This window comes from Aquabacterium sp., assembly GCF_049274795.1.
Classification (GTDB): Bacteria; Pseudomonadota; Gammaproteobacteria; order Burkholderiales; family Burkholderiaceae_C; genus Aquabacterium.
In genome coordinates, this window is sequence record NZ_JBASTH010000013.1 from 1 (window position 1) to 41,099 (window position 41,099).

Genomic DNA, 41,099 nt, shown 5'->3' on the forward strand with positions numbered 1-41,099 from the left:
TCGATCATCTCGGCCAGCGGCTGGCGGAAGAAGTCGGCGCTGTCGGGCTGAGCCATCGGCAAAACTCCCAGAAATCAAATCGTGATGCAACGATTCTCGGGGGATCACTCACCCAGCGGTACCGGCGCAAACCCAGTGTTCATGCGGGTTGGCGGGGTTTTGCAGGGCCGACGAAATAACTCGCATTTGAATATCCAGCAATGCTCAGCCAAGGGTATTGGCAACCGCGCCTCAGCCTATTACTGCCTGTAACCCCGAGGCCCAGGGGGCATAACCCTCGCGCTCGCGGGGCCAATGTCTTAAAATCGACGTTTCCCCGCTGTATGCGCCTACCCACGCTCGATACCAGCCCGCCAAGGGCCCTTGCCACCATGGGACGCACCCTCTACGACAAGCTCTGGGACGAACACGTCGTCCACACCGAAGATGACGGCACCGCCGTGCTCTACATCGATCGCCAACTGCTGCATGAAGTGACCAGCCCGCAGGCCTTCGAAGGCCTGGACATCGCTGGCCGCAAGATGTGGCGCCTGTCGGCCAACCTGGCCGTGAGCGACCACAATGTACCGACCACCGACCGTCGCGATGGCATCCAGGACCCGGTGTCCAAGCTGCAGGTCGACACGCTCGACACCAACTGCGACCGCTTCGGCATCACGCAGTTCAAGATGAGCGACAAGCGCCAGGGCATCGTCCACGTGATCGGCCCGGAGCAGGGCGCCACGCTGCCCGGCATGACGGTCGTCTGCGGCGACAGCCACACCTCGACGCATGGCGCCTTCGGTGCGCTGGCTCACGGCATTGGCACGTCCGAGGTCGAGCACGTCATGGCCACGCAGACGCTGCTGGCCAAGAAGGCCAAGAACATGCTGATCAAGGTCGAAGGCACCCTGGGCAAGGGCTGCAGCGCCAAAGACATCGTGCTGGCCATCATCGCCAGGATCGGCACCGCCGGCGGCACGGGCTACACCATCGAGTTCGCCGGCAGCGCCATCCGCGCTCTGAGCATGGAAGGCCGCATGACGGTCTGCAACATGGCCATCGAAGGCGGCGCGCGCGCCGGCCTTGTGGCTGTGGACGACAACACGATCAACTACGTCAAGGGCCGTCCCTTCACGCCCACCGGTGTCGAATGGGAGCAGGCCGTGGCCTACTGGCGCACGCTGCATTCCGACCCGGACGCCCATTGGGATGCCGTGGTCGAGCTGGATGCTTCCCAGATCGAGCCGCAGGTCAGTTGGGGCACCTCGCCCGAGATGGTCATCGGCGTGAACGACCGCGTGCCTGATCCCGACAAGGAAAAGGATCCAGTCAAGCGCTCGGCCATGGAGCGCGCGCTGACGTACATGGCGCTCGAGCCCAACAAGGCCATGAGCGACATTCGCATCGACAAGGTCTTCATCGGTTCGTGCACCAACTCCCGCATCGAAGACATGCGCGAGGCCGCCGCCGTGGTCAAGCGCATCGGTGGGCATGTGGCCTCCAACGTCAAGCTGGCCCTGGTCGTGCCGGGCTCCGGCCTGGTCAAGGAGCAGGCCGAGCGTGAAGGTCTGGATCAGATCTTCAAGGCGGCGGGATTCGAGTGGCGTGAGCCCGGTTGCTCCATGTGCCTGGCCATGAACGCCGACCGGCTGGATCCGGGCGAGCGCTGCGCCTCCACCAGCAACCGCAACTTCGAAGGCCGGCAGGGCGCCGGTGGCCGCACCCACCTGGTCAGCCCGGCGATGGCCGCGGCGGCCGCGATGGAAGGCCACTTCGTCGACGTTCGCCGCATCGCCTGATGCACCTTTCTTGACCCTGGAGTACCCCTTCATGTCGAAGCGCTTCGTTTCCCTGATCGCCGCCGTGGCCCTGATGGCGCTAGCGGGTTGTAACACCGTGCACGGTCTGGGTCAGGACATCCAACGCGCAGGCGGCGCCATCTCCGGCGCGGCCAAGTAATCCAGCAAGGCATTGCCACCATGCAAGCATTTCGCATTCACCAGGGGCTTGTGGCCCCGATGGACCGGGAAAACGTCGATACAGACGCGATCATCCCCAAGCAGTACCTGAAGTCGATCAAGCGCACGGGCTTCGGCCCCAACCTGTTCGACGAATGGCGCTACCTCGATGTGGGCGAGCCTGGCCAGGACTCGGCCTCGCGCAAGCCCAACCCGGATTTTGTGCTCAACCAGCCGCGCTACGCGGGTGCGTCGATCCTGATCGCGCGCAAGAACTTCGGTTGCGGCTCCAGCCGTGAGCACGCGCCGTGGGCACTCGATCAGTACGGCTTTCGCGCCATCATCGCGCCCAGCTTCGCCGACATCTTCTTCAACAACAGCTTCAAGAACGGTCTGCTGCCGATCGTGCTGAGCGAGCTGCAGGTGGACAACCTGTTCAACGAAGTGATGGTCTTCCCCGGCTACCAGCTCACCATCGACCTGGAAAAGCAGGTCGTGGTCAAGCCCGATGGCGGCGAGCTGGCCTTCGACGTGCAGCCCTTCCGCAAGTTCTGCCTGCTCAATGGTTTCGACGACATCGGCCTGACCCTGCGCCATGCAGACAAGATCAAGGCCTATGAAGCCGAACGCCTGGCCCAGAAGCCCTGGCTGAACCACCGCATCGTTTAAATCAACCTCCGCTGAGATTCCCATGGTCATGAAGATTGCAGTGCTGCCGGGCGACGGCATCGGTCCCGAAATCATCACCGAGGCCGTCAAGGTTCTCAAGGTGCTGGACCTGCCTTTCGAGCTCGAAGAAGCCAAGGTCGGCGGCGCCGCCTACGACGCCCACGGCCACCCGCTGCCCGAGCACACCCTGAAGCTGGCCATGGACTCCGACGCCGTGCTGTTCGGTTCGGTGGGCGACTGGAAGTACGACAAGCTCGACCGGCCCCTGCGCCCCGAGCAGGCCATCCTGGGCCTGCGCAAGAACATGGGCCTGTTCGCCAACTTCCGCCCGGCCATTTGCTATCCGCAGCTCACGCACGCCTCCAGCCTCAAGCCCGAACTGGTGGCTGGCCTGGACATCCTCATCATCCGTGAGCTGACTGGCGACATCTACTTTGGCCAGCCGCGTGGCCGCCGCGAGGCACCCGATGGCGAGTTCAAGGGCGCCCCTGAAGCCTTCGACACGATGCGCTACAGCAAGCCTGAGATCGAGCGCATCGCGCACGTGGCCTTCCAGGCCGCCCGCAAGCGCAGCAAGCGCGTCACCAGCGTGGACAAGGCCAACGTGCTGGAAACCTTCCAGTTCTGGAAGGACGTGGTCACCGATGTGCATGCCCAGTACCCCGACATCGAGCTGGACCACATGTACGTGGACAACGCCGCGATGCAGCTGGTCAAAGCGCCCAAGCGCTTTGACGTGGTCGTGACCGGCAACATGTTCGGCGACATCCTGTCCGACGCCGCAGCCATGCTGACGGGCTCCATCGGCATGCTGCCCTCGGCCTCGCTGAATGCCAAGGGCCAGGGCCTGTACGAGCCCAGCCATGGTTCTGCGCCTGACATTGCCGGCAAGGGCGTGGCCAACCCGCTGGCCACCATCCTGTCGGCCGCGATGATGCTGCGCTTCAGCCTGAACCAGGAAGAAGCCGCCGCCCGCATCGAGCGCGCTGTGCAAGCCGTGCTGGAGCAAGGCCTGCGCACCGCCGACATCTACAGCGAAGGCACGCAAAAGGTCGGCACCGCCCAGATGGGCGAAGCCGTGGTGACCGCGCTCAAGGCGCAGTGACCCCGCGAGAACTCAATACCCTCTGAGGCGAAGTTAAAAGGATTTTCATCATGGCGACGAAACTGGTTGGATTGGTGGGCTGGCGCGGCATGGTCGGCTCGGTGCTCATGGACCGCATGCAGGCCGAGGGCGATTTCGCCCTGATCGAGCCGCTGTTCTTCAGCACGAGCAACGCGGGCGGCAAGGCCCCGGCCGTGGCCAAGAACGAGACCACGCTCAAGGACGCGTTCGACATCAACGAACTCAAGCGCTGCGACATCATCATCACGGCCCAGGGCGGCGACTACACCACCGAGGTGTTCCCCAAGCTGCGCGCCGCCGGCTGGAACGGCCACTGGATCGATGCCGCGTCGACCCTGCGCATGAAGGACGATGCCGTCATCATCCTGGACCCGGTCAACATGCCGGTGATCAAGAACGCGCTGTCCGACGGCGGCAAGAACTGGGTCGGCGGCAACTGCACCGTCAGCTGCATGCTGATGGGCGTGGGTGCGCTGTACAAGGCCGGCCTGGTCGAGTGGATGTCCACGCAGACCTACCAGGCCGCATCGGGCGGTGGAGCCCAGCACATGCGCGAACTGCTCACGCAGTACGGCACGCTGAACGCCGAGGTCAAGGCCCTGCTGGACGACCCCAAGAGCGCCATCCTCGAGATCGACCGCAAGATCATCGACAAGCAGCGTTCGCTCACCGCCGCTGAGACCGCCAACTTCGGCGTGCCCCTGGGTGGCTCGCTGATCCCCTGGATCGACAAGGACCTGGGCAACGGCCAGTCCAAGGAAGAATGGAAGGGCATGGCCGAGACCAACAAGATCCTCGGCCTGGGCGAAGGTTTTGGCTCGGCCCCGATCCCCGTTGATGGCTTCTGCATCCGCATCGGCGCCATGCGCTGCCACAGCCAGGCCTTGACCTTCAAGCTGCGCAAGGACGTGCCCGTGGCCGACATCGAAGCGATGATCGCCGCCGACAACCCCTGGGCCAAGGTCGTGCCCAACACGCGTGAAGCCTCCATCACGGATCTGACGCCCGTGGCCGTGACAGGCACGCTGACGATCCCCGTGGGCCGCATCCGCAAGCTGGCCATGGGCCCTGAGTACGTCGGCGCCTTCACCATCGGTGACCAGCTGCTGTGGGGTGCCGCCGAGCCGCTGCGCCGCATGCTGCGCATCCTGCTGGACGCCTGATCCCTGAGCGCTGAAACAAGTTGTGACGACGCCATGTTGCCGTGCGGCGACAATCGGCGCCGTCCGGCAACAGGAGGGTAGGGATAAGCGAGTGTTTCACGCAGATCAGTATTTGCGTGAGCTTGTTTCCCTATCCTCTTGATGCTATTGTGATTTCTTCTATCGTTCAGCATCGGGGCACTCTGCGGATCCTGGGCTGAAACGACTCGGGGGACGCTTTGAAAGATCGATCGTTGTCAGTGGGGCACCTGCCCCAGCCTTCTGTTTCGCCCTTCACCGTGAAAAAGGTCGCGCTCGCAGCGGCCTTTTCTGCGTTGTCCCTGGCGCCATTGGCGTCATGGGCACTGGGTCTGGGCCGTTTGAACGTGCAGTCGGCGCTGGGTGAGCCCTTGCGGGCCGAAATCGAGATCACCAGCATCACGAACGAGGAAGCCGCCTCGCTGCAGGCCCGCGTGGCCAGTGCAGAAACCTACCGTGCTGCCGGCGTCGATTACAACGCCGTGCTGGCCGCCACCACGATCACCCTGCAAAAGCGCGCCGATGGCCGTTCGGTGTTGCGTCTGAGCAGCGACCGCACGGTGTCGGAACCGTTTGTGGATGCCATCCTGGATCTGGCCTGGTCGTCGGGCCGCCTGGTGCGCGAGTACACGCTGCTGTTCGATCCGGCCACGCCGCGTGCGGCCGCGCCTCAGCCGCTGACCGCTCCGGTGATGGATGCGCCTGCCGCACCTGCACCCGTGCCCGCACCGGCCCGTGCTGCATCCCCTGTGCCTGCACCCGCACCTGCCGTGGTGGCCGAGCCCGCCACGCGCCCCGCGCCTGCGCCTCGCCCGACACGTCCCTCCGCATCGGCCGCTTTCGCGCCGGCTTCTGCCCCTGTGCGTGCCCAGGCGCCCGCACCACGCCCCGCAGCCCCTGTGCCTGCTCCGGCGCCCGTCGAGGCCGCGGCCCCCACGCCCCGCGATTCGGATGCGCAGAGCGTCAAGGTGCGCAGTGGTGACACGCTGTCCAAGATCGCCGAGAAGAACCTGCCTGCCGGTGTGTCGCTCGATCAGATGATCGTGGGCCTGTACCGAGGCAACCCGCACGCCTTCCAGGGCAACAACATGAACCGGCTGAAGTCGGGCGTGGTGCTCAACGTGCCCGATGCCGACAAGGCCACCTCGATCTCGCAGCCTGAGGCGCGCCAGATCATCACGGCGCAAAGCTCCGACTTCGCGGCCTACCGCCAGCGCCTGGCTGCAGGCGTGACCGAGTCGGTTGCCAGCACCCGTGAACGCCAGGCCTCCGGCAAGATCGAGGCCGAGGTGCAAGACCGCAAGCAGGCAGCAACGCCCGCACCTGACAAGCTCACGCTGAGCAAGGGCGGCGCAACCGCCGGCCAAGCCGCCGAGGATCGCCTGGCCAAGGCGCGTGCCGAGAAGGACGCCAACACCCGTGTGGCCGAACTCTCGCGCAACCTTGATGAGCTGCGCAAGCTCAAGGAGCAATCCAACCAGCCGAAGCCGGCCGCTGCACCAGCGCCTGCGCCCAAGCCCGCGCCGGTTCCTGCACCCAAGCCTGCTCCGGTTCCGGCGCCAGCGCCGGCTCCCGTGCCCGTGCCCGCACCAGCGCCTGCGCCTGCGCCTGTTGCCGCACCGGCCTTCGTGCCCAGCCCTGCAGCCTCGGTGCCCGCCAGCGCACCCGTGGCCGCTGAGCCAGCATCCGATGTGGCCTCCGGCTCTGCCACCCAGGTGGCCGATGCCGCTTCGCAAGCCGCTTCCGTGGCAGAGCCCGCATCAGTGGCTGCTCCCACGCTGCCCAAGCCTGTGCAGATCCCTGTGCCCGAGGCCGAGCCTTCGTCCCTCAGCCTGTTCGAATCGATCGATCCGCTGCTCCTGGCGGGTGCCGGTGCAGGCATCGCCTTGATCGCCGGCCTGGGGTTGTACGCCCGTTCGCGCCGCAAGTCGGACAGCGCCGAGACGTCCTTCCTGGAAAGCCGCCTGCAGCCCGATTCGTTCTTCGGTGCCAGCGGTGGCCAGCGCGTCGATACGCGTGATGCCACGGGCGGTCCCTCGTCCATGAGCTATTCGCTCAGCCAGCTCGACGCCATTGGCGACGTGGATCCGGTGGCCGAGGCCGATGTGTACCTGGCCTATGGCCGTGACCTGCAGGCCGAGGAAATCCTCAAGGAAGCACTGCGCAGCAACCCGGACCGCCTGGCGATCCGCACCAAGCTCCTTGAAGTCTACGCCAAGCGTCGTGACACCAAGGGCTTCGAGCAGCTGGCTGGCCAGCTGTTCACCCTCACTGGTGGTGTGGGCGATGACTGGTTGCATGCCCAGGAGATGGGCCTGAGCATCGACCCCGAGAACCCGCTGTACCAGCCGGGTGGCCAGCCGTCGGCCCAGATGCCGCAGGAGCCGGTGTACCAGGAGCCCCTGGGTGCCAGCACCGTGCCGCTATCGGAGATGCCGCCCCTGCATGAGCCGGCACCTGCCTCGCAGGCGCCGCAGCAGGTCTACACCAAGGACGACGATGACCTGGGCATCGACCTGGATATCTCGGCCCCCGTGCCCCTGTCCGACGAGCCGCCTTCGCTGGATGACGTGCCCCCGCTGACTGGCGCCTACCAGGCCCAGCCTTCCGTGGCGCCACCGGCCCCGGCGGCCGATGACCTGTCGCTGGACTTCGACCTGCCGCTGGATGCCGGCACGCCCGCGGCTCCGGCGCCTGCACCGGTGCAGGCCGCCGCGCCCAGCCCTGCACCGACCGCGCCGATGGACTTCGACCTGTCGGGCATCAGCCTGGATTTGGGTGAGCCCGCACCGGCAGACGCCGCTGCTGGTGGCTCGGTGGTCGAGGATCTGGCGGACAACCCGCTGGCCCGCAAGCTGGAGCTGGCCGAAGAATTCCGCCACATCGGTGATGTGGACGGTGCTCGTGAGCTGCTCCAGGAAGTGGTGGCCCAAGCCGATGGCGCCCTGCGTGCCAAGGCCCAGGCCATGCTCGACAGCCTGGGATGAGCGCGAGGCCTTGATCCATGAGTGAAGGGCAGGGGGCTGCGGCCCCTCCCGCCACGAGGGCGACCCGACGGGTCGCCCTTGGCGTTTCTTACCGGGGCTCGGCCTACCACGGCTGGCAGAGCCAGGGGGCTGGCGTGGCCACCGTGCAAGGGGCCTTGGAGAAGGCGCTCTCCGCCTTTGCCACCATGTCGATCTCCGTGGTCTGTGCAGGCCGCACGGATGCCGGGGTACATGGCATCAACCAGGTCGTGCACCTGGACACCGATCTGCACCGCGAGCCCTTTTCGTGGGTGCGGGGCGCCAACAGCTTCCTGCCGCCCGACATCGCCGTGCAATGGGCCGTGGAGGTGCCGCCCGCTTTCCATGCGCGCAACAGCGCCCAGGGGCGGCGCTATGCCTTCATCGTGCTGGAAGCTCCGGTGCGCCCAGCGTTGGAGGTCGGGCAGGTGAGCTGGGTGTTCAGGCCGCTGGATCTGGCGGCCATGCAGGCCGCCGCCGCCTGCCTGATCGGCGAGCATGATTTCAGCAGCTTCCGGGCGGCGCAGTGCCAGTCGCCCACACCGGTCAAGCTGCTGCGCGAGATTCATATTACCCGCTGCGCCGCGCCCGCCTTACCGGTTGGCGCGGGCTCACCGGATGCCGGGCAGGTGCCGCGTCTGCCGGTCGGCTCGGCAGGGCCGCGCCAAGGAGCCTTCGCCGCACATGTCTACTGGCGTTTCGATTTCGAGGGGCAGGCCTTCCTGCACCACATGATCCGCAACATTATGGGCTGCCTGATCGCGGTCGGCAGTGGCAACCAGCCGCCCGAATGGATGCAGGTGGTGCTCGATGCGCGGGACCGGGATGCCGCGGCCCCCACGTTTTCGCCGGACGGGCTGTACTTCCTGGGGCCGCGCTACGACGACAAATGGGGCTTGCCCAATGTGACGCCGGCGCTGGCCTGGCTGCCTGTCTGAGCGCCAATACCCCTCGACCTTGATCGCGCCGCTATCCCGACACAGTCGTTTTTGAGACAATTGGGCCTTTCCAGCTTCGGGCCAGGTAATCGCGCTGGCCTTGCGTTCCCGGATGCTACTTCCCGCTGACCACCGCACCCGCATCAAGATCTGCGGTCTCACCCGCGAATCCGATGTGGAGGTCGCTGCCCAGGCCGGTGCCGATGCCGTGGGCTTCGTGCTGTACCCGAAAAGCCCCCGGTATGTCAGCCCGGCACGCGCTGCGGAGCTTGCGCGCCTGCTGCCTCCGTTCATCACGCCGGTGATTTTGCTGGTCAATGCCGATGATTCGCTGCTGAAGCAGGCTGTTGAGGCTGTTCCGCACGCGCTGCTGCAATTTCACGGTGATGAAGCGCAGGCCGACTGTGACCGGGCAGGGCGGGCCTACCTGCGCGCTGCCCGGATGGGCCCAGGTTTCGATTTGTTAAACTTCGCCCTTGGCTACCCGAGCGCCCAGGCCCTGCTGGTCGACGCCCACGTCGACGGTTATGGCGGGGGCGGTCAGGTATTCGACTGGTCTTTGCTGCCCCGTACGCTGCCGCGCTCGATGATCCTGTCAGGCGGGCTGCACCCGGGCAACGTGGCCGACGGCGTGCGCCAGGTCCGCCCCTGGGGGGTGGACGTGAGCTCCGGCGTCGAGGCGGGCAAGGGCCTGAAGGACCCGGCGCTGGTGCGCCAGTTCTGCCAGGCCGTGCGGGCGGCCGACCGGCAATGTGCCGACTCCCCATGCGATGATTCCGTGAGCCAGCCCCGCGCGACTGAACCCATGAAAGCCTCATGCTGAACTACCAACAGCCCGACGCCCGCGGCCATTTCGGCCCGTACGGCGGCTCCTTCGTCTCCGAGACCCTGGTCCACGCGCTGGACGAACTCAAGGTCGCCTACGAACACTACCGCAACGATCCGGAGTTCGTCGCCGAATTCCACCGCGAGCTGGCCGATTTCGTCGGACGCCCCAGCCCGATCTACCACGCGGCCCGTCTGAGCAGCGAGATCGGTGGCGCGCAGATCTACCTCAAGCGTGAAGATCTGAACCATACTGGCGCGCACAAGGTCAACAACACCATCGGCCAGGCCCTGCTGGCCAAGCGCATGGGCAAGCCCCGCGTGATCGCCGAGACCGGTGCTGGCCAGCATGGCGTGGCCACGGCCACCATCTGCGCCCGCTTCGGCATGGAGTGCGTGGTCTACATGGGCTCCGAAGATGTGAAGCGCCAGTCGCCCAACGTCTACCGCATGCACCTGCTGGGTGCCCGGGTGGTGCCGGTCGAATCCGGCAGCAAGACGCTGAAGGATGCCCTCAACGAGGCCATGCGCGACTGGGTCACCAACGTCGAGAACACCTTCTACATCATCGGCACGGTGGCCGGCCCCGCGCCGTATCCGGCCATGGTGCGCGATTTCCAGAGCGTGATCGGCGAAGAGTGCCTCACGCAGATGCCCACCAAGATCGGCCGCCAGCCGGATGCCGTCATCGCCTGCGTGGGTGGTGGCAGCAACGCCATGGGCATCTTCTATCCCTATATCCCGCATGAAAACGTGCGCCTGATCGGTGTCGAGGCGGCGGGTGAGGGCTACGACAGCGACAAGCATTCGATGTCCCTGCAGTTGGGCTCGCCCGGCGTGCTGCACGGCAACCGCACCTACCTGCTGCAGGATGCGAACGGCCAGATCACCGAGACGCATTCGATCTCGGCCGGCCTGGACTACCCCGGCGTGGGCCCTGAGCACGCCTACCTGAAGGACATCGGCCGCGCCGAGTACGTCGGCATCACCGACAAGGAGGCGCTGGCCGCCTTCCATCGCCTGTGCCGCACCGAAGGCATCATCCCTGCGCTGGAATCCAGCCACGCCGTGGCCTACGGCATGAAGCTGGCCGCCACCATGCGCCCGGATCAGCACATCCTGGTGAACCTGTCCGGCCGTGGCGACAAGGACATTGGCACCGTGGCTGACCTGTCCGGCACCGAGTTCTATGATCGTCCGTCGCAGCGCGGCGTGACCGTCAAGGGCGCTACTCCTGCGGGTGATCAAGGGAGCCAGGCATGAGCAGTGCATCCAACGTGCCCGGCATGAACCGCATCGACGTCACCTTCGCAAACCTGCGCGAACAAGGCCGCAAGGCCCTGATCCCCTTCATCCACTGCGGCGATCCCTATCCTGACCTGTCGCCCGAACTGATGTGGGCCATGGCCGATGCCGGTGCCGACGTGATCGAGCTGGGCGTGCCTTTCAGCGATCCGATGGCCGATGGCCCTGTGATCCAGGCCGCCGCCGAGCGGGCCCTGGCCCACGGCATCTCTTTGCTGCATGTGCTGGCCGATGTGCGGCGTTTCCGCACCCGCAACACCACCACCCCCGTGGTGTTGATGGGCTACGCCAACCCGATCGAGCGCTACGACCTGACCCACGGCCCCGGTGCCTTCGTCAAGGAAGCCCGCGCTGCCGGCGTGGATGGCGTTCTCGTGGTGGACTACCCACCAGAAGAGTGCGAAGAGTTCGCCGCCACCTTGAAGAGCCAGGGCCTGGCCCCCATCTTCCTGCTGGCACCCACCTCCACGGAGGAGCGCATGGCCTCGGTCGGTCGCATCGCCAGCGGTTACGTCTACTACGTCTCGCTCAAGGGCGTGACGGGCGCTGGTCATCTGGACACTACCCAGGTCGCCGCCACCATTCCCCGCATTCGCCAGCACGTCCACATCCCCGTGGGCGTCGGTTTCGGGATCCGCGATGCAGAAACGGCCAAGGCCGTCGCCGCCGTGTCCGATGCAGTCGTCATCGGTTCCCGCATCGTGCAATTGCTTGAAACGCAAAGCCGTGAGACCATCGCCGCCGCCGCGGGCGCGTTCATTGCTGATATCCGTGCGGCGCTCGATTCCCTGAAAGGACCTTCGTCATGAGCTGGCTCGAAAAACTGCTGCCGCCCAAGATTCAGCCGACCGACCCGGCTGAACGGCGCACCATGCCCGAGGGCCTGTGGACCAAGTGCCCTTCGTGCGAAACGGTGCTCTACAAGAGCGATCTGAGCGCTAACCAGTACGTCTGCCCTAAGTGCAGCTTCCACAACCGCATCGGTGCCCGTGAGCGCCTGGATGCCTTCCTGGATGCCGAGGGCCGTTACGAGATCGGCCAGGAAATCCTGCCGGTCGACGCGCTGAAGTTCCGCGATAACAAGAAGTACCCTGATCGCCTGAAGCAGGCCATGGAAGCCACCGGCGAGACCGATGCGCTGGTGGTGCTGGGCGGCTCGGTGCACGGCATCGCCCTGGTGACGGCGTGCTTCGAGTTCGACTTCATGGGCGGCTCAATGGGCTCCGTGGTGGGCGAGCGTTTCGCGCGTGGCGTCGAAACCGCCGTTGATCAGAAGACGCCTTTCGTGTCCTTCACGGCCACCGGCGGCGCCCGCATGCAGGAAGGCCTGCTGAGCCTGATGCAGATGGCCAAGACCAACGCCGCGCTCACGCGCCTGGCCAAGGCCAAGTTGCCCTACATCAGCGTGCTGACCGACCCGACCATGGGCGGCGTGTCCGCCAGCTTCGCCTTCATGGGCGACGTGGTGATCGCCGAGCCCAAAGCCCTGGTGGGCTTCGCCGGCCCCCGCGTGATCGAGAACACCGTGCGCGAGAAGCTGCCCGAGGGCTTCCAGCGCGCCGAGTTCCTGCTGCAGCAGGGCGCCATCGACATGATCATCGACCGCCGTGAGCTCAAGCAGACCATCGCACGCCAGTTGGCGATGCTGCTGCGCCAGCCGGCTGACGCGCTGGTGTGAGGCGTATCGCGCCGCTGACACGCTCTCGAACTGCTGATGAATCCCCACGGGCTGCCTTCGGGTGGCCCGTGACACGTCTGGTGTCGTCCACGGGCCTCAGGTTCCGCCTAACGTCCGAGCCCTGCTGCCGTCGCGGCACGTTGTCAGCGTGGCCAGAGCCCTTGTAGCCCTTGTGATTTGGGGCCTTTGCCCCGATCTGCCAGTCGCCTTCCTCTGATCCTTTGTCTGACCTCTTGTCCATGACCTCCCGCCACGCGACCCTGGCCGATTGGCTGGCCCACTGTGAACGCCTGCACACCGCCCAGATCGAACTGGGCTTGGAGCGTGTGACCAGCGTGTGGCAGCGCATGGGCATCACCCTGGGTACGCCCGTCGTCGATGCCGCTGCAGGCCAGGAGGCTGCTGATGGCGCCCCGGTAGTCTTTACCGTGGCGGGCACCAATGGCAAGGGCTCGACCTGCGCCATGCTGGAGGGCATCCTGATGTCCGCCGGCTACCGCACCGGCGTGTACGGATCGCCCCATCTGGTGCACTTCGAAGAGCGTTGCCGCATCAACGGCACCCCTGCGAAGGCCGATGAGTTTCTGCCGCATTTCGAGGCGGTCGAGCAGGCGCGCGGTGACATGCCGCTGACGTACTTCGAATTCACGACCCTGGCGATCATGCGCCTCATGGCCCAGGCCGGGCTGGACGCGGTGATCCTGGAAGTGGGCCTGGGTGGCCGCCTGGACGCCGTCAACATCATCGATGCCGACTGCGCGGTGATCACCAGCATCGACCTGGACCACATGGAGTTCCTGGGCCCGGATCGCGAGGCCATCGGCAGCGAGAAGGCCGGCATCATGCGGGCAGGTCGCCCAGTGGTCGTCTCTGATCCCAAGGTGCCTGGCAGCGTCGTGGCGCATGCCGAATCCCTGGGCGCAGACCTCTGGCTGTTCGGTCGCGACCACAACTATGCGGGTGACCGCCAGCAGTGGTCCTGGGGCGGGCGCAACAAGCGCTTCAACGGCATGGCCTATCCCTCGCTGCGCGGCGCCAACCAGTTGCTGAACGCCTCGGGCGTGCTGGCCGCGCTGGAAGCCGTGCGCAACCGCCTGCCGGTGCCGGCCCAGGCAGTGCGCACCGGTCTGGCCACCGTCGAGCTGCCGGGCCGTTTCCAGATCGTGCCGGGCCAGCCCACGCTGATCCTGGATGTGGCCCACAACCCGCACGCGGCCGCCACGCTGGCCGTGAACCTGGACCAGATGGGCTTTTTCCCGCGCACGCACGTGGTGTGGGGCGCCATGGCTGACAAAGACATGGCCGGCATGGTGGAAAAACTGCTGCCGCTGGTGGATGCCTGGCACTGCTGCGACCTGCCCACGCCCCGTGCCGCATCGGCGCAACAGCTGGCCGACCTGGTGCGCGCCCTGCAGGCCCAGCCCGGCCCTGTCACTTTGCCCAAGGCCGCCGTGAACACCCACCCGGATCCGATGGCCGCGCTGCACGCGGCGCTCGCCGGAGCGGACCCGGCGGATAGAATCCTGGTCTTCGGCTCCTTCTTCACGGTGGGCGGGGTGCTGCACGAGGGCCTGCCCCGTCTGAATGCGCCCCACATGCCGGGAAGTACCCCTCCGAACACCCCGTCGAGTGCCCCCGCGGGCTGAGGCCAGGCCGCCTCGGCCCTCCCGCTGACCCGATCCCCGTAGCCCCCGCGACCCGCATGCCGCTGCCATCGTTTTTCCAGCGCTTCCGTTCCGGTGCCCAGACGCCGGCGCCCCAGGTCCAGCCCTTGTCGCCCGCCGACATCGAACAGGCCCGCGTCAGGGCCCGCCGCCGGATGATCGGGATGGCGGTGCTGGTGGGGGCCGGTGTGATCGGCTTCCCTTGGCTGTTCGAAACCCAGCCCCGTCCGCTCGCCACCGACATCCAGGTGGTCAATGCAGCCGCGCCGGGCGCCCCTGCCACCACGCCGCCCACGCGACTGGCCAGTGGCAAGGTCACGCAGGCGGCTGCCGAGCCGGTCGTGCCGCCCCAGGTCAGCCGCGCGCTGGATGCCGAACGCAGCGCTCAGGTGGCCGCCCGCAGCGAAGCCGCAGCTGCAGCCCGCGAGGAGATCGTCGAGGCGCCGGAGCCGAAGCCCGAGCCCAAACCGGCGCCCAAGCCGGAGGTCCGCAAGCCCGAGCCGAAACCTGAGCCCAAGAAGCCCGAGGCGGCCAAGCCTGCGCAGACTGCGGCTGTGGCCAAACCGGCAGACAAGAAGCCCGCCACCCCTGCAAAACCCGAAGCCAAGCCTGAGACCAAGCCGGCGGCCAAGGACAGCAAGGAGGACGCCGACACCCGATACATCGTCCAGGTGGGTGCTTTCGGCGACAACACCACGGCGCACGCCGCACGCATGAAGGTCGAGCGCCTGGGCATCAAGACCTATACCCAGGCCGTGGACACGCCCAGCGGCAAGAAGATACGCGTGCGCGTCGGCCCCTATACCAACAAGGCCGATGCCGACAAGGCCATCGCGGCCTTGCGCAAGGCCGGCCTGGCTGGCCAGTTGCTCACCCTGTGAGCCTTGAGAGAAACCCCTCGTGGAAGAACTGAGCAACGCCACCGCCGGCTGGTCCATCGTGGACCTGGCCCTGGCCGTCGGCCTGCTGCTGTCCATGGTGGTGGGGCTGTGGCGCGGCCTGCTCACCGAGGTGCTGTCACTCCTGGGCTGGGTGGTGGCTTACTTCGTGGCGCAGTGGTGGGGGCCAGCCATGGGCCGCACCTTGCCCGTTGACGAACCCGGCTCGCGACTGAACGTGCTGGCCGGAATGATCGTGGTGTTCGTGCTGACCTGGCTGAGCTGGGCGCTGCTGTCGTGGGCCTTGCGCCAGATCGTCAGCGCCTCGGGCCTGGGCGGTACCGACCGCCTGCTGGGCGGCATGTTCGGCCTGGCGCGCGGCCTGCTGATCGCCCTGGTGCTCTACACGCTGATCAGCATGACCCCCATGACCGACTGGGAACCCTGGAAGGCCTCCCATGCCGCGCCGTGGCTGGCCGAGGTGATGGGCATCCTGCGCCCCGTGCTGCCCGTCGAGGTGGTGAAGTATCTGCCGGCGTCAGCCTGATCCGGCCCGGCCCGTTTTTGAAGTTTTCGTGAACAAGAGGTGATCCCATGTGCGGCATCGTTGGTGTGATTTCCAAGGCGCCCGTCAACCAGCTGATCTATGACGCGCTGCTGCTGTTGCAGCACCGCGGCCAGGATGCAGCCGGCATCGTGACGGCCGGCCCAGACGCGCATGGACGCAAGTTCTTCATGCACAAGGCGCGTGGCATGGTGAAAGACGTCTTCCGCACGCGCAACATGCGTGCCTTGAGCGGCACCGTGGGCCTGGGCCAGGTGCGCTACCCCACCGCCGGCAATGCCTTCAACGAGGAAGAGGCCCAGCCCTTCTACGTGAACGCCCCGTTCGGCCTGGTGCTGGTGCACAACGGCAACCTGACCAACGCCCACGCCCTGCGTGAAGAGCTGTTCGACATCGACCGTCGCCACCTCAACACCGACAGCGACACCGAGGTGCTGATCAACGTGCTGGCGCACGAGCTGGAGCTGTCCGGCCGCGATCTGCCGCTCACGCCTGCTGCCATTTTCAAGGCCGTGCGCGCCGTGCACAAGCGCATCAAGGGCTCCTACGCCGTGGTGTGCCTGATCGCCGGTTACGGCCTGGTGGCCTTCCGCGATCCCTTCGGCATCCGCCCCCTGTGCTACGGCGAGGCCGACCTGCCCGTGGGCCGTGAGGTGATCGTGGCCAGCGAATCCGTGGCGCTGGAAGGCACGGGCCACCGCTTCGTGCGCGACGTGCAGCCCGGCGAGGCCCTGTTCGTCGACCTGGACGGCGTGGTACACGCCGAGCAGTGCGCCGACAACCCTGTGCTCAACCCCTGCATGTTCGAGTTCGTCTACCTGGCGCGCCCGGATTCCACCATCGATGGTGTGTCGGTCTACCAGGCCCGCCTGGAGATGGGCGAGACCCTGGCCCAGCGCGTGATCTCGACCATGCCGCCGTCCGATATCGATGTGGTCATCCCCATCCCTGAATCCAGCCGCCCCTCGGCCATGCAGCTGGCGCAGAAGCTGGGCAAGCCCTACCGCGAAGGTTTCGTCAAGAACCGCTACGTGGGCCGCACCTTCATCATGCCGGGGCAGGGCGCACGCAAGAAGTCCGTGCGCCAGAAGCTCAACGCCATCGGCCTGGAGTTCAAGGGCCGCAACGTGCTGCTGGTCGATGACTCCATCGTGCGTGGCACCACCTCGAAAGAGATCGTGCAGATGGCCCGCGAGGCCGGCGCCAACAAGGTCTACCTGGCCTCGGCCGCACCGCCCGTGCGCTTCCCCAACGTGTACGGCATCGACATGCCCACCAAGGCCGAGCTGGTGGCCCATGGCCGCACGCTCGAAGACATCCGCCAGATCATCGGCGCCGACGCGCTGATCTACCAGGACGTGGACGCGATGAAGCGCGTGGTCGGCAAGCTCAACCCGAACATCAAGGGCTTCGAGGCCTCGTGCTTCGATGGCACCTACATCACGGGTGACGTGAGCGCCGACGACTTCGCCGCCATCGAATCGCAGCGCCTGACGCAGAAGGACGAAGAAGACGCGATCAACTCGCGCCTAGCCCTGCAAAGCGCCACCGACTGATCCGACTGCCGCTGACCACCATGGCTGATCAGAAGAAGAAACTGCCCCGCAAGGCCCTGCCGCCCGATGCCCGCATCGAGACGCTGGCCGTGCGCGAGGGCCTGCCCGCCACGCCCTGGGGCGAGAACTCCGAAGCGCTGTTCCTGACCAGCAGCTTCGTCCACCCCGATGCGGCCACGGCCGCCGCGCGCTTCGCCAACGAAGAAGAAGCCTTCGTCTACTCGCGCTTCACCAACCCGACCACGATGATGTTCGAGCGCCGCCTGGCCGCGCTCGAAGGCACCGAGGCCGCCATCGCCACGGCCAGTGGCATGAGCGCCATCCTGCTGATGATCATGGGCCTGCTCAAGGCCGGTGACCACGTCATCTGTTCGCGCAGCGTGTTCGGCGCCACCATCGTGCTGTTCGAGCGCGAGTTCGGCAAGTTCGGAGTCGAGACCACCTTCGTCTCGCAGACCGACATCGCCGAGTGGCGCGCCGCCGTGCGCCCCAACACCAAGCTGCTGTTCGCCGAAACGCCCAGCAACCCGATGACCGAGGTCTGCGACATCACGCAATTGGCCGAGATCGCGCACGCCGCGGGGGCCTTGCTGGCCGTGGACAACTGCTTCTGCACGCCAGCGCTGCAGCAGCCCGTCAAGCTGGGTGCCGATCTGGTCATCCACTCCGGCACCAAGTACCTCGATGGCCAGGGCCGCGTGCTGGCCGGCGCCATCTGCGGCAGCGACAAGCTCATCAACGGCACCTTCATGCCGGTGATGCGTGGCGCGGGCATGAGCCTGTCGCCCTTCAACGCCTGGGTCGTGCTCAAGGGTCTGGAGACGCTGTCCATCCGCATGGCCGCGCAGAGCGCCAACGCGCTCAAGCTGGCGCAATGGCTGCCTGAGCAGCCCGGCGTGGATCAGGTCTACTACCCCGGCCTGCCCAGCCACCCGCAGCATGCGCTGGCCATGAAGCAGCAGAACGGCTGTGGCGGCGCGGTGGTGTCCTTCACCGTGAAGGCAGGGCAGGGCGCTGATGCTGCCGATGCGCAAGCCTTGCGCCAAGCCGCCTTCCACGTCATCGACCAGACCCGGCTGTGCTCCATCACCGCCAACCTGGGCGACACCAAGACGCTGATCACCCACCCGGGCTCTACCTCGCACGGCCGCCTGTCGGAAGACCAGCGCCTGGCCGCCGGCATCACGCAGGGCATGATCCGCATCTCTGTGGGCCTGGAACACATCGACGACCTCACGGCCGATCTGGCCCGAGGCCTGCACACACTGAACGATTGAACGACACCGTGAGCACCACTGTCCGCACACGTTTCGCCCCGTCTCCCACGGGCTTCATCCACCTGGGCAACATCCGCTCGGCCCTGTATCCATGGGCCTTTGCGCGTGCCAACCAGGGCGCTTTCATCCTGCGCATCGAAGACACCGACGTCGAGCGCTCCTCGCAAGAGGCCGTCGACGTCATCCTCGAAGGCATGAAGTGGCTGGGCCTGGACCACGACGAAGGCCCGTTCTACCAGATGCAGCGCATGGACCGTTACAAGGTCGTGCTGCAGGATCTGGTGGCCCAAGGCCACGTCTACCCCTGCTACATGTCCACGCAAGAGCTGGATGCCTTGCGCGAGCGGCAGATGGCCAACAAGGACAAGCCGCGCTACGACGGCACCTGGCGCCCCGAGCCCGGCAAGCAACTGCCCCCCGTGCCCGAAGGCGTCAAGCCCGTGCTGCGCTTCAAGAACCCCATTGGGGGTTCAGTGGTGTGGGAAGACAAGGTCAAGGGCCGCATCGAGATCAGCAACGATGAGCTCGACGACCTGGTGATCGCGCGCCCCGCATCGGAGGACGATGCCGGCATCGTGGGCACGCCCACCTACAACTTCTGCGTCGTGGTCGATGACCTGGACATGGCCATCACCCACGTGATCCGTGGCGACGACCACGTCAACAACACGCCGCGCCAGATCAACATCTTCAAGGCCCTGGGCAAGGAGCCGCCGGTCTACGCCCATTTGCCCACCGTGCTCAACGAGCAGGGCGAGAAGATGTCCAAGCGCCACGGCGCCAAGGCCGTCACGCAGTACCGCGACGAAGGCTACCTGGCCGATGCCATCGTGAACTACCTGGCCCGCCTGGGTTGGAGCCACGGCGACGACGAGATCTTCTCGCGCCAGCAACTGGTCGAGTGGTTCAACCTGGACCACCTGGGCAAGAGCGCCGGCCAGTTCGATGAGGCCAAGCTGCGCTGGGTGGCCCAGCAGCACATGAAGACGGCCGACGACAAACTGCTGGCCTCGCTGGTGCTGCAGCAGTGGCAATCGCGCGGCGTGGCCGTGCCCGCCGCGCTGCAGCAGGGCGGCACGCTGGCCGCGATCTGCGCGCTGTTCAAGGACCGCTGCGCCACCACGGTGGAACTGGCCGGCTGGCTGGCCATGTACCTGGGCAAGGTGCAGGCGCCTGCTGATGAACTGGCTGCCCATCTCACCGATGCCGTCAAGCCTGCCGTGGCCGCGCTGGCTGCCCGCCTGAAGGCGCTGCCTAATTGGGACAAGGCCGCCATCGCCGCCGCCCTCAAGGAAACGCTGACGGAAGCCGGCCTGAAGATGCCCCAGCTGGCCATCCCCGTGCGCCTGCTGGTGTGCGGTCGTGCACAGACGCCTTCGGTCGATGCTGTGCTGGCCTTGTTCGATCGTGAGGTTGTGGTGCAACGTTTGATCGAAACTTGATGAGAGCGCAAAAACCGATATATACTCTCGGTCTCGCTTGAACGACGCTTTGTTTGAACAACGAAGCAGCCGGGCAGCCTGAAGAAGGTGGTTAAAAGACCAAATTCAACGGGGGTATAGCTCAGCTGGGAGAGCGCTTGCATGGCATGCAAGAGGTCAGCGGTTCGATCCCGCTTACCTCCACCAAACAACCTTCTAGGTTGCAGGTGGTTTCCGGATGCGGAATTGGCCAAGGCACAGCGTCGATCAGGTTGCATGAAGGATTAAGTCCCCTTCGTCTAGAGGCCTAGGACACCACCCTTTCACGGTGACTACAGGGGTTCGAATCCCCTAGGGGACGCCAAGTTTTGACGGCACTTGGCTGGTCTGAAAAGATCAGCGCAGACGTCAGCCACGCGGAGTGGTAGTTCAGTTGGTTAGAATACCGGCCTGTCACGCCGGGGGTCGCGGGTTCGAGTCCCGTCCACTCCGCCAGGTTTTTGAAGGCGCTGTTGGTGACACAGCAGCGCGGCTTGAGGCAGTACAGTTCTCGGTGCCGGTTGGCGCCCTGCCAAACACAGCGATGTGTGCGATGGGGGTATAGCTCAGCTGGGAGAGCGCTTGCATGGCATGCAAGAGGTCAGCGGTTCGATCCCGCTTACCTCCACCATAAGCCCCCCGGGGCCGGTGGCGACAATCGGAGCGTGAACCGCTGCGTTCGGCAGACAATTTAATGAAGACGCAAGTCCCCTTCGTCTAGAGGCCTAGGACACCACCCTTTCACGGTGACTACAGGGGTTCGAATCCCCTAGGGGACGCCAAGTTTTGACGGCACTTGGCCGGTCGCAAGATCGGCACAGACGTCAGCCACGTGGAGTGGTAGTTCAGTTGGTTAGAATACCGGCCTGTCACGCCGGGGGTCGCGGGTTCGAGTCCCGTCCACTCCGCCAAAATGCAAAGCCCTGATGCGCAAGCGTCAGGGCTTTTTGCTTTGTCGCACCGAACACAGGCCCTGTTCGGGCTCTGCGCGGACCGTGCTCAGGCCTGTTCTGCAGCAGGCTCCTTGCGCCCGAACATGGCCCAGTTCTCGATCGTCATCACCACCTCGTCGCGCTGGTTCACGGCTTCCCAGCGTGTCTGCACCAGGCCCACACTGGGCTTGCTCTTCATGGGGCGGCGGCCCAGTACCGTCATGCGGGCGCGGATCTCGTCGCCCACCATCACTGGGCGCAGCCACTTGAGCGAATCCAGCCCCGGTGAGCCCAGGCTGCTGGACTTGAGCAGGAAGCCGTCGCACATCAGCCGCATCACCATGCCGGCCGTGTGCCAGCCGCTGGCGGCCAGGCCACCGAACAGCGATGCCTTGCCCGCCTCTTCGCTCAGGTGGAAGGGCTGCGGGTCGAAATCCGTGGCGAAGCGGATCACCTCGTCGCGGTCGACCTTCTTGGGGCCGAACTCCAGCACCAGGCCTTCGTTGATGTCTTCCCAGTACCAGTAGGCGGGGGGTGCGGCGGTCATGCAATGCGCTCCTTGATGAACAGGCGAGGGGACAGCAGGCCGTTGGACAGCAAGGTGCCCAGCAGGATCACGGCTGTGCCGGCCAGCATGCTCCAGGTGACTTCTTCATCCAGGAAGAGCCAGCCCCACAGCATGCCGAACACGGGGATCAGGAAAGTGACGGTCATGGCGCGGGTGGGGCCCACGCGCGCCAGCAGCCGGTAGAACATCAGGTAGGCCACACCGGTGCACAGCACGGCCAGGCCCAGCAGCGCGACCCAGGTGATGTGCGGTACCTCGGCCCAGGCCGTGGGGGGCGACGGCAAGGTGGCCACAGGTTGCGGCCCCAGCATCCATGCTGGAACGACCAGGATCAGGGCAGCGGCGCTCAGGCAACCGGTGCTCACGCTCAGCGCGGGCAGTTCACTCAGGTAGCGCTTGGTGTGGTGGATGGCGATGGCGTAGGTCAGCGTGCAGCCCAGGGCCAGCGCGACAGCACCATGCGCCAGGGCGCTGTCCACATGGGTGCGGTCTGCTGCCAGCAGGACCACGCCGCTCAGGCCCACCAGCAGGCCGGCCATGGCGCTGGGGCTCAGGCGCTCACGGGCCCAGACCCAGCCCACCAGTGCACCCCACAGCGGCGTCGTGGCGTTCAGGATGGACAGCAGCCCCGCCGGCAAGCCCCGTGCCGCCTGGCTGAAGCCCAGGAAAGGCAGCACGCAAGAGATCAAGCCCGACAACAGCAGCATGGGGATATGGTTGGTCATCTGGCGCGCCTGCCGCTGCCACAGCAGCAGCGGCCACAGCAACAGCAGGGCCCCTACGATGCGGAAGGCCGCGACGGCCAGCGGCCCCACCACGGGCGATGCCATGCGCAGGAACAGGAAGGAGCCGCCCCACAGTGCGGCCAGCACCAGCATCTGGGCAAAATCCCGCGGGGTCATCGGGTGGCTCCGGCCTCGTCGTCGAACAACGTGGATTGATGGACGCTGGCTTCGCGCACGAACTCGCCGTCGATGCGCAGGCCCTCGCGTGTCAGCAGATCGATCTTGCGCGGCATGCCGCTGCTGAAGCCCGTCAGGCGGGCATCGCGGCCGATGATGCGGTGGCAGGGCACGATGACGACGAGCGGGTTGGCGCCCACGGCCATGCCGACGGCCTGCGCGCCCTTGGGCTGGCCGACGTGGCGAGCGATGTCGCCGTAGGTGCGGGTGGCGCCGAAGGGGATCTCCAGCAGGGCCTGCCAGACTGCACATTGGAAGGGCGTGCCCAGCAGGTCCAGCGGTACCTCGAAGGTGGTGGCCTGGCCGTGCCAGTAGCGATCAAGCTCGCGAGCCGCCTGCTGGAGCAACGCGTCCTCAGGTGCCATGGGGGTGTCGCTCAAAGGGCCAGGGTGGTCCTTGGTGCCATGGATGAACCAGGCACCGGCCAGGCCCTGCGCCGTGCGCGCCAGCCGCAGATCACCCAGGGGTGAGGCCACGATGGCCTGGGCGGTGTAGCGGTGCGGTGAGAAGGGCATGTGGCGGGCCGTCGGGCCGTGAGGCCGCGCTGCGTTTGTCGTGTTTCGGCGTGGGTGCCGCGTTCAGCCCATGATCCTAGCGGCTCGGTGAAGGTTTTGCCGATGAAAGGACACGTTCTGTGGATTGCGGACAAGACGCCCCGCCCATGTTGGTGTGGCTTTTGCGAAGCCGTCACGCTGGCCTCTCTAGAATGGGGCCCAAGACACCGCAGCACGGTGCCATCACATCGACAAACAAATCATTCAGCAAAGGATCACCATGCAAGTAGCAGCTTCCATCTTCAAGGCCTATGACATCCGAGGGATCGTCGGGCAGACCTTGAGCGAGGCCGTGGCCGAGCATCTGGGCCGCGCCTTCGGGACAGAAGCGCTCAAGCTTGGCGAGAAGGCCGTGGCCGTGGGCCGTGATGGCCGCGTGTCTGGCCCTTCGCTCAGCGCCGCGCTGATCAAGGGGCTGCGCTCCACCGGCATCAACGTGATCGACCTGGGCGCCGTGACCACGCCCATCCTGTACTACGTGGCGGCCACCCGCGCCGACCAGGGCTGCCACAGCGGCATCCAGGTCACCGGCAGCCACAACCCCAAGGATTACAACGGCTTCAAGATGGTGCTGGCCGGCCGTGCGATCTACGGCGACGACATCCAGGGCCTGCGCAAGCGCATCGAGGCCGAGGACTACACCCAGGGCGAAGGCAGCCTGGCGCAACTGGACGTGCTGCCCGAGTACACGCAACGCATCGTGGGTGATGCCAAGCTGGCCCGCCCGCTCAAGATCGTGGTCGATTCGGGCAACGGCATCCCGGGGGCCTCGGCGCCCGGCATCTTGCGTGCGCTGGGCTGCGAGGTGACGGAGCTGTACTCCGAGGTCGATGGCGACTTCCCCAACCACCATCCGGACCCCTCCAAGCCCGAGAACCTGCAGGACCTGATCAAGGCCGTGAAGGCACAGGGCGCCGACCTGGGCCTGGCCTTCGACGGCGACGGCGACCGCCTGGGCGTGGTCACCAAGGAAGGCAACAACATCTTCCCGGACCGTCAGATCATGCTGTTCGCGCGCGATGTGCTGAGCCGTGTGCCCGGCGGCAAGATCATCTTCGACGTGAAGTGCAGCCAGCAATTGGCCATTGCCATCCGCGAGGCTGGCGGCGAGCCGGTGATGTACAAGACGGGCCATTCACTGGTCAAGGCCAAGCTCAAGGAAACCGGTGCCCCGTTCGCCGGTGAGATGAGCGGCCACATCTTCTTTGCCGAACGCTGGTACGGCTTCGACGACGCTACCTACACGGCGGCCCGCCTACTGGAGATCCTGTCCAAGGTGCCGGACCCGAGCGCTGTGCTCAACGCGCTGCCCACCAGCCACAGCACGCCCGAACTGAACGTGCCCTGCGCTGAAGGCGAGCACCACGAGGTGGTCGAGAAGCTTCGCCAGACGGCCAAGTTCGACGGCGCCCGTGAGGTGACCACCATCGACGGCTTGCGTGCTGACTATGACGACGGCTTCGGCCTGGTGCGCGCCTCGAACACCACACCGGTGCTGGTGCTGCGCTTCGAAGGGCAGACCCCAGCGGCCATGGAGCGCATCCAGGCGCAGTTCATGGCGGCGATCCACGCGGTCAAGCCTGACGCGCAGGTAGGCGGAGCAGCGCACTGAGCGCCTCCACACAGGGCGGCGCAGGCGTGCGCCCCCCATCAAGCGGGCTGGCCGGGTGGCTGGCCCGTGTCGCTTATGCCAGCGTGCTGAGGCTGGGCACGCCCGCTTATCTGTGGCGGGTGTGGTCGCGCGGCCGTGTCGAGCCGGATTACCGCCTGCGCTGGTGGGAGCGGCTGGGCTTTTACAAGGCCGGGTACAGGCAACGCCTGGGTGACTTCCATGCGCAGGGCGGCCCGCTGGTGTGGGTGCATGCTGTCTCGCTCGGTGAGGCCCGCGCGGCATCGGCTTTGGTGAATGCATTGCGCCAACAGGCGCCAGGCATGCGCCTGCTGCTCACCCACAGCACTGCCACAGGCCGGGAGGCGGGCAAGGCTTTACTGCGACGTGAGCAGGGCGATCTGCAGACCTGGCTGCCTTACGACACGCCGGGTGCCGTGCAGCGCTTCTTGCGAACGCACCGGCCAGATGTGGGCGTGTTGATGGAAACCGAGATCTGGCCTGTGCTGCAGCACGAGGCTGCGCGGTTCGGCGTGCCCATGGTGCTGGCCAATGCGCGCCTGAGCGACAAGAGTCTGAAGCAGGGACTGCGCCTGGTTACCCTGATGCGGCCGGCGGTACACGCTCTGCGCGTCGTGCTGGCTCAGACCGAATCCGATGCCCAGCGCCTGCGCGCGATGATCGACGGCGCGGCGCTGCCCACGCTGGAGGTGTGTGGCAACGTCAAGTTCGACATGACGCCAGCGCCGGTGCTGCTCTCGATGGGGCAAGCCTGGCGTACTGCAGCCTTGCCTGGTGAGCCCGCGCGGCCCATCGTGCTGGCTGCCAGTACGCGCGAGGGGGAAGAGCCAGGCCTGATCCAGGCCTGGCAGGAGGCGCTTGCCTTGCACCAGCAGCAGCCTGCTTCGGCCGTTGGGGCATTGCCGCGCTTGTGGATCGTGCCGCGCCACCCTCAGCGCTTCGATGAGGTGGCCGCGCTGGTGCAGGCACAAGGGCTGCGCCTGTCGCGCCGCAGCCAATGGCTGGGCGGCTTGCCGGATGCGGGCGCACTCGGCGCCGACGTCTGGCTGGGTGACTCGATGGGCGAGATGCCGGCCTATTTCGCGGCAGCCCACGTGGCCTTGTTGGGCGGCAGCTTTGCGCCGTTGGGTGGTCAGAACCTGATCGAGGCGGCGGCCTGCGGTTGCCCCATCGTGATGGGGCCGTCGACCTTCAACTTCGCAGAGGCTGCGGCGTTGAGCGAGGCCGCAGGTGCTGCCAGGCGCGTGGCGGGCTGGCCGCAAGGCGTGGCCGAAGCTCTGGCCTGGGCAGCGTCATCGGCGCACGCGGCCAGCGTGGACCAGTGTCTGGCGTTTGCGCAGGCACACCGCGGCGCGGCTGAGCGCATGGCGCGACGGATCCTGGCGCAACTGGCCACCCGGTGAGCAGGACCTACACCCAGCCCAAGGCCCCCAGCACCGCGCCTGAGCCCACCAGCCAGATCAGCGGCACGCGTGTACGCCACACCAGCACGGCCACCACGGTGCTGAGCAGCAGCGCGCGTGGGTGCTCGATGCCGGGCAGCAGCAGCCAGCCCGTGGCCAGCAGCAGCCCCACGGTGACAGGCGCCATGCCCATCTGAAAGGCCCGCACGCCGATCAACTCACGGCGTGTGGACACCCAGCGCGAGAACGCCAGCGCCACGACGGTGGAGGGCAGCATGATGCCCAGCAGGCTGGCCAGCGCGCCACCCAGGCCGCCGCCATACCAGCCCATCAGGCCGACGAACAGCACATTGGGGCCCGGTGCCGCCTGGGCCAGGGCGATGGCCGAGGTGAAGTCGGTATCACTGAGCAGGCCCAGTTCGCTGACCAGGCGGCGGTGCATGTCGGGCACCAGGGTGATGGCCCCGCCGATGGCCATCAGCGACAGCGACAGGAAGTGCACGAACAGGGTCCACCAGGTGTCTGGCGACCAGGTCCAAATGGGCGTATTCATGAGGCGGTGCGCTCCTTCTTGCGCAGCACCAGGTAGGTCCACACGCAGGCGGCCACGCCCAGGCCCATCAGCACCCAGATGAGCGGCCAGCGCAGCCAGGTCATCATCAACAGGGCGCCCAATGCAAGGGCTCCGGCAGCGGGCAGGCCCAGTGGATGCTGGCGCAAGGGGGCAGCCAGCTTGAGCACGGTTCCGATGATCTGGCCACCAGCCACGGCGGTGATACCCCACAGCGCGCCTTTGACGGCATCGTGCGCGGCGGTGGCCGGCGGTGTCAGTGCCACCACCCAGGCCAGGGCCAGCATCATCACCATGGGCAGCAACATCATGCCGGCCAAGGCGGCAAAAGCGCCCCGCCAGCCGAAGAAGCGGTCACCCACCATCAGCGAGAGGTTGCACACATTGGGGCCGGGCAACACTTGGGCGCTGCCCAGCAGCTCCAGGAACTCCTGCGCCGTGAGCCAGCGCCTGCGCACGCACAGCTCGTGCTGGGCCACGGCAATCACGCTACCGAAGCCCTGCATGGCCAGCGAGGTGAAGGCGGTGAAAAGCTCCCAGTTCGAGCCAGGGCGCGCCAAGGCCACCTCGGTGATCTGAACCGAGGCGGCGTCTTGAACGGGTTCAGGCATACACGGCCACCACCTGGTAGCCCAGGCCGGCCAGGCGGCCGTCGGCTGTCCACAGCAGGGTGCGCTCGTTCACATAGCCTTCGCCCGTGGCCAGCGCGTCCTTGTCCATGCGCCACACGGCGTCGACCGGCGCATCGGGCACAGGCTGCAGTTCGAGCGCCCACGACACAGAGCTGGCCGGCGCGAAGCCCTTGAGCTGGGCCAGTGCAGGCGTGGGGCCGGCATCGGCCAGGATCACGCTGAGCAGCTCCGTGTCAACGCCTTCGCAGGCCTTCAGGCGCACGAAGGTGCGGCTCAGCCAGGTGTCGGTGCCGGTGAAGGGGAAACCGCCGTCCGCCAGGCGGAACTCGATGTGCTGCGTGAAGGCCGGCGTCAGGCCCGGGATGAAGGGCAACTGCACGGATTCGTCCACCGTCTTGGGCACGGGCTCCTGTGTGAGCGTGAGGGCTGGCAGGCTGCTGTCGCGGCCCGTGCCGAACACGGCCAGCAGCACGCCGGCGGTGGGCGTGTTGCCCTTGTCGTCGGCCTGGCGGATGTGGGCCTGCACCTGGCGCACGTTCTTGCCCTGGCGCAGCAGGGTCACATCGACCGTGAAGCTGCCCGGGGCCACGGGGCCCACGAAGCTGGTCTGCAGGGCGCGCAGCGGCCAGTCACTGCCGTACACATCGCGCATGGCCTGCACGGCCAGTGCAGAGAGCAGGCCGCCGAACAGGGTGCGGCCCTGAGCCCAGTCTTCGCCCACCTGGAAGGTGACGGTGCTGCTCTGCACCTGGCGGCGCAACAGCAGGCTGGCGAGGGAATCGACGGGCGAAGGAGAGCTCATGGCAGACTACGGCAAAAGTCAGATCACGCCGATGCTACTTCCTTCGGGGCATGTTCGGCCCGGGGCAGGATTTTTTCAACCTGGGCGGCCGACACCGGGCGGCTGAACAGATAGCCCTGGGCCATGTCGCAGCCACGCGCGCTCAGGAAGGCTTCCTGATCAGGCATCTCCACGCCTTCGGCCACCACGCGCATCTTCAGGTTGTGGGCCAGCGAGATCATGGTGCTGACCAGTTGCGCGTCGTTGTCGTTGTCGGGCAGGTCCTGCACGAAGCCGCGGTCGATTTTGAGCTGGTGTACCGGGAAGCGCTTCAGATACGCCAGTGACGAATAGCCCGTACCGAAGTCGTCGATCGACAGGGACACGCCCAGTTGGTGCAGTTGCTGCAGGAACTGCTCGGCGCCATCGCCGTGCTCCATCAGGCCGCTTTCGGTGATCTCCAGCTCCAGCCGACTGGCCGGGAAGCCCGTCTGGCGCAGGATGCGCGACACGCGCTCGATCACACCGCCACGGCGCACCTCGCTGGCTGACACGTTCACGGCCAGGCGGCCGAAATCAAGGCCCGCGTCGATCCAGGCTCGGCCCTGGCGGCAGGCCTCGTGCATCACCCACTCGCCCAGCGCCATGATCATGCCGGTGTCTTCCATGACCGGGATGAACTCGTCCGGGCCGATGGAAGGCAGGCACTCGTCGGTGGTGTCGGGCACGCGCAGGCGCACCAGGGCTTCGACGCTGACGATGCGGCGATCGCTCAGGCGCACCATGGGCTGGTAGTGCAGCACGAACTCGCGGTGCTCCACGGCGCGGCGCAGGCGGGTCTCCATGCTCAGGCGGTTGGTGGCCTGCGAGGTCAGCGATTCGGTGTAGAACTTGAAGGTGTTGCGGCCCACGCGCTTGGCCTGGTACATGGCTGCATCGGCGTTGCGCACCAGCTCGCCCGTGTCCTCGCTGTCGTTGGGGAACAGGCTGATGCCGATGCTGGCGCGCACGTAGACCTCCTGCCCGCCACTGCCCGCGCCTTCCAGCATGAAGGGATCGGACAGCGTCTCGATCACGGCCTGTGCCACGTGCGCGGCCTGCTGCGGGTGGCGCAAATGTTCCAGGATCAGGATGAACTCGTCACCGCCCAGGCGGCCCAGGGTGTCTTCCTGGCGCACGCGCTGGCGCAGGCGCTGGGACACGAGCTTGAGCAGGGTGTCGCCGGCCGCGTGGCCCAGGCTGTCGTTGACGGTCTTGAAGTTGTCCAGGTCGACGAAGACCACGCCCACCAGCGTCTGGTGGCGGCGCGCCAGGTTGATGGCATGCTCCAGGCGCTCATGGATCATGGCGCGGTTGGGCAGTTCGGTGAGCGGGTCGTAGTGCGCCATGCGGGCCAGGCGCGCCTCGCTCTGCTTGAGCTCGGTGATGTCGGTGATCACCGCCACGAAGTGCGTGGGCAAGCCCCGGGTGTTGCGCACCGAACTGATCGACATCTTGGTGCTGAAGAGTTCGCCGCCCTTGCGCTGGCACCAGGCCTCGCCTTCCCAACTGCCTTCGCTGCGAAGCGTGTCGGCCACCTGGGTGATGATGTCCTGCGGGTTCTCCGGGAAGAGGAACTCGGCGGTGCTGCCCAGCACGTCTTCCTCGGTGTAGCCGGTGATGTCGGTGAACGCGGAGTTGATGGACACCAGCCGGCGCTCGCGGTTGAGCACGAGCATGCCGTCACGCGAGCTTTCCAGCGCGGCGGCGTGCAGGCGGATGCGCTCTTCGGCCTGCTCGCGCATCACCTCGCGGTGCAGGTTGGACAGGGCAAAGGACAGGTCGTGCGTGACGTCGTCCAGCAAGGCCTTTTCGTCCTGGTCCTGCGGGTTGAGCTGCCGGTCGAGCAGGAAAAGGTAGCCCACCAGCGATTGCTGGCAGCGCAGCGGCAGGATCGCGCAGCCGTGCAGTTCGTGCTGCAGCGCGGTCTGCGCCCACGAAGGCAGGGCATCGCCCAACTGGCGCATGTCGGCGCACAGGAAGCTCTGGCCGTCGATCAGCGCTTTTTCCAGCAGCGTGGCATCGTTACGTTCGGCGGGCAGGGGCATGTCGAACAAGGGCGATGTGCCCGGCATCACGTCACCGGCCTGGTGCTCGCATTGCAGCAGCCGGCCTTCGAAGTCGAGCCGGCCGACCCAGGCCTTCTTGAAGTGCCCTTGCCGGATGGCGGTTTCGCACACGCGCTGCAGCAGTTGCTCTTCTGTCTGCGAGTGGACGATGGCCTGGTTGACGTGGCTGAGGAAGTCGTACAGCCGGGTCATGTGCACCAGGCGCTGCTCGGCGCGGCGCCGGGCGGTCACGTCCCAGACCATCCAGACGGCGCGATCACTGTCGCCCACAGGCGAGCAACGGCTGTCGAAGTGGCGGGTGCCGCCCATCACGCGGATCGGGTAGCTCAGCGATTGGGTCTGGCGGCTGTCCAGTGCGCGGCGCACGGTGTTCAGGAAGACCTGGGCTGTCTCTGCCGGGAAGAAGTCGGTCAGCAGGCGCCCGACCACCTGCTCACGCGGGCGGCCCAGCAAGGGGGAGTTGCTGCCGAACACCTCCAGGTAGCGGCCGTTGCGGTCCAGCAGGAAGGCCAGATCGGGCAGGGCGTTGGCAAAGGCCCGCAGTTCGGCTTCACGGGCTTCCAGGGCCTGCAGCGCGAGGCGGCGTTGGCGGTGGCCCCAGGCCAGCAGCCCCAGCACGCCCGCACCCATCACGCCGACCAGCGCCATGTTGAGCAGGTCGACCTGATGCTGGTGCGCGGATGCCTCCGCCAGGGCGGGGGGTAGATGTTGCTGGACGCGCGCCATGGTGTCGTTGCTGGGCGCCAGCAACTGCGTCAGGCGGGCGTGCTGATCAGTGGCGCCGCCTTCATCGCCCTTGTCGCCCTTGTCGTGGAGCATGTCGAGCCGCAAGGTCTCGTGCGCCGAGCCCAGTTGCTGATTGAGCTGCCGAAGCTGATCGACCAGTTGGATGGTGTGGGGCCCCTCGCTTAACCAGGCGTCGTTGGTGCCGCCAACGGCCAGATTCGCCGTGGTGTTCAGTGCTTCCCGTAGGGCCGTGAGCCGTTGTGCCGGGCTCCAGCTTTCATTCGATTGCAGCGCGAGCAGTTGGGTTTGAATGCGTGCAGTTTGATGCTGAAGGGTATAACCACCGGATTGCAGGCTGCTCCAGCCATGGTGCGACCAGCGCATCAGCCCGATGCTGACCAGCGCCACCAGCACGACGGCCAGGCCCACGGGCGCAAACCGTCCGCGCGAGGCCGACCGGGGCAAAGGCAAGGTCGAATGTTGGGTGGCCTGAGCCGGCTGCTGGGACACGGGTGAACGCTGGGAATTATTGGGTTCTGGCGAACGGACGGACAGCTTAGGTGAAAAATGTCGGCTGTTGCCACCGCATGCCGAACAATGTCACGGCAACCCTGCACGCACGGGGTGGGGCCCTGCGCATTACGTCACGACATCATGAACACGGACACCGCTTATTCCCCTCTGTATACCGCCCAATCTCGCTTTGTGACAGTTCGAGGCTTGCGCCTGCACGCGCTCGTCTGGGGCGATCTGGGCAAGGCCACACCTGCGGCGCCCCTGCTGGTGCTGGCGCATGGCTGGATGGACGTGGGTGCGTCTTTTCAGTTCGTGGTGGATGCGCTGCGTGCCAAGCCCGGCTGGCAGGACCGCCCGATTGTCGCCCTCGATTGGCGAGGCTTTGGCCAGTCTGACGCCAGCGGGGCCGACAGCTACTGGTTCGCTGATTACCTGGCCGACCTGGATTTCCTGCTGGATGAACTGTCTCCGGGACAGCCGATCGACCTGCTGGGCCACAGCATGGGCGGCAATGCCGTGATGCTCTATGCTGGCCTGCGCCCGCAGCGCATCCGGCGCCTGATCAACGTGGAGGGCTTCGGCATGCCCGCCACCGAGCCGGAGGAGGCGCCAGCCCGCTTCGAAAAGTGGATCGATGAGCTCAAGCAGCCCGCCCGCCTGAAAGACTACCCTGATCTGGCCAGCGTGGCCGAGCGCCTGAAGGCCAACAACCCCCGGCTGAGGGCTGATTTCGCCCTGTGGCTGGCAGGGCATTGGTCTCACCAGGAGGGTGGGCGCCGCATTATCAGCGCCGATCCGGCCCACAAACGCCCCCAGCCGCTGCTCTACCGTCTGCCCGAGGTGCTGGCCTTTTTCCGCCGCATCAGCGCCCCGGTGCTGTTCGTCGAGGGTGATCAGACGATGTATTTCTTCCTGTTCAATGGAAAATACGACCGGGCGCAGTTCGAAGAGCGCGCCAAGGCCGTGCCCGATGTCCGGATACGGACCATCACAGACGCAGGACACATGGTCCACCACGACCAGCCCGAGGCGCTTGCCGCCCTCGTGGCCGACTTTCTCCAAGCCAGTTGATGACCCCTAAGCCGGACTTCGCCGGCCTATCCCCCAAGGGGATCAAGAACCTTGGGGCGGCCCGACGGTTTCTTGAGAGAAAATAAACAGTTGCTGAACCGAACAAGACACGAGAACCCAATCATGGACATCGAACACATCAACGCCCTGGGCGCCCAGATCGCCGACCTGGCTCAGCGCACCGCTGAGCTCCGGAGGTATCTTTGACTGGGATGAAAAATCCCGCCGCCTGAGCGAAGTCAACGCCGAGCTCGAAGACCCCGCCGTCTGGAACGACCCCAAGCGCGCCCAGGAACTGGGCAAAGAGAAAAAGGCGCTTGAAGGCGTCGTGGTGACCATCGCCGAGCTGGAATCGGGCCTGACCGACAACGCCGAGCTGTTCGAGATGTCCAAGGAAGAGGGCGACACCGACGGCCTGCAGGCCATCAGCGACGATGTGGCCGAGCAGGCTGCCCGCGTGGAAGGCCTTGAGTTCCGCCGCATGTTCAACAACCCGGCTGACCCGCTGCCTGCCTTCCTGGACATCCAGGCCGGCGCCGGTGGCACCGAGGCCTGCGACTGGGCCAGCATGCTGCTGCGCCAGTACATCCGCTACGCCGAGCGCAAGGGCTTCACGGCCAACGTCGAAGACATCACCGAAGGCGACACGGCCGGCATCAAGAGCGCCACGATCAAGATCGAGGGCGAGTACGCCTTCGGCCTGCTGCGCACGGAAACCGGCGTGCACCGCCTGGTGCGCAAGTCGCCCTTCGACTCGTCCGGTGGCCGCCACACCAGCTTCGCCAGCGTGTTCGTCTACCCCGAGATCGACGACACCATCGAGATCGAGATCAACCCGTCCGACGTGCGCACCGACACCTTCCGTGCCAGCGGCGCGGGCGGTCAGCACATCAACAAGACCGATTCGGCCGTGCGCCTGACGCACATCCCCACCGGCATCGTCGTACAGTGCCAGGATGGTCGCAGCCAGCACAGCAACCGCGACGTGGCCTGGAAGCGCCTGCGCTCGCGCCTGTACGACCATGAAATGCGCAAGCGCATGGAAGAGCAGCAGAAGCTGGAAGACACCAAGACCGACGTGGGCTGGGGCCATCAGATCCGCAGCTACGTGCTGGACAACAGCCGCATCAAGGATCTGCGCACCAACGTCGAAATCTCCGCCACGCAGAAGGTGCTGGACGGCGATCTCGACGCGTTCATTGAAGCAAGCCTGAAGCAGGGCGTCTGAAGTCGATGCCCTTGTCGAACCCTCACCCATCACGAAAGCACCGCCATGCGTGAAGGTACTGCCCCCCTGATCCGGCGCGAGGATTACACCGCGCCGGCGTTCTGGATCCGCACGGTCGACCTGACCTTCGATCTGGACCCCGCCAAGACCCTGGTCATCAACAAGATGGCCGTCGAACGCAACCCCGAGCAGCCCGGCGCTTCGCTGCGCCTGGACGGCGAGGACATCAACCTCACGCGCGTGCTGGTCGATGGCGAGCCCGTGTCCTTCCGCGTCGAGAACCAGCAACTGGTGCTGGACAACCTGCCCGAGCAGGCTTTCTCGCTGGAGATCCGCACCACCTGCGCGCCTGAGAAGAACACGCAGCTCTCGGGCCTGTACACCTCGGGTGGCGGCTTCTTCACGCAGTGCGAAGCATTGGGCTTCCGTCGCATCACCTATTTCCTGGACCGCCCCGATGTGATGGCTGTCTACAAGGTGACGCTCAAGGCCGACAAGCTCAAGTACCCGGTGCTGCTGTCCAACGGCAACCTGGTGGAGCAAGGCAGCATCGATGTCAGCCGCCACTACGCCGTCTGGGAAGATCCGCACCCCAAGCCCTGCTACCTGTTCGCCCTGGTGGCGGCTGATCTGGTCAGCCGTGAGCAACGCGTGCGTACCCGACTGGGCAAGGAGCACCTGCTGCAGATATTCGTGCGCGCCGGTGACCTGGACAAGACCGAGCACGCCATGCAGTCGCTGATGGCGTCCATCTCGTGGGACGAGATCCGCTTCGGCCTGAGCCTGGACCTGGAGCGCTTCATGATCGTCGCCGTGAGCGACTTCAACATGGGCGCCATGGAGAACAAGGGGTTGAACATCTTCAACACCAAGTTCGTGCTGGCCAACCCTGCCACGGCTACCGACGTCGATTTCGGCAACGTGGAAAGCGTGGTCGCTCACGAGTACTTCCACAACTGGACGGGCAACCGCGTCACCTGCCGCGACTGGTTCCAACTGTCGCTCAAAGAAGGCCTGACCGTCTTCCGCGACCAGCAGTTCAGCCAGGACATGGCCGGCAGCAGCAGTGCCCGCGCTGTCAAGCGCATCGAAGACGTGCGCACGCTGCGCCAGCTGCAGTTCCCTGAAGACGCGGGCCCCATGGCCCACCCCGTGCGCCCCGACAGCTACTTGGCCATCGACAATTTCTACACCGCCACGGTGTATGAAAAGGGGGCCGAGGTCGTGCGCATGATGCACACCTTGGTGGGCGAAGCAGGTTTCGCGGAGGGCATGAGGCTGTACTTCCAGCGCCATGACGGCCACGCCGTGACCTGCGACGACTTCGCGCAGGCCATCGCCGATGCTAATGCGGAGAGCGAACTGGCCAAGCGCCTGGACCAGTTCAAGCGCTGGTACACCCAGGCCGGCACGCCGCGCGTGCAGGCCCGTGGCAGCTACAACGCCGAGCACAAGACCTACACCCTGCACCTGAGCCAGACCTGCGCGCCTACCGCCGGCCAGCCGGTCAAACAGCCTTTCGTGATCCCCGTGGCCATGGGCCTCGTGGCCCATGATGGACGCAACCTGAACCTGCACCTCGAAGGCGATGCGCTGCCCATCGGCACCGACACCGTGCTGGTGCTGTCCGAGCCCGAGCAGACCTTCACCTTCGTGCACGTGCCGGTCGAGCCGGTGCCCTCGCTGCTGCGCGGCTTCTCCGCGCCGGTGGTGCTGGAGGCCGAGTTGGGCGATGACGCGCTGTTCGCGCTGCTCACCCACGACAAGGATCCCTTCAACCGCTGGGAGGCGGCGCAACGCCTGGCATTGCGCCGCCTGCTGCAGTCTGTCTCCGGGGGCGCGCCTGCGGAGCTGGACGCCCGCTTTCTGCAGGCCCTGCGCGGCGTGCTGCGCAACGCCGAGCTGGACGCCGCTTTCAAGGAGCTGGTGCTGACCCTGCCCAGCGAAGCCTACGTGGCCGAGCAACTGGAAACGGTTGATCCGCAGCGCATTCACACGGCCCGCGAAAGCATGAAGCTGCAGCTGGCCAAGGCCTTGCACGAAGACTGGATCTGGGCCTGGGACACGCACCACGAGGGCGGTGCCTACTCGCCCGACCCGGTCAGCAGTGGCCGCCGTGCCCTGGCCAACCTGGCGCTGTCCATGCTGTGCCTGGACGGTGCCACGCGCCACAACCCGATTTGGACGGGCAAGGCCTTCCAGCGCTTCAAGGACGCCAACAACATGACCGATCGCCTGGGCGCCCTGGGTGCCCTGGTCAACAGCCATGCCGATCTGGCCGCCGATGCGCTGGCGCGCTTCCATGAGCAGTTCCGTGGCGAGCCGCTGGTGATCGACAAGTGGTTCACGCTGCAGGCTGCCGCACCCGAGAAGGACGGCAAGGTCTTCGCGCGCGCCAAGGCACTGATGCAGCACTCCGACTTCACGCTGCGCACGCCCAACCGCGCCCGCAGCCTGCTGATGGCGCTGTGCCAGATGAACCCGGCCGCCTTCCACCGGCCGGATGCCGCTGGCTACGTGTTCTGGGCCGATCGCGTCATCGAGATCGACGGCATCAACCCGCAACTGGCCGCCCGCCTGGCCCGTGCGCTGGACCACTGGCGCCGCCTGGCCGAGCCCTACCGAACCGCCGCACGCGAAGCCCTGGGCCGCGTGATGGCCAAGCCCGACCTGTCCGACGACGTGCGCGAGATCGTCACACGCGCGCTGCAGGACTGACCGCATCCTTGAAGAACCCAGGAACCCATCCACCATGTCCCACAAAGTCAGCCTGACCCAGTACCTGATCGAGCAGCAGCGCGGCCAGGCCCAACTGGCGCCGCAACTGCGCCTGCTCATCGAGATCGTCGCCCGCGCCTGCAAGCGCATCGCCATCAGCGTCAACAAGGGCGCCCTGGGTGATGTGCTGGGCACCGCCGGCAGCGAGAACGTGCAGGGCGAAGTCCAGAAGAAGCTCGACATCATCGCCAACGAGGTGCTGATCGAGGCCAACGAATGGGGCGGCCACCTGGCGGCCATGGCCTCCGAAGAGATGGACGAGATCTACGTGGTGCCCAACCGCTACCCGCAGGGCGAGTACCTGCTGATGTTTGACCCGCTCGATGGCTCCAGCAACATCGACGTGAACGTGAGCATCGGCACCATCTTCTCTGTGCTCAAGCATGCGGATGGCACGGCCGTGGACACCAGCAGCTTCCTGCAGCCTGGCACCGAGCAGGTGGCTGCTGGCTACTGCGTGTACGGCCCGCAGACCACGCTGGTGCTGACGGTGGGCAAGGGCGTGGTGATGTTCACACTGGACCGGGAGCAGGGCTCGTGGGTGCTGACGGACAAGGACGTCAAGATCCCCGAGGACACCAAGGAGTTCGCCATCAACATGTCGAACATGCGGCACTGGGCCGACCCGGTCAAGCGCTACATCGACGAGTGCCTGGCCGGCAAGGAAGGCGTACGCGGCAAGGACTTCAACATGCGCTGGATCGCGTCCATGGTGGCCGATGTGCACCGCATCCTGACCCGTGGCGGCGTCTTCATGTACCCCTGGGACAAGCGTGAACCGGGCAAGCCGGGCAAGCTGCGCCTGATGTACGAGGCCAATCCGATGAGCTTCCTGGTGGAGCAGGCCGGTGGTGCCGCCACCAACGGCCAGCAGCGCATCATGGAGTTGCAGCCCACGCAGTTGCACGAGCGCGTGAGCGTGATCCTGGGCTCCAAGAACGAGGTGGATCGCGTCACGGCTTATCACCGCGAAGCGTCCTGACCACGGGCTTGATTTTCTGCCTTGAGCCCGTGATAGAATCTTGGGCTTGGACGCCGGTGTAGCTCAGTCGGTAGAGCAGCTCATTCGTAATGAGAAGGTCGAGGGTTCGATTCCTTTCTCCGGCACCATCTAGACATCTCACGCCATCTCAAGGCGTATCAAAACCGGTCTCTCCCCTAGGGAAGGCCGGTTTTTTCTTGTCTCAGCGCCTCTCACCACCTACCATCACATACCAACATTTCGTTGGTACCTGTGTTGGCACCTCAGATACCAACGCCTGCAGGTACCAACATCGGGGGCGTGATGGCACTGACGGACACCTTCGTCAAGAACGTGAAGCACACCGGCGCACCGGCCGGCGACAAGCACACAGATGGCCACGGGATGTTCCTGCTGGTCAAAGCGGCGGGCAAGTACTGGCGCCATAGCTACCGCTTCCTGGGCAAGCAAAAGACGCTGGCGCTGGGCGTGTACCCGGAGGTGTCCCTGGCCCAGGCTCGCCAACGCCGTGAGCAGGCCCGCAAGCTGCTGGCTGAGGGCATAGACCCCAGCCAGGCCAAGCGGGCCGACAAGGTAGCGCGCAAGCTGTCTGCAGACAACACCTTCGAGGCCGTGGCCAAGGCCTGGCTTGATGCCTCCAAGGCTCAGCGCGCCGAGAGCACGGACGCCAAGGTGCGCGGCTGGCTGGAAAACGACGTGTTCCCCCAGATCGGCCGGCTGCCCATCGCCGGGATCACGCCCCGCGACGTGCTGGACATGGTGCGCAAGGTGGAGAAGCGGGGGGCTCTCGACAGCGCCACGCGCATCAAGCAGCTCTGTGGCCAGATCTTCCGGTATGCGGTGGCCGAGGGTTCGGCAGAGCGCGATGTGACGGCGGATCTGCGCGGCGCGCTGGCCGTGAGCCAAACCAAGCACCTTGCCGCGGTGACCGAGCCCAAGCAGGTTGGGGAGCTGCTGCGGGCCATTCAGGGCTACAGCGGGCATCCGGTGACGGTCGCGGCGCTCCAACTGACCCCGATGCTGTTCGTGCGCCCAGGCGAGCTGCGCCATGCCGAGTGGGCCGAGATTGACCTGCAGGGCGCCGAGTGGCGGATCCCGGGCAGCAAGATGAAGATGGGCCTGGACCACATCGTGCCGCTGTCGACCCAGGCGGTCGAGGTGTTGACCGAGCTGCAGAAGTTCACCGGCCGGCATCGCTACGTGTTCCCCAGCGTGCGCACCGGTGCCCGCCCCATGAGCGAGAACACCATCAATGCGGCCTTGCGGGGCATGGGCTACAGCAGCGACGTGCAGACGGCCCACGGCTTTCGCGCAACTGCCCGGACCATCCTGGACGAGGTGCTGGGCGAGCGTGTCGACCTGATCGAGCACCAACTGGCCCATGCTGTGAAGGACGTGAATGGCCGGGCCTACAACCGCACAGCCCACCTGCCCGCGCGCAAGGAAATGATGCAGCGGTGGGCGGACTACTTGGACAAGCTTCGTGCCGGTGCAGAGGTTATCCCTCTGCACGCGGCTTGAAACCGCTGCCTGACGGCCTCAGGCCAATTGGGCCTGGAAGCTGGTGCTAGTTGGGGACTGGCGACCTGACCCTGACCATCTAGGACACAGGAGGTCCGCTATGGCTCAGTTCAAGTCTATTGAAGCAACGTCCCAGAACATCTGGAAGCTTCAAGAAAGTATCAACAGCATCGATGCCGCCACCCAAGACTCGGAAACGCGAATCCGGGCACTCACAGCGGCAGTCCGACTCATGCTGCAGCAGCCAGACAGTGGCGAGCTGCGTCTGCAAATCAGCGAGCTTTGTACTGCCATCGACCATGCGATCTCCGAAGCGATGAACTTCGTCAATAGCGAAGCAGAGCAGGTCGGTGCGAACTTTATTGACGGTGGAAAACGAGACTTTGCCGACCGAGTGTATGAAGCGTCTCGCAACAGCGCCGCCAGCAGCAAAAGGCAGCACTAGTCCGGAGCCTCGGTAGCCCTGAGGCAGAGCGGGCTCGGAGGCTGGTGGAACAGCGTCTGGGCCTTGACCACAACGTGTCACCACAGGAGTGCACACCATGGTTAATGAGACTGCATCGCCCACCCCGGGCACCCCGTACTTCAACCTCACGACAGGCCTGCAGAACTTCTACGCAGCTCGGGGCATGTGGCTGAATAACCAGCCTCGGGGGGCTCTAGCCTCCATGCTGGGGCCTAACGCACCTTTCGGCGCGCCCACTGGCTTAGTGTTCTTCATGACCGCTGAGCAGATCGGCGAAATGACGCAAGACATTGCTGAGAACGGCCATCGAGGCTTGAACCCTTGGCAGATCGCCCAAGCGCTTCGGCGCCTGCGTGAATCGCTGAAACGGTCAGGCGCCCCCATTTCAGCCCTACCTGTGCCTATGCAGCGCGTAGCGATTGGCGCGGCTCCAGTGCATCGCCCATTCGAGCCATTGGTTGTGCCAGCCAGCGGGAAGGCACGCAAAGCCTTTGAGAAGCACGCGATGGACTGCGTGAGGGCGGTGGTGGAGTTCTCACAGGAAAGTGTCTACATGCCCGAGGAAAACCACTTGACCGAAGGCATGGTCAAGCCTTAATCTCTCGCCACCCCTGCACATTCAGGGGCCAGGCTTGGCGGCCTGGAGAAAAGGCGCAGCAAGCCGCGCCCGATGCACCATTGGTCGCGGCTTTTTCATGTCTGCGTAGCTGCCGCATGGCTCCCGTTTTGGCGGGCCGTGTGGGGAGGGGCTTGCCCCTGCCGGTTCCTTTTCCCGGTCCGCCAACCCTGCACGGTCTGCCACCCTCTCTTGGCGGGGAGGATGGCAGGTTCCAACCTAGAAAAGGAGCCACCATGGCTGTTCAACCCGCACCCGGCGCGCTGGCGCCCACCTGTTCCATTCACAGTACCGCTGAGCGCGAACTCATCATCGACATACGCCAGGATGAGTGGGCTCATTTCGTAGGCACAGCCGCCCAACTTGTCTCGGAAGGCCTTATCCCCGAGAGCTTTGAATGGCCGCCGGCCGACGTAAGCAAGTGCTGGGAGGCGAATGGGTTTGACTATTGGCTGCGTCGCAATCGCCCAGAAGGACACAAGGGGCCGAAGCGCTCTTGGCTAGAGCTGGACAACTGGTTCATCAGCGTCAAAGTGACAGGCCGAGACTACACATGGCGTACGCGCCGAGCCTTGGAGCGCAAGACCGAAGAGCTGCGCGCCGAATACTACCGCCACACTGCTGAAGGATCACAGGAGTGGTCTGCCAGCTGGAACCGCTATTGGCAAGCACGTCAGGACAAGGCGTTTCAAGCGTTCAAGACCCGCATCCCCGGGCTGGTGCCGCCAAAGCGTGGTCGCAAAGCCAAGCTGTCAAACCAAGGAGCGCAGCAATGATTTCAAGCGAAACGTCTGTGCAACTGCCTGCCCACGAGGACCAGGCCGATCGCAACCAAATGGGGTTCAGCATTGGATGTCAAACCGGCGTCTGTCAAGGTAGTTGACGCGTCGAGCTTTAAATTGCTTATGCCGCTCGGCGCTCCTTGTCTCGTTGGTTGAGATAGACCTGCTCTGGTTCTCCCCAGCGCCTGATGCCTCGACTCCAGCG

The 41,099-nt window shown here is 65.8% G+C and carries 34 protein-coding genes and 7 tRNA genes; 34 read left to right on the plus strand and 7 right to left on the minus strand.

Translation table 11 applies throughout. The annotated features are described in order from the left end of the window. Nucleotides 1-371 precede the first annotated feature (371 nt). The 23 genes from leuC to WAQ08_RS01530 all read left to right on the plus strand — a co-directional run bounded on the left by leuC (nucleotide 372) and on the right by WAQ08_RS01530 (nucleotide 20,978). Nucleotides 372-1,781, plus strand: a complete 1,410-nt coding sequence (leuC, locus tag WAQ08_RS01420) for a 3-isopropylmalate dehydratase large subunit (RefSeq protein WP_422188856.1) — start codon at nucleotides 372-374, stop codon at nucleotides 1,779-1,781. 31 nt (nucleotides 1,782-1,812) lie between these two features. Then, complete coding sequence (locus tag WAQ08_RS01425; RefSeq protein WP_422188857.1) at nucleotides 1,813-1,941, plus strand: entericidin A/B family lipoprotein; 129 nt, start codon at nucleotides 1,813-1,815, stop codon at nucleotides 1,939-1,941. 20 nt (nucleotides 1,942-1,961) lie between these two features. Next, on the plus strand, nucleotides 1,962-2,609 hold the full coding sequence (leuD, locus tag WAQ08_RS01430; RefSeq protein ID WP_422188858.1) for a 3-isopropylmalate dehydratase small subunit: 648 nt from the start codon (nucleotides 1,962-1,964) through the stop codon (nucleotides 2,607-2,609). Between the two features lie 28 nt (nucleotides 2,610-2,637). Then, nucleotides 2,638-3,714 (plus strand): 3-isopropylmalate dehydrogenase, encoded by a 1,077-nt coding sequence (leuB, locus tag WAQ08_RS01435; protein WP_422188887.1) that lies wholly within the window; start codon nucleotides 2,638-2,640, stop codon nucleotides 3,712-3,714. Between the two features lie 50 nt (nucleotides 3,715-3,764). Then, complete coding sequence (asd, locus tag WAQ08_RS01440; RefSeq protein WP_422188859.1) at nucleotides 3,765-4,898, plus strand: aspartate-semialdehyde dehydrogenase; 1,134 nt, start codon at nucleotides 3,765-3,767, stop codon at nucleotides 4,896-4,898. A gap of 278 nt (nucleotides 4,899-5,176) precedes the next feature. Then, complete coding sequence (locus tag WAQ08_RS01445) at nucleotides 5,177-7,903, plus strand: FimV/HubP family polar landmark protein (RefSeq protein ID WP_422188860.1); 2,727 nt, start codon at nucleotides 5,177-5,179, stop codon at nucleotides 7,901-7,903. Nucleotides 7,904-7,920: 17 nt separating this feature from the next. Next, the gene (gene truA / locus WAQ08_RS01450) at nucleotides 7,921-8,859 is read left to right on the plus strand and encodes a tRNA pseudouridine(38-40) synthase TruA (protein WP_422188861.1); all 939 of its coding nucleotides are present in this window, start codon (nucleotides 7,921-7,923) and stop codon (nucleotides 8,857-8,859) included. Nucleotides 8,860-8,971: 112 nt separating this feature from the next. Next, on the plus strand, nucleotides 8,972-9,682 hold the full coding sequence (locus WAQ08_RS01455) for a phosphoribosylanthranilate isomerase (protein ID WP_422188862.1): 711 nt from the start codon (nucleotides 8,972-8,974) through the stop codon (nucleotides 9,680-9,682). Beyond that, complete coding sequence (gene trpB / locus WAQ08_RS01460; RefSeq protein WP_422188863.1) at nucleotides 9,676-10,947, plus strand: tryptophan synthase subunit beta; 1,272 nt, start codon at nucleotides 9,676-9,678, stop codon at nucleotides 10,945-10,947. The genes WAQ08_RS01455 and trpB overlap by 7 nt, the downstream gene beginning before the upstream one ends. Nucleotides 10,948-10,970: 23 nt before the next feature. Then, complete coding sequence (gene trpA / locus WAQ08_RS01465) at nucleotides 10,971-11,798, plus strand: tryptophan synthase subunit alpha (protein ID WP_422188888.1); 828 nt, start codon at nucleotides 10,971-10,973, stop codon at nucleotides 11,796-11,798. After that, nucleotides 11,795-12,667, plus strand: coding sequence for an acetyl-CoA carboxylase, carboxyltransferase subunit beta (gene accD / locus WAQ08_RS01470; RefSeq protein ID WP_422188864.1), 873 nt, complete (start codon nucleotides 11,795-11,797; stop codon nucleotides 12,665-12,667). The genes trpA and accD overlap by 4 nt, the downstream gene beginning before the upstream one ends. Before the next feature lie 239 nt (nucleotides 12,668-12,906). Continuing rightward, nucleotides 12,907-14,313 (plus strand): bifunctional tetrahydrofolate synthase/dihydrofolate synthase, encoded by a 1,407-nt coding sequence (folC, locus tag WAQ08_RS01475; RefSeq protein ID WP_422188889.1) that lies wholly within the window; start codon nucleotides 12,907-12,909, stop codon nucleotides 14,311-14,313. Nucleotides 14,314-14,369: 56 nt separating this feature from the next. Next, on the plus strand, nucleotides 14,370-15,212 hold the full coding sequence (locus tag WAQ08_RS01480; protein ID WP_422188865.1) for an SPOR domain-containing protein: 843 nt from the start codon (nucleotides 14,370-14,372) through the stop codon (nucleotides 15,210-15,212). A 19-nt stretch (nucleotides 15,213-15,231) separates the two neighbouring features. Then, complete coding sequence (locus WAQ08_RS01485) at nucleotides 15,232-15,756, plus strand: CvpA family protein (RefSeq protein WP_422188866.1); 525 nt, start codon at nucleotides 15,232-15,234, stop codon at nucleotides 15,754-15,756. 47 nt (nucleotides 15,757-15,803) lie between these two features. Then, complete coding sequence (gene purF / locus WAQ08_RS01490; RefSeq protein ID WP_422188867.1) at nucleotides 15,804-17,330, plus strand: amidophosphoribosyltransferase; 1,527 nt, start codon at nucleotides 15,804-15,806, stop codon at nucleotides 17,328-17,330. Between the two features lie 20 nt (nucleotides 17,331-17,350). Then, nucleotides 17,351-18,607, plus strand: a complete 1,257-nt coding sequence (locus WAQ08_RS01495; protein ID WP_422188868.1) for an O-succinylhomoserine sulfhydrylase — start codon at nucleotides 17,351-17,353, stop codon at nucleotides 18,605-18,607. Nucleotides 18,608-18,615: 8 nt separating this feature from the next. Beyond that, nucleotides 18,616-20,049 carry a glutamate--tRNA ligase gene (gltX, locus tag WAQ08_RS01500; RefSeq protein ID WP_422188869.1) on the plus strand — a complete coding sequence of 478 codons (1,434 nt, stop codon included), beginning with the start codon at nucleotides 18,616-18,618 and terminating at the stop codon, nucleotides 20,047-20,049. A gap of 110 nt (nucleotides 20,050-20,159) precedes the next feature. Further along, nucleotides 20,160-20,235: transfer RNA gene (locus tag WAQ08_RS01505), tRNA-Ala, on the plus strand. 81 nt (nucleotides 20,236-20,316) lie between these two features. Further along, nucleotides 20,317-20,392 (plus strand) — tRNA-Glu (locus WAQ08_RS01510). A gap of 54 nt (nucleotides 20,393-20,446) precedes the next feature. Beyond that, nucleotides 20,447-20,523: transfer RNA gene (locus WAQ08_RS01515), tRNA-Asp, on the plus strand. Nucleotides 20,524-20,622: 99 nt separating this feature from the next. Further along, nucleotides 20,623-20,698, plus strand: a tRNA-Ala gene (locus tag WAQ08_RS01520). Between the two features lie 75 nt (nucleotides 20,699-20,773). Next, nucleotides 20,774-20,849 (plus strand) — tRNA-Glu (locus WAQ08_RS01525). 52 nt (nucleotides 20,850-20,901) lie between these two features. Beyond that, a tRNA-Asp gene (locus tag WAQ08_RS01530) sits at nucleotides 20,902-20,978 on the plus strand. An 88-nt stretch (nucleotides 20,979-21,066) separates the two neighbouring features. Here WAQ08_RS01530 and WAQ08_RS01535 read toward each other — a convergent pair. The 3 genes from WAQ08_RS01535 to WAQ08_RS01545 are packed head-to-tail and all read right to left on the minus strand — an operon-like array spanning nucleotide 21,067 to nucleotide 23,044. Next, nucleotides 21,067-21,546 (minus strand): MaoC family dehydratase, encoded by a 480-nt coding sequence (locus WAQ08_RS01535; protein ID WP_422188870.1) that lies wholly within the window; start codon nucleotides 21,544-21,546, stop codon nucleotides 21,067-21,069. Beyond that, nucleotides 21,543-22,469: a DMT family transporter gene (locus WAQ08_RS01540; RefSeq protein WP_422188871.1), complete on the minus strand. Its 927-nt coding sequence runs from the start codon at nucleotides 22,467-22,469 to the stop codon at nucleotides 21,543-21,545. Before WAQ08_RS01540 ends, WAQ08_RS01535 begins: the two co-directional genes overlap by 4 nt. Continuing rightward, the gene (locus tag WAQ08_RS01545) at nucleotides 22,466-23,044 is read right to left on the minus strand and encodes a methylated-DNA--[protein]-cysteine S-methyltransferase (protein ID WP_422188872.1); all 579 of its coding nucleotides are present in this window, start codon (nucleotides 23,042-23,044) and stop codon (nucleotides 22,466-22,468) included. Before WAQ08_RS01545 ends, WAQ08_RS01540 begins: the two co-directional genes overlap by 4 nt. A 259-nt stretch (nucleotides 23,045-23,303) precedes the next feature. On the opposite strand from WAQ08_RS01545, the gene WAQ08_RS01550 reads away from it, so the two are divergent. Further along, nucleotides 23,304-24,695, plus strand: a complete 1,392-nt coding sequence (locus tag WAQ08_RS01550) for a phosphomannomutase/phosphoglucomutase (RefSeq protein ID WP_422188873.1) — start codon at nucleotides 23,304-23,306, stop codon at nucleotides 24,693-24,695. 26 nt (nucleotides 24,696-24,721) lie between these two features. Next, nucleotides 24,722-26,116, plus strand: coding sequence for a 3-deoxy-D-manno-octulosonic acid transferase (locus WAQ08_RS01555; RefSeq protein ID WP_422188874.1), 1,395 nt, complete (start codon nucleotides 24,722-24,724; stop codon nucleotides 26,114-26,116). A gap of 7 nt (nucleotides 26,117-26,123) precedes the next feature. Here WAQ08_RS01555 and WAQ08_RS01560 read toward each other — a convergent pair whose 3' ends face one another. The 4 genes from WAQ08_RS01560 to WAQ08_RS01575 are packed head-to-tail and all read right to left on the minus strand — an operon-like array spanning nucleotide 26,124 to nucleotide 31,405. Beyond that, nucleotides 26,124-26,669: a chromate transporter gene (locus WAQ08_RS01560; RefSeq protein WP_422188875.1), complete on the minus strand. Its 546-nt coding sequence runs from the start codon at nucleotides 26,667-26,669 to the stop codon at nucleotides 26,124-26,126. Continuing rightward, complete coding sequence (locus WAQ08_RS01565; RefSeq protein WP_422188876.1) at nucleotides 26,666-27,298, minus strand: chromate transporter; 633 nt, start codon at nucleotides 27,296-27,298, stop codon at nucleotides 26,666-26,668. The genes WAQ08_RS01560 and WAQ08_RS01565 overlap by 4 nt, the downstream gene beginning before the upstream one ends. Further along, nucleotides 27,291-28,121, minus strand: coding sequence for an acyl-CoA thioesterase (locus WAQ08_RS01570; RefSeq protein WP_422188877.1), 831 nt, complete (start codon nucleotides 28,119-28,121; stop codon nucleotides 27,291-27,293). The genes WAQ08_RS01565 and WAQ08_RS01570 overlap by 8 nt, the downstream gene beginning before the upstream one ends. Nucleotides 28,122-28,144: 23 nt before the next feature. Continuing rightward, a complete protein-coding gene (locus WAQ08_RS01575) occupies nucleotides 28,145-31,405 on the minus strand; it encodes a sensor domain-containing protein (protein WP_422188878.1) in 3,261 nt (1,086 codons plus the stop codon). A 183-nt stretch (nucleotides 31,406-31,588) separates the two neighbouring features. On the opposite strand from WAQ08_RS01575, the gene WAQ08_RS01580 reads away from it, so the two are divergent. The 9 genes from WAQ08_RS01580 (at nucleotide 31,589) to WAQ08_RS01620 (ending at nucleotide 40,888) form a co-directional block, all read left to right on the plus strand. Next, complete coding sequence (locus WAQ08_RS01580) at nucleotides 31,589-32,521, plus strand: alpha/beta fold hydrolase (protein ID WP_422188879.1); 933 nt, start codon at nucleotides 31,589-31,591, stop codon at nucleotides 32,519-32,521. A 123-nt stretch (nucleotides 32,522-32,644) separates the two neighbouring features. Continuing rightward, nucleotides 32,645-33,749 (plus strand): peptide chain release factor 2 gene (prfB, locus tag WAQ08_RS01585; RefSeq protein WP_422188880.1). Its coding sequence is split into 2 segments (ribosomal slippage): nucleotides 32,645-32,725 and nucleotides 32,727-33,749, totalling 1,104 coding nucleotides; the frame shifts between segments, so codons are not numbered across the junction. Between the two features lie 45 nt (nucleotides 33,750-33,794). Next, on the plus strand, nucleotides 33,795-36,467 hold the full coding sequence (gene pepN / locus WAQ08_RS01590) for an aminopeptidase N (protein ID WP_422188881.1): 2,673 nt from the start codon (nucleotides 33,795-33,797) through the stop codon (nucleotides 36,465-36,467). Nucleotides 36,468-36,501: 34 nt separating this feature from the next. Then, nucleotides 36,502-37,509: a class 1 fructose-bisphosphatase gene (locus tag WAQ08_RS01595; protein WP_422188882.1), complete on the plus strand. Its 1,008-nt coding sequence runs from the start codon at nucleotides 36,502-36,504 to the stop codon at nucleotides 37,507-37,509. A 52-nt stretch (nucleotides 37,510-37,561) separates the two neighbouring features. Then, nucleotides 37,562-37,637, plus strand: a tRNA-Thr gene (locus WAQ08_RS01600). A 175-nt stretch (nucleotides 37,638-37,812) separates the two neighbouring features. After that, a complete protein-coding gene (locus WAQ08_RS01605) occupies nucleotides 37,813-39,030 on the plus strand; it encodes a tyrosine-type recombinase/integrase (RefSeq protein ID WP_422188883.1) in 1,218 nt (405 codons plus the stop codon). Nucleotides 39,031-39,130: 100 nt separating this feature from the next. Continuing rightward, nucleotides 39,131-39,475 carry a hypothetical protein gene (locus WAQ08_RS01610; RefSeq protein ID WP_422188884.1) on the plus strand — a complete coding sequence of 115 codons (345 nt, stop codon included), beginning with the start codon at nucleotides 39,131-39,133 and terminating at the stop codon, nucleotides 39,473-39,475. Nucleotides 39,476-39,572: 97 nt separating this feature from the next. Continuing rightward, nucleotides 39,573-40,094, plus strand: a complete 522-nt coding sequence (locus tag WAQ08_RS01615; RefSeq protein WP_422188885.1) for a hypothetical protein — start codon at nucleotides 39,573-39,575, stop codon at nucleotides 40,092-40,094. Between the two features lie 254 nt (nucleotides 40,095-40,348). After that, nucleotides 40,349-40,888: a hypothetical protein gene (locus WAQ08_RS01620; protein WP_422188886.1), complete on the plus strand. Its 540-nt coding sequence runs from the start codon at nucleotides 40,349-40,351 to the stop codon at nucleotides 40,886-40,888. Nucleotides 40,889-41,099 lie beyond the last annotated feature (211 nt).

What these genes read in the sequence shown, in the direction of transcription:
- accD (WP_422188864.1), top strand. Translation starts at nt 11,795, where the DNA reads ATGAGCTGGCTCGAAAAACTGCTGCCGCCCAAGATTCAGCCGACCGAC.
- truA (WP_422188861.1), top strand. Translation starts at nt 7,921, where the DNA reads ATGAGTGAAGGGCAGGGGGCTGCGGCCCCTCCCGCCACGAGGGCGACC.
- WAQ08_RS01620 (WP_422188886.1), top strand. Translation starts at nt 40,349, where the DNA reads ATGGCTGTTCAACCCGCACCCGGCGCGCTGGCGCCCACCTGTTCCATT.
- WAQ08_RS01550 (WP_422188873.1), top strand. Translation starts at nt 23,304, where the DNA reads ATGCAAGTAGCAGCTTCCATCTTCAAGGCCTATGACATCCGAGGGATC.
- trpB (WP_422188863.1), top strand. Translation starts at nt 9,676, where the DNA reads ATGCTGAACTACCAACAGCCCGACGCCCGCGGCCATTTCGGCCCGTAC.
- leuB (WP_422188887.1), top strand. Translation starts at nt 2,638, where the DNA reads ATGAAGATTGCAGTGCTGCCGGGCGACGGCATCGGTCCCGAAATCATC.
- purF (WP_422188867.1), top strand. Translation starts at nt 15,804, where the DNA reads ATGTGCGGCATCGTTGGTGTGATTTCCAAGGCGCCCGTCAACCAGCTG.
- trpA (WP_422188888.1), top strand. Translation starts at nt 10,971, where the DNA reads ATGAACCGCATCGACGTCACCTTCGCAAACCTGCGCGAACAAGGCCGC.
- folC (WP_422188889.1), top strand. Translation starts at nt 12,907, where the DNA reads ATGACCTCCCGCCACGCGACCCTGGCCGATTGGCTGGCCCACTGTGAA.
- WAQ08_RS01480 (WP_422188865.1), top strand. Translation starts at nt 14,370, where the DNA reads ATGCCGCTGCCATCGTTTTTCCAGCGCTTCCGTTCCGGTGCCCAGACG.
- WAQ08_RS01535 (WP_422188870.1), bottom strand. Translation starts at nt 21,546, where the DNA reads ATGACCGCCGCACCCCCCGCCTACTGGTACTGGGAAGACATCAACGAA.
- WAQ08_RS01540 (WP_422188871.1), bottom strand. Translation starts at nt 22,469, where the DNA reads ATGACCCCGCGGGATTTTGCCCAGATGCTGGTGCTGGCCGCACTGTGG.
- WAQ08_RS01595 (WP_422188882.1), top strand. Translation starts at nt 36,502, where the DNA reads ATGTCCCACAAAGTCAGCCTGACCCAGTACCTGATCGAGCAGCAGCGC.
- WAQ08_RS01605 (WP_422188883.1), top strand. Translation starts at nt 37,813, where the DNA reads ATGGCACTGACGGACACCTTCGTCAAGAACGTGAAGCACACCGGCGCA.
- WAQ08_RS01455 (WP_422188862.1), top strand. Translation starts at nt 8,972, where the DNA reads ATGCTACTTCCCGCTGACCACCGCACCCGCATCAAGATCTGCGGTCTC.
- WAQ08_RS01425 (WP_422188857.1), top strand. Translation starts at nt 1,813, where the DNA reads ATGTCGAAGCGCTTCGTTTCCCTGATCGCCGCCGTGGCCCTGATGGCG.
- asd (WP_422188859.1), top strand. Translation starts at nt 3,765, where the DNA reads ATGGCGACGAAACTGGTTGGATTGGTGGGCTGGCGCGGCATGGTCGGC.
- WAQ08_RS01560 (WP_422188875.1), bottom strand. Translation starts at nt 26,669, where the DNA reads ATGAATACGCCCATTTGGACCTGGTCGCCAGACACCTGGTGGACCCTG.
- leuD (WP_422188858.1), top strand. Translation starts at nt 1,962, where the DNA reads ATGCAAGCATTTCGCATTCACCAGGGGCTTGTGGCCCCGATGGACCGG.
- WAQ08_RS01570 (WP_422188877.1), bottom strand. Translation starts at nt 28,121, where the DNA reads ATGAGCTCTCCTTCGCCCGTCGATTCCCTCGCCAGCCTGCTGTTGCGC.
- pepN (WP_422188881.1), top strand. Translation starts at nt 33,795, where the DNA reads ATGCGTGAAGGTACTGCCCCCCTGATCCGGCGCGAGGATTACACCGCG.
- leuC (WP_422188856.1), top strand. Translation starts at nt 372, where the DNA reads ATGGGACGCACCCTCTACGACAAGCTCTGGGACGAACACGTCGTCCAC.
- WAQ08_RS01545 (WP_422188872.1), bottom strand. Translation starts at nt 23,044, where the DNA reads ATGCCCTTCTCACCGCACCGCTACACCGCCCAGGCCATCGTGGCCTCA.
- WAQ08_RS01580 (WP_422188879.1), top strand. Translation starts at nt 31,589, where the DNA reads ATGAACACGGACACCGCTTATTCCCCTCTGTATACCGCCCAATCTCGC.
- WAQ08_RS01610 (WP_422188884.1), top strand. Translation starts at nt 39,131, where the DNA reads ATGGCTCAGTTCAAGTCTATTGAAGCAACGTCCCAGAACATCTGGAAG.
- WAQ08_RS01615 (WP_422188885.1), top strand. Translation starts at nt 39,573, where the DNA reads ATGGTTAATGAGACTGCATCGCCCACCCCGGGCACCCCGTACTTCAAC.
- WAQ08_RS01495 (WP_422188868.1), top strand. Translation starts at nt 17,351, where the DNA reads ATGGCTGATCAGAAGAAGAAACTGCCCCGCAAGGCCCTGCCGCCCGAT.
- WAQ08_RS01565 (WP_422188876.1), bottom strand. Translation starts at nt 27,298, where the DNA reads ATGCCTGAACCCGTTCAAGACGCCGCCTCGGTTCAGATCACCGAGGTG.